This window comes from Micromonospora sp. NRRL B-16802, from assembly GCF_001279555.1.
Taxonomy (GTDB): Bacteria; Actinomycetota; Actinomycetes; order Mycobacteriales; family Micromonosporaceae; genus Micromonospora; species Micromonospora profundi.
Map to the genome: position 1 here is coordinate 1 of NZ_LGEB01000060.1, position 56,469 is coordinate 56,469.

The window sequence follows — 56,469 nt, forward strand, 5'->3', positions numbered from 1 at the left end:
GACCGCAGACCAGTCGCGTGCCCACGAGGACCTGCCGTTCGTCTGGTGGGTCACCGACCACGTCATGCAGCACGATCGGCGAGCATGGTGGATGCGGCACTGGCTGCTCGGCACGGTCTGTCTTCAAACCCCTGAGGTCTTCGAACACCGTGAGCCTGTTCTGTTCGTCAGTCACGATGCGGACGACGGAGTGTGGCAGTTGATCGGAGCCACCGAAGCGAGCGGCAGCAACGGCAAAGTCGGGCACCTGCATCATGCCGTCGACGAGGACCCCAGCCTGATCGACGTTCTTGACCTGCCGCCCGGTGGCAGCGCGGTACGCGCTGGCGTCGGGAAACCGTGGACCGGCGACGCCTGACCTCGGCAGGCCACCTGAGGTGACTGGCCCTCATACAGTCCGATCATGAAGCTCCCGGTCCTGCTCGTTGTCTGGCAGCCTTGCTCGCTTTGGCCTACCCGCTGATGTGTCAGAGCGAGCTCTCGAGGAGCGTGAGGCGAGCCTCGCGCTACTTCCTGGCCGGTGTGCTGGTTACCGCCATCGCGGCTATATCTGTGCTCGGCGTTCAGCAGTCGATCGACGAATTCGGCCCGTCGTGGCGGGCGGCCACTGGACACGGCGTAGCGGGGGCATTCACACCCGAACGGGTGGATGCCGCCGGGAGAGGTGGCCGTCGTCAGGAGTGGCGCGGGACATTCGTCAGCACGGATCAGAGGATCATCCGTCGCGATGTGGTCCTTGATACGCCACCTGATCGGATGCGGATCGGCCTGACCGTGCCTGCAAGGGATACAGGAGCGCGAAGGGTTGTCTACGGTGAGGGGACACCGATCGCTCCAGTAAAGAGCCTGGCGGTGCTGGTGCTGATGGCGTTCGGCTGCGGCCTGGCGGCCTGGTGGCTGGTGGGAAGGCTGCGCCGGTCAGGTGGGCGAGGCGCGGCAGCCCGGAGGCAGCAGGGCAGCAGTAACGACCAGCGACAGGCGACTCGGGACAGCAAAGCGCTGCGGGAGAGTACGGTTGCTGGCCTATCTCGACCTGCCAGGGAAGCCGCAGGGAAGCCGACGCAAACCACGGAGCCGCTGCCCGTGAGGCGCCTTCGCGCTTCGACTGACGGCCCATGCCCTACTGTCGTTCACGTGGACGATCATGAAGTTGTTCGGCTGAAGATCGTCGGACTGAACTCGATCGCTCACCTACTGCCCAAGGCACGTGGCCGGTGTGGAGTGTACGAGTTGACATTCGCCGACGGCCAGCGCTACGTGGGACAGGCCGTCGATGTGGTGACACGGTTCTGCGCCCACCGCAGGACATGGTCCGACATGGTGGAGATCGCCTTTGAACGGGTCAGCCGCGCCCAGCTCGACAAGGTGGAGCGTGATCAGATTCGCCGGCGCGAGGCGGCCGGGGTGCAGCTCCGCAATGTTGTACACACCACGGGTCGCCTTGGCGCCAGCGAGCTGGACGTTCTCCTGCCCTCAGCGGAGCAGCGACGTTGGCTGGCTGACCACCAGCCGGGGATCGTTCGCCTCGGTGATCGGCCGGTCGACTCCGTCCTTCAGCACCGCAGTCGGCACCGGTTCAACCGGCTACAGGCCGATCCGCGGTTCACCGACGAGCTGGCTCGCCTGGTCGGTGCCTACCTGCGTGTCGCGATGCCGGTGCCGGAGCTGACGGAGCTGAGCTACTGGACGGTCAGCGCGCTCCCGTCCACCAGCGCCGCCACCTATCCGCGCCTGCTCACTGTCTCGGTGCACGCTTTGGAGACCCTGTTCGTCTACCACGAGAGGCACACTCCGCAGGAACTGCAGATCCGCTTGAACATTGACGGGGCCACCGCACGGTCGCACCTTCGTACTCGCATCGGGCTGGCGTTGATGCGGCCTGTCGAGGCTCACTACCGGATCCGCCCGGGGGTACTGGGACTGCACTTCACGTCGATGCGATCCGCCTACGACGCCCTCACCCGACCAGGAATCATCAAAGCGGCCCGTCAGCTCAACCTGGACCTCATGAGGAAGGGCCCGGCATTGAACTGGAAGACGCACTGTCCCGACCTCGTCGAGCACGTCTTATCCGTCTGAGGCCGCGGGTTCTACTGCCGGGCGGCTATGCGTTCAACCCAATAGGTGGCATGTTTCTGATCGTGGTCATAGGTCCCGTCGGGGACTGCCAGAAGGTAGCCTGTGACGACCGGGGCCCGCCCGGGGCCGCCATGCCCTTAAACCTGTGAGTACATGAAAACTGCGCAGACCAGCGGTGAACAGGTGCGGCACCGGATTCAGACGGTGCTCGTCGGTGTGCTCGAACGCACCCGACTGATGCGGGGCCCGGCCAGCCGCCAACTCCTCCTCGAACAACTCCAGGATCGCCTCGGTCCCTTCTCGCTCCGTGAGCACCCCGAGTTGCGGCTGCAGATGGCCGAGCTGGTGCGTGCCTGCAGCAGGCGCGCCAACGGGCTTCAGATCCTGGTGGAGACGATCGAGCACCTGGAACCGGGCACGGAGGAGGTCGTCCGGTTGCAGCGTCTCCGGGACGAGTGGGAGGCGGTTGAGGTCCTGACCGAGGAGGACTGGACCCAGCTGCGTCCTCTCCTGAGCAACCTCGTGCCCGTCAACCTGACCGTTCTGTATCAGCGCGCCACCGAGCACCGGTCGCCTGGGCCGCCGCCGTGGTGCGTCGACGCCTGGCAGGCGCTCGTCCACCTGGCAGGGCAGAACGCCGGCCCCGACGGCCTGCCCCCGAGCATGGCCTTCCTGGCGTTGCTCGAGGACCAGGTCGACGCGCAGGACGCCCGGTGGATCCGGCTGCGGAACAGTCGTGTGGCCACCGGACAAGGGCTGACGTCACAGCTGGAGGATCGGCGGGCATACCTGCACCGCGGCGGTGAACAGCCGATGGGCACCACGGCGTACCTGGTCGTCCAGGTCGAGCCACACCTGGACCCCGACGGCAGTGACGACACCTACGCGTTGTCGCATTTCCGCCAGTGGTACGGCGCAGACTTCTGGCATTCCCGGCAGGGCGAGCCCCGCCTGGTCCGTCTCCACGACCTGGAACGTGAGGTGGAGCGGGTAATCGAGCAGATGGAGATCGAATGGTCGGACCGGACCGGCACGATCGTGGTCGAGTTCGTCCTGCCGTGGGAACTGCTCAACGTCGGGGTGGACCGCTGGCGTAAGGAGATCGACAGTTCGCGGCCGATCGCTTTGGCCATGGACTATCCCGTGGTGGTTCGCAGTCTGGAACGGCTGCGCACCCGGCGCTGGCACCGTGCCTGGCACCAGCGCTGGCGGCAGCTGCTCGCGGCTCCCGCCCACAGCGCCGTCTTCTGGAGCCAACCCAGCGGTACGGACTACTTCACCAGGCTAGAGGCGGAACTCAAGGCGGACGATCGTGTGGTTTCACTCGTTCTCAGCGAGCCACCGGCGCAGCGTGGTGAAACCGGCCAGCAAGAGATCGAAGCGGCCCTGCGGGCCGGGCTGCCGGTGATCATCTGGCATCGGGGTGACTGCACCAGCGCCGAGTTCCGGGAAGCGGTCGCCAGTCTGGTAAGTGATGGAGGCCTGGGACAGCTGCCTATGCGTGCCAAAGAATTGCGGCACAAGGCGCTACAGCTCGAGCCCGCTTCGCGGGACGGCCACATCGGCCACCACCTGACGATCCTCTGGGACGATCCGGAGCGCAGGCCCGACGCGCTGGGCGCTCCCGCTGGTCGAGGAACAGGGGAGAGTTGGTGACCGGAAATGACGTGGAGGGCACCTGGGAGGCGATCTCTCAGGCGCTGCGTCCGCTGTCCGGTTCTTCGCCCGCCCCGGCGGGCGGGTGGGGCGTGACGGTTCTGGTCGATGCCGTCCGCTCGATGGTCGTGTGGGGTGACACTGTCGACAGCGTGGTGGCGGTGTTGCGCGATCACGAGGGTTTCGCAGCCGTCGAGGTGGTCCCGTTCGACTCCTCGCAGACGGGGCAGGCCGTTCTGGCCGGACAGGTCGCCATCGACGGACGGATCGTGCTGGTGCTGTCCGACGGCGCCGGAGCGGCCTGGCACGCCGGGACGATGCAGGCGTTGCTTCGAGCCTGGAGTCTCCGCGTGCCGGTCGCCATCGTGCACCTGCTGCCGCAACTGCAGTGGTATCGCACCGGTATCCGGCCCCGTCGCTTGCGGATGCGGCGGACCACCTTCGGCGGTGCCGCCAACGCCGATCTTGCGTGGGAGGTGCACAACCCGGCCCCGGACGTCCTCGACGATTCCGGCCCCCAGGGCAGCGACCCCATCCCGGTGCCCGTGCTCGAACTGGACCCCCGCTGGCTCGCCGCCTGGGTCCGGCTGCTCACCGGCGGCGAGGCGCATCTGCCCGCCGTTCTGGCAGCCACCGGGCTCCCGGACACCATCGCGCCGCCCCCGTCCGAGGGGGTGCCGTCCGCTCGGGCGCGCGTGCGCGAGTTCACCGCGTGGGCCACACCGACCGCTGTCACGCTCGCCACGCAGCTCGCCGCCGCCCCGCTCAACCTGGCCGTGATGAGATCGGTGCAGCGGGCCCTGATCCCGGATGCGCAGACGTCACACCTGTCCGAGATCCTCAACAGCGAGCTGCTGCATCCGGTGGCCGCCGCGGCGTCAACGACCGACGGCGCCGAGGTCACCTACGAGTTCCACCGGGGAGTCCGCCAGGAGTTGCTCGCGGCCGGGCGTCGCGCGGACGCGGTCCGGGTGCTGCGGGTGGTCGACGAGCAACTGGGGCCCACGGTTCCGGCGGTCCGTGGGCTCAGTCGGATGCTCGATGACCCCGACGCCACGCCGGTGCCTCCGGTGACCCCGGAGACCGCCCCGTTCGTACGGGTCGAACAGGCAGTGCTCCACGCCCTGTCCGGCCGTTACCTCGCCCGCGCGCGCCATCTGCATGAGGCGCTCGGTATCGAGGCGGAAACGCCCTCGACCATTGCTACGCGAAGCACGCCTCCTGGGACAATGGTGGCGGCAGCGGGCACCGATGATCGGACGTCAGAAGGAGCGCCAGTCGTGTCGAGCAGCGTGGCGGATGTGGTCGTACCGCAGAGAACACCATCCGGCGCGCCCGCCATCTGGGGCAGCGTCCCACCTCGCAACCCCAACTTCACCGGGCGCGAGTCGCTGCTGGTGCACCTGCACGAGCAGATGCTGCAGGGTGTGACGGCGGTGCTGCCGCACGCGCTGCACGGCATGGGCGGCGTCGGCAAGTCGCAGCTTGCGATCGAGTACGTCTATCGTCACCTGGACGAGTACGACGTGATCTGGTGGATCCCGTCGGAGCGTCCGGCCCAGATCGCCAATGCGCTGGCCGAGCTCGCCCAGCGCCTGCACCTGCCGGTGGGGCTGGAAGCCAACGCCGCCGTGCCGGCCGTGCGGGAGGCGCTGCGGCTGGGGCAGCCGTACGCCAACTGGCTCTTGATCTTCGACAACGCGGAGAGCCCGGAGGCGGTGCGGCGCTACTTCCCCAACGGCGGATCCGGTCGCATCATGGTCACCTCCCGCAATCCGCAGTGGTCGAACATCGGCCGCCAGCTCGCGGTGGACGTGTTCGCCCGGCAGGAGAGCGTCGACCTGCTCCGTCGCCGTGGCCCGGACCTCAGCGAGGAGGACGCCGATCGGTTGGCCGAGGCGCTCGGCGATCTTCCGCTGGCCCTGGACCAGGCGGCGGCCTGGCTCGCCGAGACCGGCATGCCCACCGACGAATACCTGCGGCTGTTCGAGGAGAAGCGCATCGAGCTGCTCGAAGTGTCGGTGCCGCTGGACTACCAGCTGCCGGTCGCCGCCGCTTGGAACGTTTCCCTCGACCGTCTGGCCGAGTCCAGTCCCGGAGCGCTGCGGCTCCTGCAGGTGTGCTCGTTCCTCGCTCCTCAGCCCATTCCCCGGACCCTGTTCAACCGGGGCCGAGCCGGCAACGTCCATCCGGTACTCGATGAGGTGCGGCGCGACCCGATGCGGCTCAACCGGGCCATCCGGGAGATCAACCGGTACGCCTTGGCCAAGATCTACCATCGGACCAACTCGATTGAGATGCACCGCCTGGTCCAGGCAGTGCTGATAGACCGGCTCGACGATGCCGAGCAGGCAACGATGCGGCACAGCGCGCACTTGATTCTCGCCGACAGCGACCCGAACGACCCGAGTTCACCGGCGAACTGGCGCACCTACGCCGACCTGTTCCCGCACGCTCTCGCGGCTCAGGCGTTCCGCTCCACCGACCCGTGGGTGCAGCAGCTGATCGACAACCTTTCCCGCTATCTCTACTGGTGGGGCGATCACCAGACCGCATTCGACCTGGCCGGGCTGGCCTACGACGCCCGGCGTGACCAGTTGGGCCCCGCCGACCCGTCCACCCTGCGGATGGGCCACTGGATGGGCTGGCTGCTGTTCGTCCTCGGCCGGTTCGAGGAGGCGGCCCGTCTCAACGAAGAGGTGCTCGCCATCTACCAGGAGACCGTCGAGGAGAGCAACGAGGATCTCCTGCGCGCGCTCGGCGCCGTTGCCGCCGACCGTCGAGTGGCCGGGGATTTCCAGGGCGCACTGGAGCTCGCCGAGGAGATCTATCAGCGGCATGTGCGAGCCCTTGGCCCGGACGATGTGGAGAGCATCACGGCGGGCCACAACCTCGCCGTGAGCCTGCGGCTGTCCGGTGACCTGAAACGCGCCTACGACATCGATCTGGAGAACCAACGGCTGCGCGTCCAGCTCTTCGGCGCGGATCATCCGATCACCCTGGAGAGCACCCGCAACCTCATCACTGACCGGCGTGAGCTCGGCGACTACGTGGGCGCCCGCGCCGAAGCACAGGCGGTCGCCGACCAGCTGCGTCATCAGCTCAGCCCTGGCCATCCGCAGACCCTGCGGGCGCTGCGGTCATTGGCGGTGGCGCTACGCACAGCCGGCGACCACCAGGCGGCCCGCCAAATCTCCGGTGAGGTCCGCGACAGCTTCCTCCGCCGCTACGGTGAGAACCATCCGGACACCGTCGCCGCCTCCCTGAACCTGTCGACCGACCTGCGGGAGACCGGCGACCTCGACGGTGCCGCCGAGTTGGGTGAGCAGGTGTACGCCAGCTATCGGCGGCTGCTGCGGAACGACAGGCACCCGCACACCATCGCCGCCCGGCTCAACTGGGCGGTTACCGAGCGGCTGCGCGGCCGGGTGGCGCAGGCGCGGCAGATGGACGAGGAGGGTTTCGCCCAGTTGCGGGAGCAACTCGGCGACGATCACCCGCTCACCTTGGCCGCGGCGCTCAATCTCGCGAGCGACCTCTACGCCGAGGGGCACTACGCGCAGGCGTACGAGCGGGACGTGGACGCGACCGAACGGCTGCGGCGGGTCCTGGGCGCGGAGCATCCGACCACTCTGGCCGGCTACGGCAACCTGGCCATGGACCTGCTCAAACTGGGGCGCGAGCAGGAGTCCGCAGAGCTGCACACGGCAACTGTGGCACAGTTCCGTCGAGCTCTCGGCGATGATCACCCGGCCACGGCGGCCGCAGTGGACCTGAACCGGCGGGCCAACTGCGACATGGACCCGCCGCCGCTGTAGGTGGGCGGGGGGTTCATCGCGGCCCGATCCAGGCGGCGAGTTCCACCGGGCCGGCGTCACCGCCGCGACTGCGTACGGCCCGGTGTACGGCTCTCACCAGCTCGGGCCGGTCTCGCAGGGCCTCCGCGGCCGGGCCAGGCCGGGTCTGCGCCAGGATCAGCCCGAGTCCGGACCAGGCGCCCGGCCGGTCGGGATCGGTCGACAATTCGTGCAGATATCCGCGCCGGGCGGCTTCCCGATCACCGGCCACGAGGGCCAGGTCGGCGGGGCGCGCGCCCGTCACCCGCGCGCCGATCGACGTCGGGTCGGCCAGAAGGCGCTCGAATCCGGCGGCGTCGGTCAGGCGCCAGAGCTCCAGGACCGCCCGCGCGTCGAGCCCTTGGGCGTTCGGGTCGGCTTCCAGGGCCGGTGCGACGGCGGGCAGGTCGGGCCGGTCGGCGCAGGCCATCCAGCACTCCGTGAACGTGGTGACCACCTCTGCGGGCGGCCGCAGATGATGAAGCCGCCACCGGGCACCATGGTCGGCGACGGCGTCGTGGGCGGCGGCGAGTGGTTGGTCGGGGACGCTGTCGGTCTGCCACCGGTCCGCAGTCGCGGTGAGGCCTGCCACGAGTCGGCGACCGAGCTCGGTGAGCTGCGGCAACTGCGCTATCAGAGTGAGTACGGCGCGCACCTGCCGGCGCCACCGGGCGAACTCGAAGTGCGCCAGGGTGGCGGCGTCGTCCGAGGCCCAGTGGCGTACCGCCCGCCAGAACTCGGTGATGCCCGCGAACGCGTACACCCCCTGCAGCAGGCCACCCAGCGGCCGGGGATCGTCTCGCCACGGAGCGTACAGTCGCCGGGCCGGCTCGCCGGTGTGCAGGGGAGCGAGGTGCAGGAGTGCGCCCAACTTGATGTGCTGGAATTCGTGCACCATGGTAACCGCGAGCTCGGTGGCGTCACGCGGCTCTGACATGGTCATGCATCCGAAGGCGTCGCCGGCCGAGGCGCTCATCGTGCGGAACCGCTCCGCCGGTGGCTGCGGCACCACCGAGAAGAGACCCCGGGCCATGGGCGTTGCCAGCGCCGGGCTGGTCTCGACGAGCATCTGCCACGCCTGCGTGAGCAGACCGCGCCAACGACTGAGCTCCGGGTCGCTCAGCGCCCGGGGCGGCGTCGGAGCCCGCAGATTTCGGTACGGGTCGAGACAGTCCAGCCGTACCGCGAGGGTGTGCTCGTCGGCTTGGACCCTCACGATGGACATGGCCTGCCAGCCGTCACCGCCGACTCGCACTTCGCCCGCTGGCGTGCTGACGACACCGCTGCCGGCGGACCCGCGCACCTCGGTGCTGTCCCATTGGGATGCTCCCTGTACGGGGGCGGCACCGAGGGTCGGCAGCACCGCGTGACCGTCGCGGACCGGCACGGTCATCCGGAAGTCGATACCGGCACGCAGGGCCGCCGCGGCGGCGAGAGAATGTAGATAGCCCAGGTCTACCCAGAGCGGTGCCGCGGAGCGGGCGGTGCCGCGCAGCCGCCGCAACGTGTAACCGGCCCAGACGCCCGCCTGGGGGTGCAGCAACAGGTCGTCGACAGCGGCTGGGTCGTGTCGTTCCGCCTCGGTGAGCAGGTCCCAGGCGGCCCGGACGGACGGGAGCGGACCGGTGTCGTGGTCAGGGCCGACGATGTCGAGCAGGGCGCGCAACTGCAGAAGACGCCAGCTCCGCTCGACGGCGAGGAGTTGAGCGACAGTGTGCACATCACCGCCACCGGAGGCGAGCGCGCTGACGTGTTGCTCGTCGAGTCGGTGTTGGCGGAGCGGCTTGCTCACGGCGTCGTCACCGCCCATCCAGGAACTCCAGGCCAAAGGTGTCAGTCGACGCGTTGAGGATTGTAGCCACTTGTGATGCTTTCGGGATCGTCAATGCGACGCAATAGCCGGCGCATGGGCGGAGCGAGGATCCGCTCGTCGTACGTCGGCAAATCGGCAAGTGTCACCTCCGTGAGGTCTGCCAGGTCCGACTCGATGTCGTCGATCGATCGGCTCACTAGTGGCGTCTCCTCACGTCGATGCGGCCTCTGCACTCATCATGTCGCACGCGGAGACGATTCCGGAAGCAGCAGGTGACGTTGAACGCCCCACTTCGGACGCTCCCGGAAACTGACCGTCCACGGTAGGTTGTCGCTATGTCCGAGCGCCTCGGAGTCGTGTTCGTGCACGGGTTTCTGTCATCGGCGGCCACCTGGACGCCGTTTCTGCGGCTGATCGAGACCGACGTCGACCTCGACTTCGTCGACCCCTATACCTTCGAATACCCGAGCCCGCCTGTCTCACTGCACCCATTGCGCCGTATTCCCGACATCAATGACATCGCCGACAGTCTTCGCACCTATTTGACACACGACCTCGGCGATCGGTCCCGACTCGTTCTGGTCGCGCACAGCCAGGGCGGGCTTGTGGCGCAGCGGATGATCGCACGCACCCTCGCGGGCGGATGCGGGCCGGAGTTGGCCCGCATCCGGCGGGTCGTCCTGTTCGCCTGTCCCAATTCCGGATCCGACCTGGCTCTGCTCCTGCGCCGGGGCGGCCTGTGGCGGCACCCCCAGGAACGCGAGCTGCGGCCGCTCAACCAGGCCATCTCCGACGCGCACCGGATCGTCGTCAACCAGGTCATCCACGCCACCGCGGTCACGGCCGCCACCTGCCCGATCCCGATCGTCGCGTACGCCGGTGAAAGCGACGGAGTGGTGACACCCGTTTCGGCGAGGAGTGTCTTCCCCGAGGTCGGCGTGCTGCCCGGCGACCACTTCTCGATCATCAAGCCGGATTCGCACGGGCACCGGTCCTACGTGGCCTTGAAACGACACCTGAAGGAAGCCTCTTCGATGCCCGACGTACCGGCGCCGCGACAGTCCAGCGAACAACTGTCCCCGGCGACGCGGTCGGCCCCCGTGGCGGCCGACGGGTACCGCGCGCTGGTCGATCGTCTGCTTGCCGTACCGCGGATGACCGAGCCGACGTTCCGCGAGCAGGTCTACGATCTCCTGCCGCCGGTGATCGTGCACCAGTTGCGGCGCGACACCGCGGCCCGGGTGGAGCTGTTCTCCCTGGTGCGGAGTTTCGAGCACTACCGGCACCTGGCACCGGGGGACTCCCTCGCCTCCGCCTTGGAGACACTCGTCCCCAACCATCCCGCGGTCGCCGATGTGATCGACGCGCTGTATGGCGTGGGTCTGTACAGCCCGTCGGAGCGCCGATGATCAGGGCTGGGGAGCTACGTTCCCTGGCGGGGCATGTCGTCGTACCTGGCCCGGCTGCGGGCTGTAGGCGGCCACGAGTTGATCCAACTGTCGTCAGCGGAGCGGAGATCGACTTGTATCGCGTCGCAGTCGACCGGTGATCGGCGTGACCTCCACCCTGTCACCTCGTCTGCCAGGAACGTTGGACTGTGGCGCGGGTGATCGGCGTTGCGCGGACAATGAAGGTATGAAGCGAGAGGTTCGCCTGATGCGGTTGACTGGGACGCGCGCCAACGGCGCGGTGGCGACGGGCGCGGCGGCTACAGGCGCGCGGGCTGCGGGGGCGGCGTCGCTCGGCGCCCTGGCCGTCGGGGCGCTGGCTGTCGGGGCCGTGGCTGTGGGGGTGCTCGTCATCGGGCGGCTCGCCATCCGCCGGGCGGTCGTGCGGGAACTGCGCGTCGGCCGGTTGGAGATCGACGAGCTGGTGGTGCACAGCCGACCCGGTGCCGAGGGATAACCCCGCTCGACGGTCGGCGTCAGCAGCATGGCGTTCTAGGGCCGGGGCCCACGGCCGGGTCAGTAGTGGTCAGGCTCGATGCTCGGCAAGAACCTTGCCGAGCATCGCACGGTAGCTGTGATGGGCCAGCGACAGTTCTCCAAGCGCCTCTTCGGTGAACCACCCGATGGCATCGTGTTCGTCCGGCGCGGCGTTGACCGGAGATCCCGTCCACGCCTCGATCAGCCAGATCTGCATGTCGAACGTGTCGGTATGAACCTCGTGCAGGGGCGGGCCCGAGGGCACCGCGATCTCGATGCCCACCTCCTCTCGAAGCTCTCGTGCAAGTGCCGCGCCGGGCGGTTCCCCAGGCTCCACGTGTCCACCGGGCATGTCCCAGACGTCCGGATACCACCGACGCCGGGGAGATCGGTGGCACAGCAGCACCCGGTCGCCGTCGCGCAGCAACGCCGTGACGATGCGCGCTTTGGAGGAGCCCTCCGCAGAAGTCGACACAGGCGCATCGTGCCACCGGTCGCAGCCGACGGTGTGCCCTGAACAGCCTGCCGCTGCCTGCCGCCCGCTAGAGGCTTCCGGACTCTGGCCAGTGCGACCAGTGCGTGTTGGGTGGCATGTCCGGCGCGTACCGTGTCACATCTCCTGTCGCCAGCACCTCGGCTAGCTGGCGGAAGGTCGTCGACTCACTGGGAGGTGCCTGGAGAGGGTCTGGGTGGTGCCACAGGTCCAGCCGCATGATCTCCGGGAGGTCGGCCGGGATCCGCCGCCGCAGCTCGACCTCGTCGGCAAGAAGCGGTTCCCGGTGATCCGGGACGAGCCGGCGAAGCACGTCGACAAGTTCCTCGCCCGGCTCGGCCGCCACCGTGATCCGCTGACCTCGCACCACAATCGACGAACCGGTGTAGATCTCAGGCTCGTCTACGTCCTCGATCTCGTGCCAGTTGTCGACCCGGCTGAGAAAGTCGTCGTTGCCGTAGCCCGGCTCGCCCTCGGTCAGGCAGTTGCCGAAGACGTGAACGATGTCGATGAGATTGCCAGCCCTGGGCGAAAATCCCAACGTCTCAACGATCAGCGCCCACCGCTGCGCGTCGCGGTAGGCGTGAAGCCTGGCATCGACCGCGTAGTTGTAGCCGTGGCCCAGGTCCGGAAACATGAATTCCTCGGCGGCGGTGTCGAGCTGGTCGAGAATCTCGGCGGAACGCACGGTCGTGCAGTGTAGTCACGCCGAAGCGGTCACTCGACGAACGTGCCGTCCGGATTCATGATCTGGTCTCGCACCAGCGGTACGAATGCCGACAGACCCCCGTCGTCCACGGCCACCGACATGCGGATGCGCCCATCGCCGTCGTGAACGGCGTGGCTGACCACGTTGTACCGCCTGCCGTCCTCGCCGACGACCTGGCGTACGTCTTTGTCGTCGACCACCGCAATCCATCCACCATGGTCGATGCATTGCCAGTCAGCCAAACGCGCGTCGGCAAGCCCTGCCGCTATCTCCTTGTCCACGTTCCTCCTCATCCCGCCGTCCGGTCGCCGATCACCAACAGCGACTTGCCCACCGTTGCCCGCTCGGCGAGTGCACGGTGGGCATCCTCGGCACGCTCCAGCGGGTAGGTGGCGCCGATCGCCGGCCGCAACCGACCCTGCGCGGCACGTTCCAGTGCCAGGCCGAGCAGTTCGCGTACGGTCGCCTGGTCCGGTGGGCCGTCCAGCAACGGTGCGAGCACCCGAATGCCGCGGCGCGCGGCCGACTCGGGGTCCGGTTCGGCGAAACCGTCGGCTGTGCCGTAGGTGACGAACCTGCCGCCGTCGGCCACCGCCTCCAGCGCGGCAGTGCCGAGGGGGCCACCTGCCCCGTCGTAGACCAACGCGGCACCGCCACCGGTCGCCTCCCGTACCCGGTGGATCCAGTCCGGCCGCGTGTAGTCGATGCCGACCTCGGCGCCCAACTCGCGGGCCAGCCGCAATTTGACGTCGCTGGACGCGGCGGCCACCACCTGGGCGCCGGCGTCGACGGCCAGCTGCACCAGCAGCGATCCAGCCCCGCCGGCAGCCGCTGACACAAGCACCCATTCGCCCTTCTCCGGCCGACCCAGCCGGTCCAGGCGCAGCGCGGTCACACCATCGTGCACGAGCGCCGCCGCTGCCTCGATGGCCAGCCCGTCAGGCACCGGCATGATCTCCTCGACGTTCGCCACGACCTGTTCGGCGTACCCGGTACTGGCCCATACGACCACGCGCCTACCGATCCACGACGGGTCCACACCTTCGCCGATCTCCACCACCGCGCCCGCACCTCCGCCACCTGGCACGTACGGCAACACCTTCGGGAAGAAGTCCTGACCCCAGCCGCTGCGCAGCAGGGTGTCGAGGAAGATGACGTCCGCCGCGGCCATGCCGACGGCGACCTGGCCGGGGCCGGGCGCCGGGTCGGGCAGCTCGCTGGGGGACAGCACCTCCGGACCGCCGAACACGGCCACCTGAATTGCGCGCATGCGTAACGCCCTTCGCCGAGACAGCATCCCGGCCAGTGTTCAAGCTGAAGCGCGGTTGAGGTCAAGGCGCGACCGGGCGCCGGTCCGGGCCGCCTGAACCACGAGGCTGACGGTCAGTCGCGGTTCAGGCCCGCAAAGACGACCGCGAGGGTACGGGCTTGCAGGTGCTTGTCCCATCCACCGTGCAGAGCGCCCTGGCACACGCTGGCAAGGAGCGCCATCACCTCGGGTAGCCGTACCGAGTCGGCGACGACTCCGGCGGCCTGCGCCTGTGTCAGAAGCCTGCCCACCGCTTCCTCCAGGTGCCCCACCGCGTCGGGAAGCCGGATGTCCACCCCCGAGCCGGCGAGCAGGTCCACTGCGGTCTTCTTCGCCGCTGCCTGTGCCACCGTGTGCGTGAAGAACGCGAAGAGGTCATGGCCTTCGGCGTCCTCGACGAGCTGCGCGAGCAGTCGTTTCATGATCGCGACGAGCAGGTCGTCCTTGGTCGGGAAGTGACGGAAGACCGTACCGATGGCAACGCCGGCTCGCCGCGCGACCTCCTCGGTGGAGGCGCGGGCACCGAACTCGGCGAAGACCGCCTCGGCGGCGTCCAGGATGCGTGCCCGGTTGCGCTGCGCGTCGACACGCAACGGCGGCCCCTCTATCAAGATGAGCCTCCACTCACTATCCTCGGCGTACAAATTGAGTCATGACTCATTATCGGGGGCCGCCATGACACCAGCCGAGATCTTCGACAGCATGCGTGCCCGGTGGCTCGCGAACCTGCCCACCTACGAAGAGGACTCGCTCGCCGACGACGTGGTGATCGAGACACCGTTCGCCGCACCCGGCAGCCCTACGCGAACCGAGGGGAAGCAACGGGTTCTTGAGTACACGCAAGCCGGCAGGGCGGGGTTCCCGGTCCAGTTCCACGACTGCCGCAACGTGGTCGTGCACGAGACCGCCGACCCCGAGGTGATCGTCGTCGAGTACGAACTGGTCGGCACGCACACGGCGACCGGGGTAACCGCCTCGGCGCCGTTCATCGGGGTGCTGCGGACCCGGGACGGCAAACTGGCCCACTGGCGCGAATATCAGCACACCCTCGCCATCGCCCAGGCACTGGCCTGAACCACGATCGGGCAGCCACATCGGCCGTACGGGATGTGGCACTGTCGCCTTCGTCCCGGCCCGACCGCTCAGTCGGCGGCGGCTCCAGCCGCATCGACGACCGCGACGGGAGTGCCCAGTTCGACGGTACGGGAGACGGTGCACAGTCGTTCGTGCGACTGCCGCATCGACCGGGGCAGCGCCTCGCGTGCCCGGTCACCGTCCGCGCCCTCGGGGAACGTCACTGTGAACTCGACGGTGAGATCGCGCATGCGGCTACCGCCGGCCCCGTCCCGGATCTTGTCGCCGCTGATCTTCACGGAGAATTGCGTCGGCTCGGCGCGACGGCTGGTGATGTGGTCCACGTTCACCGCGGTGCAGCCGCCGATGGCAGCCAGGAGCAGCTCCACCGGCGTGAAGCTGGCGTCCTCGCCGGTGCCCATCGACAGCGATCCGCCGCGGACGTTGCGCGCGACGTATCGCCCCACGCTGGTGCGCTCGACCGTCACCGAGCGGAAGCTGTCATCACTCATTGCAGGAAACTACCCTGACGCCGAGCCACCGCCCCGCCGCGCGGTCGTCCGGTCAGTGGGCGGGGTTCGGCGTGTGGGGTAGCCGACCCAGCTGGTGCCAGTCGGTCTCGGCGACCTCGACGCCATAGTGTGCAGCCGCGGCGAGAATATTCTGGAACGCCAGGTCACGATCGGCGTCGTCCACGCCCTGCACCTGGTCGAAGCGGGCGATGGCGTTTCGGACGTGTGCCGCGTCGGTAAGCGGTTCCTTGCGTTCGTCCGGAAACGCGAAGACTGTCGCCGGCAGCTCGCGCTTGTCCTTCTCGGAGAGACTGCCGTGCTGCTCGTGGGGCTTCCAGGTGGACTTCATCGCCCACCTTTACCCATTCGCCAGCCGCAGGCACCTCCGCACCGCTATTTCGGCGCGACCTCGCAGGACGCGCGGACCGAGGAACGTGAGGTGCCGCGACGGCTCCGCTCCCGCAGCACGTCAGGCGGCACCGGCCCCGCGGTCGGTCATTGCCGAGCTGCCGGTCACGGTCGAGGTGCCGGGCATGGCCGCGCCGCCGGTCGCTAGGCGCATGAGGTCGGTGTCGAAGTCGACCTCCTGCGGCCGGTCCGGTCGGGCGTTGCCGCCCCAGGTGTGCTGGTAGCGGTCCCATCCCTGCCCGGTGATGGCACTGCGGATCGAACTCGCGACGAGGGTCGCCAACTCGACGGCGGTCCGGTCGATCCGCCGGCCGAGGGTGGGGTCGGCCCAGTCCTCGGGGGCGGCGAACACCGAGGTCGGGACCGGCAGGGCACGCATGAACGCGAAGAGCGGACGCAGTTGGTCGTCGATGACCAGGGCATGGCGCGAGGTGCCCGCGGTCGCGGCGAGCGCGATCGGTGTGGCGATGAGCAGGTCGTTGTCGAGGATGTCGACGAAAGACTTGAGCAGACCGCTGATGCCGGCCTTGTAGACGGGCGTGGTGAAGACGGCGCCGTCGGCCGCGGCCAGGGTCTGGATCGCGGTGAGGAGTTCACCCTGTGGGTATCCGCTGACGATCGCGTGGGAGATCTCGCCGGCGAGTGGCCCCAGGTCGATGACGGAGACGGTGGCCGGGACGCGCTGGCCGGTGAGCTGGTCGAGCGCCTTCTGGGCGATGCGGTCAGCGAGCCGACGCGATGACGAGGACGTGCCGATGCCCGCGTTGACGACGACGATGCGGCGGGGTGGGGTGTCGTCGGCTTCGAGGGCCGAGGGGAGGGCGGTCATGAGGGTTCCTGACTGTCGTGCCGGGGCGGGCCCGGGGCGGCGCTGTCGACGATCTGTTGGGCGAGGGCGCGGAGCTGGACGAGCTGGTCCGGGGCGAGGGCCTCGGTCATGGCGGCCGTGACGGCGGCGGCGTGGCGGGCGCCGACGGCGCGTTGGAGTTCGACCCCCTCCTCGGTCAGCGTGAGCACGGAGGCGCGACGGTCGCGTGGATCGCAGCCCCGGCTGACGAGCCCGCGCTGGATGAGGCGGTTGCACAGCCGCGACACTCCGGCCTGGGTCAGGAGAATGCCGCGGTTGATCTCGGTCATGCTCAGGCCCTGGGGTGATTTCTTGAGGGTGTAGAGGACGTCGTACTCGTTGGGTGTGAGTTCGTGCCAGATGTCGTCGTCGGTGAACCGGCGGGCGAGGACGACCTGGGCCCGGAAGAGGGCTTCCCATGCCTCGTTGGCCAGGCGTGCCTCGGCGTTCACTTGATCACTGGGTAGATCGCGGGCGCGCTGGGGTCGCTGTCCTGGTACGGCGAGGTGCCCGTGACGTTGTCGCCACGGTTGGCGTTGGGGCGGGGCTGGCGCGGCGGTGTGTCGCCGTACTTCTGCCGCACCAGGCGCTCGTGGGTGGGGGCCTCGGCAGCGTGCGGGGATCGACGGGAGGCGAACTCCTTGCGCAGCACGGGGACGACCTCCTCGCCGAGCAGATCGAGCTGATCCAGGACGATCTTCAGCGGGAGGCCAGCGTGGTCCACGACCCAGAGTTGGCGTTGGTAGTCACCGAACAGGTCGTGGGATTCGAGGGTCTTGTCGATGACCTGCTGCGGGCTGCCGACGCTGAGCGGGGTGCGCTCGGCATAGGTCTCCAGCGAGAGGCTGTGGTCGTAGACCGGGGCCTCGTCGAAGTACGGGCGGAACGTGCGGAAGGCGTCCTGTGAGTTGCGGGCAAGGAAGACCTGGCCGCCCAGGCCGACGATCGCCTGCTCCTCGGTCCCGTGGCCGTAGTGCGCGAAGCGCTTGCGGTAGAGGTTGACCAGCGGCAGGAAGTGGCCGGTAGGCGCCAGGATGTTGTTGGCGAAGAAGCCGTTGCCGTAGTAGGCGGCCTGCTCGGCGATCTCGGGCGTCCGGATCGAGCCGTGCCAGACGAACGGTGGCACGTCGTCCAACGGCCGAGGCGTCGAGGTGAAGCCCTGCAAGGCCGTGCGGTACGAGCCCTCCCAGTCCACGACATCCTCGCGCCACAGCCGGTGCAGCAGGTTGTAGTTCTCCAGAGCCAGGGGCAGGCCCTGACGGATGTCCTGACCGAACCAGGGGTAGACGGGCACTGTGTTTCCGCGGCCGAGCGTGAGGTCCAGCCGGCCCTTGGCCAGGTGCTGGACCATCGCGTACTCCTCGGCGATCCGCACCGGATCGTTCGTGGTGATCAGCGTGGTCGACGTCGAGAGGATGATCCGCTTGGTCAGCGCCGCGACATGGGCCAGGAACGCCGCCGGGGAGGAGGAGAAGAACGGCGGGTTGTGGTGCTCGCCGATCGCGAAGACGTCCAGACCGACCTCCTCGGCCTTTACCGCGATCTGCGTCATGGCGTCGATGCGCTCCGCCTCGCTGACGGTGACCCCCGTGACCGGGTTTCGGGTGACGTCACTGACGGAGAAAATGCCGAACTGCATGGCGATACCTTTCCGAGGGGTGGTCAGGTGTCCCTGGCCCTGATCATGGACGCTGCCGGGACGGCGGTCAGGAGGCGCGAGGGCCGAGCAGCTCGGTGCGCAGCGCGTCGAGCTGCGCGTCGCTCTCGGTCGCGACGCGGCGCAGGATGTCCTCGGCGTCGTGCCCAACGGGGGCGCGGCTCGGGGCGGGCTGCTCGGTGGCGAGGCGGATGACCCACTCCGCGGCGTCCACGGCGGGCAGGCCGGAGCTCTGCATGCTGTTGAGCGCGTCCGCGAAGGCGGTGAAGCTCTCCCCGTAGAGGTTGGCCTGCTCCGGGGTGAAGGCCGAGGCGACGCGCTCCAGTGCTGCGGCGGTCTTGGCGGGGCCGCCGGTGAGCATGTTCCCGGCCTGGGCGATCACGACGTCAACGCCGAACGGGCGCAGCTCGTTGCGGTAGACGTCGGCGATCGCCTCGAGTGCCGCCTTTGTCGCGCTCGACGGTCCGTTGAACTGAAGCGGGAAGCGGCCGGTCATCGCGCCGATCAGCACGATGCGCCCGTGGGCGGCGCGCAGCAGCGGCAGGAAGGCGTTGGTCGCCGAGATGGTGCCGAGGACGTTGACGTCGAACTCCCGACGTACCTCGTCGATCGGCAGTGCCTCCAGCGGGCCGGGGGTGAGGATGCCGGCGTTGTTGACCAGGATGTCAAGGCCGTGGTCGCCCACGGCCTTACCGACCTCGTCCGCCCAGGTACGGACGGCCGCGTCGTGGGTGATGTCGACGACGCTCAGGACGATGCCCTGCTCGCCCGCGAGGCCAGCGGCCTCTTCTGCCGAGATGGCGGTCCCGTAGACCGTGTAGCCCAGTCCCGTGAACTGCAGGGCGAGTTCGCGTCCCAGGCCGCTTGCTGCGCCGGTGATGGCTACTGTCCGAAGCTCAGACATGATCCGTGTCCTCGAATGTCGTGTGCCCTCCGTCTGGGGCGGCGTACCCGGCTCAACTTACATGACGAATCATGTATTCCAGCGGGTTCCGCAAAACGGGCAAGTGGCACAGGTCACCCTGACGAACTGCACCGACTGGTCGGTACATTTCCCCTGTGACTTTCTCCGCGACCCCGGCCGCCGGGCCGGTGTTGACTGCCCGCCGACGGTGGGCGGCGCTCGCCGTGCTGGCTGCGGCTGTGCTGCTGCTCGCCATCGACGGGACGGTGCTCTCGCTGGCGGTGCCCGCGTTGACAGCGAGCCTGGCGCCGAGCGCGGAGGAGGTCCTCTGGATCGGCGACATCTACTCGCTGACGTTGGCGGGCCTGCTCGTGCTGATGGGCAACCTGGCCGACCGGTTCGGGCGTAAGCGCATCCTGCTGATCGGGTCGGTGGCGTTCGGTGCGGCATCGCTGCTGGCCGCGTTCGCCCCCAGCGCGCAGGCCCTGATCGGGGCGCGTCTGCTGCTCGGTGTGGCGGGCGCGACGCTGATGCCGTCCACGCTGTCGCTGATCCGCAACATCTTCCCCGACAGCGGCGAACGGACCCGGGCGATCGCGATCTGGTCCACAGCCTTCGGCGCGGGGTCGGCGATCGGGCCGCTTGTGGGCGGGTTCCTGCTCGAGCACTTCTGGTGGGGTTCGGTGTTCCTCATCAACGTACCCGTGATGATCCTCGTGGTGGTCTCTGGTCTTTTTCTGCTGCCGGAGTCACGCGATCCGCAACCGGGCCGCTTCGATGTGCCCTCCGCGGTGCTGTCCATGGCGGCGATCGTGCCCCTGGTGTACGCCATCAAGCACGTGGTCGGGGCTGGCGTCGACGGCGTGACGGTGTCGTGTGTGCTCGCCGGGCTGGTGGCCGGCGTGCTGTTCGTACGGCGTCAGCGGACGCTGGAGCAACCAATGCTCGACGTCGAGTTGTTCCGCAACGCGGCGTTCTCCGGGGCGGTCGTCGCCAACGTCATCTCCATCTTCGCGTTGGTGGGGCTGCTGTTCTTCTTCTCGCAGTACCTCCAGTTCGGCCGAGGGCTCCGCCCGCTTCAGGCAGGTCTCGCCGAACTGCCCGCGACTCTGGCTTCGATCGTCGTCATCGCGATCATCGCGCAGGTCGTGGCCCGGCTCGGCCGGGGCAGGGCCATCGCGCTTGGACTGGGCCTGGCCGCCGCGGGACTGGCAGCGGTGGCGGCGGCCGCGCACGGGCCGTACCTGTGGCTCGGTCTGGCGCTCGTGCCCATCGGCCTCGGGATCGGATTGGCGATGGCGCTGACCGGCGACGCCATCCTCTCGGCCGCGCCACCACGCAAGGCCGGCTCCGTTTCGGCGATCACCGAGACCGCGAACGAACTCGGCGTGGTGCTCGGCATCGCGGTGTTGGGCTCCCTGCTGTCGCTCGTGTACCGCAGCAACGTGAGCGTGCCGGCCGGGCTGCCGCCCGAGGACGCGGCCCGGGTCCGCGACTCGCTGGGCTCGGCGCTTCAGGTGCTGCAACCGCAGGCCGCAGCCGGTGCGCGGGACGCGTTCATCACCGGCATGCAGGTCACCTCGCTTGTCGCTGCGGCGCTGACCCTTGCGGCGGCGCTGCTGGCCTGGGCGCTGATCCCGTCGCCGCGCACGCCGCGACCGTCGGTACGGTGACGCTGTGGGACGCACAGCCGGTCGCTCACCGCAGGACACCCGACGGGCGCTGCTGGACGCGGCAGCGGAGGCCGTACGCACCCGGGGGATCCATGCCTCGCTGGACGACATCGCCCGCTTCGCCGGCGTCTCGAAGGGCGGATTGATCTACCACTTCGCCAGCAAGGACGAGCTGATCCTGGAGCTGGCCCGGGATCAGCTCGCCGCCTTCCATGCCAGCATCGACGCCGCGCTGGACCCGTCGGACACCGCACCCGGCCGACTGACCCGCGCCTACATCCGGGCGGCGGTGGTGCCGGCCGATGACGACACCGACGTACGCGAATCGTTGGCTCTGATCACCCAGCTCATGACTCTGCCGGCGGTCGCCGAACTCGCCCGGGCCGACGCGGAACGGTGGGACGCGGCGCTCGCCGCCGATGGGCTGCCCGCCGACGTGCTGGCGCTTGTGGTGGCAGCGGCGGACGGGATGAGCACCGCGCCCCTGTGGGGTGCCTCGACGCAGAAGCTCCCCCGTCGACGGCTGGCGGAGCGGCTGCTCCACCTGACCCGGCACCCGCACCTGTGGGACGCGGTCACCCCGTGACGCCACTGAGCCGGCGCGGGCAGCACCTCGGGGCGCGGACGGCGTCCCCGTCTACGCCGTGACGGCCGGTCGGACGGACTGACCGACGGGGAACCGCACCCCGGTGAGGTCTTCGGAGACGGCCCACAGCCGCTGCTGGACGGCGACGTCGTACGACTGCGGGCTGGAGGTGACAAGTCGGGGATGGCCCTTGACCTCGTTGAGTCCGTCGGGACCGTAGTACTGGCCGCCCAGCGCGGCGGGGTCGGTGGCGGCGCGCAGGGTGGGCAGCGCGCCCATCGCCGGCGGCTGAAGGATCAGCGGCGCGAGCCAGGTCAGCGGAAGTCGGATGGCCGCGGGGATGTTGCGGGCCAGATCGGTGCTGGAAACGCCGGGGTGCGCGGCCATCGCGACCGTGGTGCCGTGTGTGGAAAGGCGGCGCTGCAACTCGTAGGTGAACATCAGGTTGGCCAACTTGGACTGACCATAGGCGCCGACCCGGCTGTACGACCGCTCCCACTGGAGGTCGTCGAAGTGGATGGCGGCCTGGATGCGGTGGCCGGTGCTGCTTACCGTCACCACGCGGGAGCCGGGCACCGGCAGCATCAGGTCCAGCAGCAGCCCGGTGAACGCGAAGTGGCCGAGGTGATTGGTGCCGAACTGCATCTCGAAGCCGTCCTGTGTGGTCTCCCTCGGGGTGTACATCACGCCGGCGTTGTTGATCAGCAGGTCGATCTGGTCGAACCGGGACCGCAGCGCCGCCGCCGCGCTCCGGACGGAGTCGAGCGAGGTCAGGTCCAGCGCCTGCACTGTCACGTCGCCGCTCATGCGGGCCGCGGCCTGCTCGCCCTTCTCGACGTTGCGGACGGCGAGCACCACCGACGCCCCGCGCTCGGCCAGCGCCTTCGCGGTCTCGTACCCCAGCCCGGTGTTGGCCCCGGTCACGACTGCCACCCGCCCGCGTTGGTCTGGAATGTTCGCGGTCGTCCACTTCTCGCCCATGTCAGGCTCCCAACGTGTCTAACGTACCGGAAGTATCTTGTTGCGGCCACGCTAGGGTACCGACGGTACGTTGTCAACGTACCGTCGGTATCTAAGCTAGGCTGTGATCGTGACTTTCCAGCGGGCGCGCACCGAAGAGCAGCGGGAGATCCGCCGACAGGCGATCCTCGACGCGGCATCGGCGATGCTCGACGAGATGCCGGTGGCCGCTGTCACCCTCAACGAACTCAGCCGCCGGGTGGGCCTCGCGAAGCCGAACGTGCTGCGCTACTTCGAATCCCGCGAAGCGGTGCTGCTGGAACTGCTGAACCGCTATCTGCAGGAGTGGCTGACGGACCTGGCGGGGGAGTTGGCTGCCGGCGTCGACGAGAACCTGCCCATGGCCGAGCGGGCGGCAGCGGTGGCCGAGATCCTCAGCCACTCACTCTCCGGCCGAGTGGCGATGTGCGACCTCTTCGGCGCGCAGGTGAGCGTCCTGGAACACAACGTCTCCGTCGAGGTCGTGACACGCTACAAGCGCGCCTCACTGGAGCGCCTGACAACCATGACCGCCCTGATCGAGAAGTACCTGCCGGAGCTGGGCGGCGACGCCACGCTGTTCAGCCTCCAGGCAATGGTCATGGCCGGCGCGCTGTCGGCGTACAGCACGCCCCCACCCAGCCTGCTGGCTGCGTACGAGGCCGAACCCGACCTGGCCCCGCTGCACCTGTCGATGAAGGACCACTTGAGGCAGGCGCTGACCGCGACCCTCCTGGGTGTGCTGCCTCGCGGCTGACCTGCGCGTGACGTCGGACGACGTTGAGTCGCCATGCCGACATCCGGGCATCCGTACCGGTCGTTCGTCGGGATAGTGGCGAGGTGGCGACGCTGGCCGGTGAGGGCGATGACCCGTACCTCTGGTTGGAAGATCTTGGCAGCGGCGCGGACGCTGCCCTGTGGGTCCGGAACCGCAATGAGGAAACCATCGCCGCCCTGACCGGCAGCGAGACGTTCGTCGGCCTGCGGGACGAGATCCGGCAGGTGTTCGACGCCGACGACCGCGTCCCGTGGCCGCGATGGCGCGGTGACGCCCTCTACAACTTCTGGAAGGACGCGGCGCACCCGCGCGGGGTGTGGCGGCGCACGACCCTCGACAAGTACCGCCGGCGCGAGCCGGAGTGGGACACGCTGCTCGACGTCGATGCCCTGGCCGCCGCCGAGGACGAGAACTGGGTTTGGCAGGACGTCACGGTGCTGCGGCCCGGCTACGAGCGGTGCCTGATCAGCCTCTCCCGGGGCGGCGGCGACGCGGCTGTGGTACGCGAGTTCGACCTGCGGCGCCGGGCGTTCGTGGAGGACGGCTTCAGTCTGCCCGAGGCGAAGAGCGACGTCCGTTGGATCGATGCCGACCACGTGTACGTCGCCACCGACTTCGGGCCCGGTTCGCTTACCTCCTCCGGCTATCCACGGATCGTGAAGCGGTGGCGGCGCGGCACACCTCTGTCCGAGGCCGCTGTCGTCCACGAGGGGCGCGCCGACGACGTGTGCGTGTGGGCGTCGCACGACCCGACACCTGGGTACGAGCGCGACTTCGCCGGTCGCCGGCTCGACTTCTACCGCAGCGAGAGCTACCTGCTGACGGAGGCGGGCGAGCGGATCCTGATCGCCGTGCCGCCGGACGCCCAGTGGCAACCGCACCGAGAGTGGCTGCTGGTCCGACCGCGTTCACGGTGGACGGTCGGCGGGGTGACCCATCCCGCGGGCGCCCTGCTCGCGGTCCGGTTCGACGCGTTCCTCGCCGGCGAACGGGACCTGACGGTGCTGTTCCAGCCCGATGCCCACACCGCGCTAGACTCCTACACCCGGACCCGCAACCACCTGATCCTCGCCACCCTCGCCGACGTGAAGAGCCGGCTGGAGGTGTTGACGCCCGACGGGACAGGCTGGCGGCGGGAGCCACTGCCCGGAACGCCGGAGCTCGACCACAGCGAGATCGTGGGCACCGATCCCGACCACAGCGACGCCTACCTGCTCGCCTCCGAAGGGTTCCTTCGACCGGCGGCGCTCCTGCACGGCCACATCGGCGGCGCGGTCGAGACGCTCAAGCGGGAACCGGAGTTCTTCGACGTCGGCGGCCACGCGGTGCGCCAGTTCTTCGCCACCTCCGACGACGGCACCCGCGTGCCGTACTTCGTGGTCGGGGATCCGAGCGCGCCCGCCGGGCCGTCCCTGCTCACCGGCTACGGCGGGTACGAGGTGTCCCAGACGCCGTACTACAGCGGGGTCGTCGGCCGGGGTTGGTTGGCGCGGGGCGGCTCGTACGTGGTGGCGAACATCCGCGGCGGCGGGGAGTACGGCCCGCAGTGGCACCGCGCAGCGATGCGGGAGAACCGACCCCGGGCGTACGAGGACTTCGCGGCGGTCGCTGCCGACCTGGTGGCGCGCGGGATCACCACCCCGGCGCAGCTCGGCATCGAGGGCGGGAGCAACGGCGGACTGCTGATGGGCGTGATGCTGACCCGGTACCCCGAGCTGGTCGGGGCGGTCGTCGCCAGCGTGCCGTTGCTGGACCTGCGGCGATACCACCGGCTGCTGGCCGGGGCCTCCTGGATCGCCGAGTACGGCGACCCGGACCGGCAGGAGGACTGGGCCTACCTGCGCGGGTACTCGCCGTACCACAACGTCCGTGGTGACCGCCCGTACCCGCCGGTCCTGTTCGTGACCTCGACCCGGGACGACCGGGTGCATCCGGGGCACGCGCGCAAGATGGCGGCCCGGCTGCGCGAGTACGGCCATGAGGTGGCGTACTACGAGAACGTCGAGGGAGGACACGGCGCGGCGGCCAACAACGAGCAGCGGGCCTTTGTCCGGGCGCTGATCTACGAGTTCCTGTGGCGGAAGCTGGCCCGGTCGGCGGCAGTCCCGCGTCAGATCTCGCCGGTGCGAGACCAGGTCCGGTGGTGAGGCTTAGGATCGGCGGCATGTCCTCCGCACTCGACACTCTGCCGAAGATCGGTGCGCCGGCGACGCGGGCCCTCAACAACGCCGGATATTCGACGTTGCGGGACCTGGCGGGGGCGCCGCGCGCCGAACTGGCCAAACTGCACGGCATGGGCCCGAAGGCGCTCGGGATCATCCAGAGTGCGTTGGAGCAACACAACCTGAGCCTGGGATAGTGCGGGCACTGGCGGCCGGGCGGGCGTCGTGTTCGCCGCCCGGCCCGGCCGTGCCCTTGGAGCTACTAGTTCTGGTCCGGGGCGATGTTGTGGTTCACCCGGAACATGTTCGTCGGGTCGTAGCTGCGCTTGGCCTCGACCAGCCGCTTGAGCGACTGCGGCGGATAGGTCGCCGCGATCCCCTCCGCTGTGGCGTCGCTGTCGCCCAGGAAGTTCACGAACCGCCCGCCGGTGCTCCACGGCGCGATGGCGTCGACCACACCGGTCAGGAACTCCTTGAATGCAGCGGCCTGGTCCGGAGCCCCGATGGCGACGGCGTAGAAGCTGAAGGCGGCGTCTCCGAGGTCGACAGCGTTCGTGGGCTCCGGGCGGCGGTCCAGAGCCCCGCCGAGGCGGCGGATGTCCAGGATGGTCAGCGGGCTGTCACTGCCGGGGCCGGCCTTGGCGATGATCGTGTCGACAAGCTCCGGGGTGAACTCCCGCAGCAACGCCGAGCGGTCCACGATCGGGATCGGGCTCGTCGGGTCGGCGTGGATCGAGGCCACCTCGCTGTAGGGCATGTCAGCCACCGAGTCGATGAGCGTCGGGCCGATCGCGCGCAGTGGGGCGACCAGCCGCTCGCCCTCCTCCGCCGGGCCGACGTAGGCGATCCGCACGTGCACCACCAGCCGACCGCGGAGCGGCTCGGGCACCTCGGGGATCGGCGGCAGCTGCAACAACGCGACCGACGAGTTCATCTCGTCCGGCAGGCCGGCGGTCCACCGCCCCCACGTCTTGAGCACCTCGGACGCCTGCTCGCCCGAGAAGAAGAGCCCACCGCCGTAGATCCGGCTGACCGGGAAGAGGGCGAACTCCAGCGCCGTGACCACGCCGAAGTTGCCCTTGCCGCCGCGCAGCGCCCAGAACAACTCCGGCTCGTCGGTCGCGTTCACGGTGCGCAGTTCACCGTCCGCGGTGACGACTTCGATCAGGTGTACGTGGTCGGAGGCGAAGCCGAAGGTGCGCCCGATCGGGCTCAATCCACCGCCGAGCGTGTAGCCGACCGCGCCGACCGTCGGAGCCGCTCCGTTGACGGGCGCCAGTCCGTGCTTGGCCGCCGCCTCGACGACCTGGTGCCACCGGACGCCGGCCTCGACCCGGGCCGTACGTGCCTCGGCGTCGATGGTGACAGCGTCCATCCGCCGGGTCGTGATCAGGAGCGCTCCGGCCGAGGAGAGCGCGTTGTGGCCGGTGGCCAGCACCGCGACCGGCAGGTTCTGCGTGGCGGCGAAGCGGACGGCGGCCTGGATGTCGGCGGCGTTGGCGGCACCGACCACGAGCTTCGGCTGCTGGGGGACGGCGAGGTTGTACGACTCGCACTCGACGTCGTATCCCTCGTCACCGGGGAGCAGGACCGGTCCGACCGTCTGGGCGGTGAGCCGCGCGACAGCACCCTCCACGATCGGGGTGTCGCCCTGGGCTGGATTGTTGATCGAGGTCATCGAAGTCTTCGCCTTCCGCAGAATTGGGACGTGCCTACCTGGGCAGATGCGGTCACGCGCCGTCAGTTCAGAAATGCGGTTTGTCTGAGAGCTGGTTCACACCGCCGGTGAGGTGCTGGCCTCGTCGATGTCGAATCTCTTGTCCGCTTCGGGTACGCCATGAGGTGGCCTTCCCTGCAGGAGCGGGATCGTGCCGGCAGGCCGCGGGGAAATACGTAAACCTGCCTGTCTCTCCGCTTGCTCCGATCGAGACGGGTCAATAGATTGAGTGCGGGCGCCGCCGGGGTTCGGGTGACCGGGCCGTCGGCGGCTGACAGGTCCGTCCCGAGCCGGGCAATGGGGTCGTACGCGCCGACCGGTCGCTGTGGCGCATCGCCGCGTCACGCCGCGCGCGCATCGCCGCGCCGCATCGTGAGCGCATCGCCGCGTCCACACCCGCGCGTGGTGTCGCGCCGCATCCCCAGCGTGGTGGCGCGCCGCGTCCACGCAGGGCGGGCGCCGCCGCACCGCCTCCGTCCCGTTCGATGACAGAAGGACCTTTCATGACGATTTTCCGCGCCCGGCCCGCACCGACCCTTGCGGTCGTCGTCGCACTGGCCGCCGCCGTGACCGCTACAGGTACGGCAGTGCTCACCGGCCCGGCCACTGCCGCCCAGGGCTGTCGGGTCGACTACACGCCCAACCAGTGGCCCGGCGGATTCACCGCAAGCATCAAGGTTTCCCCGGGCGACACCGCCGTCTCCAGTTGGACCGTCACCTGGACGTACGCGGGGGACGAGCGGGTCACCAACGGCTGGAACGCCACGGTCAGCCAGAGCGGGTCGACAGTGACAGCCCGCAACATGTCGTACAACGGCAGCATTTCCGCTGGTGGCTCCACCGAGTTCGGCGTACAGGGCACGTTCGGCTCCAGCGGCGGCACACCGACCGGGTTCAGCCTCAACGGCGTACCGTGCAACGGCGCCGGGCCGACCCCGACCACCGCACCGCCGACCACGGCCCCGCCGCCGACGACGCCCCCGCCCACCACGCCGCCCCCGACGACGCCGCCCCCGACCACGGCCCCGCCGCCCACGACGCCTCCGCCCACCACGCCTCCGCCGACGACCCCGCCGCCCGTCGGGTGCGCCGGGGCGGTGCTCTGTGACGGCTTCGAGAACCAGACCGGCTCGACGCCGTCCGGCGACTGGACCGTGGTGAGCCCGGACTGTTCCGGCGCCGGCACGGCCACCATCGACACGACCACCGCGCACAGCGGCAGCCGGTCGGTCCGGATCAACGGCGCCGCCGGGTACTGCAACCACGTCTTCGTCAGGTCCACGGCGAACCTCGGCAGCGTGGGCAGCGTCCGGTACGCCCGGATCTGGGTGCGGCACACCACCGCCCAGCCCACCGAGCACACCACGATGCTGGCGATGACCGACGCCGCCGACGGCAACAAGGACCTGCGGTTGGGCGGCCAGAACGGCGCACTCCAGTGGAACCGCGCCTCCGACGACGCGACGCTGCCCGAGCAGAGCCCGGCCGGGGTCGCGCAGAGCGTGCCGCTACCCGTCAACAGGTGGACCTGCGTGGAGTTCATGGTCGACGGCTCGGCCGGTCAGCTCCGCACCTGGCTGGACGGCACCGCCGTCACCGGTCTGACAGCGGACGGCGTACCGACGCACGACATCGACGGTCAGTGGTACAACCGCACCTGGCGACCGCAGCTCACCGACCTGAAGCTGGGCTGGGAGAGCTACGGCGGCGGGGCCGACACCCTCTGGTACGACGACGTCGCGGTCGGGTCCAGCCGGATCGGCTGCTGACCGTTTCAGGCGACGCGGACGCCGATCCGCGTACCGGTGGCTGCGCTCTTTCACCCAGTGAAAGAGCCAGTCCCGGCGGTGGGTAGCGCGCGGGATGATGCGGCTTCATCGACGTCCGTCAAGGAGGAGGTCCGGTCGCATGACGTTCGCGCGCAACCAGTGGTACGTGGCGGCCTACGGCAGCGAGGTCGGGCGGACCCTGCTCGCCCGCACGGTGCTCGGTGAGCCGCTGGTGCTGTATCGCACCGGTGCCGGCGAGGCGGTGGCACTCGCCGACCGGTGCGTGCACAGGCGCTTCCCGCTGTCGGAGAGCCGCCTCGACGGCGACACGATCGTCTGCGGCTACCACGGCTTCACCTACGATCCGACGGGAGCGTGTGTCTTCGTACCCGGTCAACAGCGGATCCCACGGACCGCGCGGGTCGCCTCGTACCCGGTGACGGAGCAGGATTCCCTGATCTGGGTCTGGATCGGTGACCGGGAGCGGGCCGAACCGGCGGCCATTCCCCGCGCCCCGTGGTTGGCCGACTCCCGGTACGCGGTGGTGCGGGGAATGGCGCCGCTGAACGCGCGCTACGGCCTGCTCGTGGACAACCTCCTGGACCTGTCCCACGAGACCTATCTGCACGGCGGCTACATCGGCACGCCGGAGGTGGCGAACACCCCGATCACCACAGAGGTCGACGAGGACCGGGGCGTCGTCTACGTGAGCCGGCACATGGACGACGCCGAGTGCCCCCCGTTCTACGCGCGCTCGACAGGCATCAAGGGTCGGATAACCCGGTGGCAGGACATCGAGTACCACCCGCCCTGCCTCTATCTGCTGCACAGTCGGATCGCGCCGCAGGGTGTCCTCCCACCCGCCGAGGGGGAGGACAGCGAAGCGTTCCACGCCGAGATCGTGTACGCGATAACGCCGTCGACCGAGAACACCACGTACGACTTCTGGGCGGTGGCGCGCGACTTCGCTATCGACGACGAGTCGGTGAGCGAGTACCTGCACCAGAGCAACCACACAGTGGTCATGCAGGACGTGGCGGCGCTCAACATTTTGGAAAAGGTGATCTCGACCGAGCCGGACCGGTACCAGGAGTTGAGCATCAACATCGACACCGGTGGGCTGGCCGCGCGGCGGCTGCTGGCCCGGATGGTCGGGTCGGGGACGGTGGGAGCGGCGCGGTGAGCTTCCCAGCCGGCGCGCGCATCGGGGAACGGGTCTACCGGATCCACTGGGTGCCGGGCACCGACACCCTGCGGGGGATCTGCCACTGTGGCGCCGAGCGCGTCGCCGAGGAGCCGGTCGAGTTGTGGGAGTGGCTGCTCGCCCATCCGCAGGGCCACGTCGCCGCCGTACCGGCGCCCGCCCCGCCGAGCAGGCTGGCGGTGCGCGCGTGACCGACGATCTCGCCGGGGCGGAACTGGTGGTCGCCAGCCGGGACCAGGCAGCGGCGGAGGTTGTCGAGATCGGCCTGTGCCGCCCGGGCGGCGGTGACCTGCCCGAGTGGACGCCGGGCGCGCACGTCGACCTGGAGCTGGACATCGGACTGGTACGCCAGTACTCCCTCTGTGGCGATCCGGCCGACCGGGCCGCCCTGCGGATCGCGGTGCAGCGCGAGCCCACCGGGCGCGGCGGCTCGCGGCTGGCGCACGAGCGGCTCACCGTCGGCGCGCGCGTCCGGGTGCGCGGGCCTCGCAACAACTTCCCGCTCGTCGCGGCGCGGCGCTACCTCTTCGTGGCCGGCGGCGTCGGCATCACGCCGATCAGACCCATGGTCGCCGCGGCCGACGCCGCCGGTGCCGACTGGAAACTTGTGTACGGGGGACGCAGCCGCGCCACGATGGCCTTCGCGGCAGCCCTGCGGGAGAGGTACGGCGATCGGGTGAGCCTGCACCCGCAGGACGAGTGCGGGTTGCTCGACCTGGCCGGATTGCTCGGTCGGCCCGACACCGGCCTCGTTTACTGCTGCGGGCCGGAGTCACTGATCAGAGCGGTGGAGGAACACTGCCGTGGCTGGCCGCCCGGCTGCCTGCACGTCGAGCGCTTCACCCCGCTGGGTGTCACCGGCGGGGAGGAGACGGCGATCGAGGTCGAACTCGCGCTCTCCGGGCGGACGGTGACGGTGCCGCCGGGCACACCGATCCTCCAGGCGGTGGAGGAGGCCGGGGTGCAGGTCCTGTCGTCCTGCCGGGAGGGCACCTGCGGCACCTGCGAGACTCCGGTGCTCGCCGGTACGCCGGAGCATCGCGACAGTCTGCTCACCGAGCAGGAGCGTGCCGCCGGGGACACCATGATGATCTGCGTTTCCCGGGCCCGTACGCCCCGGCTCGTGCTGGAGCTGTGACCGGCCGGCGCGGGCGGGGATGATGACGGGATGCGGGCGCAGCCGGGGCGGTCGGTGACAAGCAAGGTGCTGGCGCTGCTCGGCGCGTTCGGCCCCACGAGTGCGGCGCTGACCCTGAGCGAGCTGGCCCGCCGCACCGGACTGCCGCTGTCCACTGTGCACCGCCGGGCCGCCGAACTGGTCGAGTGGGGGGCGTTGGAGCGCGGCGACGACGGACGCTACCGGATCGGCCTGCGGTTGTGGGAGGTGGGCTCGCTCGCCCCGCGTGGTCTGGCGCTGCGGGAGCTGGCCCTTCCGGTCATGGAGGACCTGTACGAGGTGACCCACGAGAACGTCCAGCTCGCCGTCCGGCAGGATCTCGAACTCGTCTTCATCGAACGCATCGCCGGACGGCACGCGGTGCCGGTGCTCACCCGGGTCGGCGGCCGGTTCGCGCTGCACGCCACAGGCGTCGGGCTGGTCCTGCTCGCGCACGCGCCAGTCGACGTGCAGGAGCAGGTGCTGGCCGCGCCGCTGGAGCGGTACACCGACCTGACAATCACCGACCCGGCGCGGCTGCGTCGCTGCCTCGCCGAGGTGCGGCGGGCCGGGTACGCGGTGAGCGATCGTCAGGTCACCATGGACGCCCTCTCGGTGGCCGCTCCGATCCGCGCGCCGGAGGGTGTGGTGGCGGCGATCTCGCTGGTGGTAGCCCAGGACCGGGCCGACCCGGTGGCCCTTGCCCCGCTGGTCCAGGCCGCGGGCCGGGTGCTCTCGCGGGCGCTGGGCAGCTCGGGCGCGGGTCTGGTGTAGACATACTGCAAATCGTTGACGCCCGATCAGATTCTGCATAACGTTGCCCCATGTCACTTGCCGGCAAAGTCGCGATCGTCACTGGTTCCGGGCGGGGTCTCGGCCTCGCCTACGCGCAGGAGCTGGCCCGGCGGGGCGCGTCCGTCGTGGTGAACGACGTCGACGCCGAGGTCACCACCGACGCGGTGGAGGCGATCCAGGCGTCCGGCGGTCGAGCCGTCGCAGTGGTCGCGCCCGTCGGCCCGACCGAAACCGCGAAGGTGCTCGTCAGCACTGCTGTCGAGCACTTCGGGCGGCTGGACATCCTCGTCACCAACGCCGGCGTCCTCCGCGACACAGTGCTGTGGAAGATGAGCGACGACGACTTCGACACCGTCGTCGACGTGCACCTGCGCGGCACCTTCACGACAGTGCGCGAGGCGGTGCAACACATGCGGCAGGCCGGCGCGGGCGGCCGGATCATCTGCATCGGGTCACCCACGGGACAGCGGGGCACCTTCGGCCAGACCAACTACGCCGCCGCCAAGGCGGGCATCGTCGGCATGGTCCGCACCTGGGCGCTCGAACTCAAGCGGGCGGGCATCACCGCAAACGCTGTCGTTCCGGTCGCCGCGACCGCGATGACCGCCACCGTCCCCTACTTCGCCGCTGCGGTACGGGCCGACGCCAACGGCGAGCCCATGCCCTCCTTCTTCCGGCAGGAGCTCGGGTTCGGCACTGCGGACGACGTGGCCGGGCTCATCGCGTTCCTCGGCTCCGACGCGGCGGCGTCGGTGACCGGCCAGGTGATCGGTGTGGGGGGCGACCGCCTCCAGATCTGGACCCACCCCGAGCCGGCGCTCTCCGCCCAGCGCGAGGGCGGCTGGACCTACGAGGCGCTGGAGGAAGCCTGGCCGACGACGTTCGCCGGGGCCACGCAGAGCGTCGGTGAGCACTTCCCCGAACTCCCCGAGGAGTTCAAGCCCGCGACCGACTGACCCGCCCGACGAGGCCGTGCGACGAGGCCCGCCCGACGAAGGTTGCCGCCCATGTACCAGCCCGCGATCGACCTCGACACCGTCACGGCCATCGACATGCACGTGCACATCGAGGTCGACGACCACGGTCACACCTCACTGCCCGAGCCGCTCGTGGCGGCCGTGTCGGCGTACTTCCGGACGGACGGGCCACGACCTGCCGTCGACGCGGTGGCGCGGTACTACCGCGAGCGCAGCATGGCCGCAGTCGTCTTCACAGTGGACGCGCGTACGCAACTGCGGCACCAGCCTCTGTCCAGCACCGACATCGCCCGCGCGGCGGCCGAGCACGCCGACGTGCTCATCCCCTTCGGGTCGGTGGACCCGCGCACCGGCGAAGCGGCCCTCGAACTCGCCACCCGCCTCATCGAGGAGGAGGGCGTACGCGGCTTCAAGTTCCACCCCACGGTGCAGGGCTTCGACCCCAGCCACGACGAGTACGCGCCGCTGTGGGGCCTCCTTGAGCGGGCGGGCGTTCCGGCGCTCTTCCACACCGGGCAGACCGGCATCGGGGCCGGCACACCGGGCGGCTACGGCCTGCGGCTCGGCCTGTCGAACCCGATGCTGCTCGACCCGATCGCGGCGGACTTCCCCGACCTGCAGATCATCATGGCCCACCCGTCGGTGCCCTGGCAGGACGAGGCCCTGTCGGTGGCCACGCACAAGCACAACACGTGGATCGACCTGTCCGGTTGGAGCCCGAAGTACTTCCCGGCCGAGCTGGTGCGCTACGCCAACTCGGTGCTGAAGCGACGGGTGCTCTTCGGTACCGACTACCCACTGCTCACCCCGGACCGGTGGCTGCGCGACGTGGCAACCACCGACCTCAAGCCGGACGTGCTCCCGGGCATCCTGAAGGACAACGCGGCGCGGCTGCTGGGTCTTGCCCGGGAACGACGAGAGGAAGCGCCATGACGACGACAATCACCTACGACCAGCTCGCCCACCTCGGCGGCACCGACCTCGGCCACAGCGCGTACCGGACTGTCACCCAGGACCAGGTGAACCTGTTCGCCGACGCCACAGACGACCACCAGTGGATCCACGTCGACCCCGAGCGGGCCAGGTCCGGGCCGTTCGGCGCGCCGATCGCCCACGGTTTCCTCACCCTCTCGCTGGCAGTGCCGTTCTGGACCGAGCTGCTCGAGGTCAAGGGCGTGTCCACGAAGGTGAACTACGGCCTGGACAAGGTGCGCTTCCCCGCGCCGGTGGTGGTCGGGTCGCGGGTGCGCATGCAGGCGACGGTCGTCGAGGTCGTCGAGGTCCGCGGCGGCTACCAGCTTGTCGTCGACCAGACGATCGAGATCGAGGGCGGCACCAAGCCCGCCGTCGTCACGCGAGGTCTGTACCGCTTCTACGCCTGAACCCGGGGCGTGCACCGAGCCGCGTGAGCACACCACCTCCACCACCAGGAGACTGCTGATGCACAAGCACGGAATCGGCGCGTGGATGGCCAAGCGCCGCCTCAAGTCCCCGGACAAGGTCGCCCTCATCCACGGCGAGGGCGAGACGATGACGTACGGGCAGTTCGCCGACGGCGTGGACCGCATCTCGGCTGTGCTGCGGGAGCGGGGCGTCGGCAGGGGCGACGCCGTCGCGTACCTCGGCGGGAACAGCCCGGACCTTCTCCAGACGATGTTCGGGGCGGCGCAGATCGGGGCCGTCTTCGTGCCCGTCAACACCCGGCTGGCGCCACCGGAGATCGCGTACATCCTCGGCGACTGCGGCGCGCGGGTGCTGATCCACGACCCCGACTTCACAGCGCCGGTGGCCTCCGCCGCGCCGGCCGCCGGGACCCCGCACGTCGTCGTCACCGGCGAGGGCACCGCTACCGGCCCCGGGCTCGCCGATCTGGCGCGGGCCGCTGACGGGTTCACCGGTCACGCCGTCACCACCCACCGGGATCCGGCGGCAATCGTCTACACCTCGGGCACGACCGGCAGGGCCAAGGGGGCGGTGCTGACCCATGGCAACCTCACCTGGGTCGCGCTCAACTGCGTTGTCGACTACGACGTCGTCTCGACCGACGTCGCGCTCATGATCTCGCCGCTGTTCCATGTCGCCTCGCTCGGCATGGGCGCCCTGCCCGTCATCCTCAAGGGCGCCACGATGGTCTTGGAGAAGACCTTCGAGCCGGGCCGCGCGCTCGCGCAGATCGAGCGGTACGGCGTCACGATGCTCAGCGGCGTGCCGACCACCTACCAGCTGATCGCCGACCATCCCGACTGGGCCCGCACCGACCTGTCGACGCTCGCCAAGCTCACCTGCGGAGGTTCAGCGGTGCCGGCCCGCATCCTCAACGCGTACGAGGCGCGGGGCCTGTCGTTCTCGCAGGGGTACGGCATGACCGAGGCCGCACCGGGTGCGACAGCGCTGCCACCGGCGATGACCCGCGCCAAGCAGGGCAGCGTCGGCCTGCCGCACTTCTTCACCGACGTACGGATCACCGACGGCACCGGTGCCGTGGTGCCCGCTGGCGTCGTCGGCGAGATCGAGATAGCCGGGCCCAACGTCTTCCCCGGCTACCACGGGCTTCCGGAGGCGACCGCCGAGGCGTTCACCGCCGACGGGTGGTTCCGCTCCGGCGACCTGGGTCACCTGGACGACGACGGTTACCTCTACATCTCCGGCCGACTCAAGGACATGATCATTTCGGGGGGCGAGAACATCTACCCGGCCGAACTCGAACACCTGCTCGGCGAGATCGACGGGGTCACCTCGGCGGCGGTCATCGGCGTGCCCGACGACCGCTGGGGGGAGGTGCCGTGGGCGATCCTCACCGTACGGGAGGGGGTGTCTCTGGACACCGACGCCGTGCGGGCTGCTCTCGACGGCAGGATCGCGCGCTACAAGCTGCCGAAGAACGTCGTCATCGTGGACGAGCTGCCGCGGACCGCCTCGGGGAAGGTGCGGAAGGCTGACCTGAGGGCCCGCTTCGGCGCCTAGCAGTCGGACGGGCGGCGACGAGTTCGGCGAACTCCGCGGCGGACGCCTCGGCCAACCGGTCGTGCATCCGGCGGTAGGTCTCCGCCGACCGGGTGGCCGGCCACTGCGCGTCCATGAACTCGGCCGGCAGCCTCGGGTCGGCGCGCAGCAGCGCCAGCCAGTCGGCCACCAGCATCGTGCGCACTGTCAGGGCGTTCGGTGCCATGGTCGCGGCGGCAAGGTCGTCCCACACCTCGATGAACGCGAGGTGCGCGCGCCGGATCGCCTCGATGTCCCAGGCGGCGCGCACGCTCTCGGCGATCGGAAACCCGGCGAGTTCGCGGGCGTGGAAGGCGACAACGGCGTTGGGCGCGAGATCCTGCTGTAGCGGCTCCAGCGACCCGGCGAGGTCGACCTCCCCGGGCGCCAGCCAGAGCCCGTCGCGCAGCGGGGCGAAACCCTCCCAGGTGAGGATCGAGCGCAGCCGGTGCCGCAGCGTCCGTTGGCCCTCCGGGATCGAGAAGGTGACGAGGGTCCACCCGCTGCCCTGGGCGTCGAACGGCCGTGGGCCGCGTACGCGGTCCGTCGCCTCGCGGAGCACAGCGGCCCCGTGCTCGGTCAGCGAGAACAGGGTCTCCCGGCCACTCCTGGTGCGCGCCAGGATGCCGCTGTGCACGAGACGGTCGAGGGTCGCACGGGTCGCCGGTGCGGCGACATCCGCGCCCTCCAGCACGCTGATCAGGGCGCTCGCCCGGATCGGCCCCGTGGCGTTGTCGACGACATGCTCGCCGAAGAAGGCGAGCAGCAGTTGTTTCGGCTGCCGACTACCCACGGCCCTCCCTTCGACGAACCCGTTGTCCCGGCGCGATCACGACGTGGCCCCCGGCGCCACAGCCTGCCCGCGCTTGGCCCGCTGGATCTGGTCGTAGACGTGCGTCCGCAACTGCGTGAAACGGGGTAGGGCGCGGGTGGTGATCTGATCGCGCTCCGGCGGCAGATCGACCGTGAGATCCTCCTGGATCCAGGTCGGCGACTTGGACAATACTAGAACGCGCTGACCGAGATACACCGACTCGTCGATGTCGTGCGTGACGAAGAGGACCGATATCTCGCGGCTGGTGTGCAGCTCACGCACCAGGTCTTCCAGGTCCGCCCGGGTCTGCGCGTCCACAGCCGCGAACGGTTCGTCCATGATCAGGATTTCCGGCTGGTAGGCGAGGGCCCGTGCGATTGCCACGCGCTGCTGCATCCCACCGGAGAGCTGCCACGGGTGGCTGCGGGCGGCGTGCGCCAGACCCACCGCGTCGAGAGCGTCGACGACCAGTTGGTTGCGCTGCGTCCGGGAGAGCTTCTTGTGCCGCAGCGGAAGCTCGACGTTGCCGCGTACCGTCAGCCACGGATAGAGGCTGCGGCCGTACTCCTGGAACACGACGGCCATGGCGGGGCTCGGCCCCGTCACCGGTGAGCCGTCCATCTCGACCACGCCACCTGTCGGGCGCAGCAGGCCGGCGAGGCACTTCAGCAGGGTGGTCTTGCCGCAGCCGGACGGCCCGACGATGCAGACGAGTTGACCGGCGTCCATCGTGAAGCTGATGTCCCCGATCGCCTCGACGTCACCCGTCGTCGACTCGTAGACCTTCCGCAGGTGCTCCACCCGCAGCAGGGTGCTCCGGTCAGACACGGTTGACCTCCCTGATTCCGTGGTACCAGCGCAGGACGCGCCGTTCGACGAGCCCGAAAAGTACGGCGAGCAGGATGCCGACGAGGCCGAGCAGGAGGATGCCGCTCCACATCTCGGCGATGAGGTAGTTGCGCTGGAAGTAGGCGATCCGGTAGCCGAGCCCGGAGGACGACGCGAACATCTCGGAGATCACCATCAGGATGAGCGCGACCGAGAGGGCCTGGCGGACCCCGGCCATGATGCGCGGGCTGGCTGCCGGGAGCACGAGGAACCAGAGCCGCTCCCACCAGGTGACCTGGAACGAGTCGGCGGTCTCCTTCATGACGCTGTCCGTGGCCCGGACGCCCTCGATCGTGTTCAACAGGATCGGCCAGACCGCGCCGGAGACGATGACGACAACCTTCATGGTGTCCGTGATGCCCAGCAGGAGCATTGCCACGGGGATCAGCACCGGCGGCGGGATCGCCCGGACGAACTCCAGCAGCGGTTCGAGGAGTTCGCGCAACCAGTGGGCCAGGCCGATGACGGTGCCGGCGGCGATGCCGAGCACTATCGACGCGGCGACACCGAGGCCGAGGCGGGCGAGGCTCGGCAGCACGTCCTCGACGAACGCGGGACCCACCCACGTGTCCAAGAACGCCCGGGCGATAGTCAACGGGTCGGGAAAGAACCCGCTCGTCGCCCTCGTCGACGCCAGCCCCCAGATCACCAGGAGCAGCATCGGCAGCCCGAACGCGTTGAGCAGGCTCACCACGAGGCGCGATCCGACGGTGCGGCCGCGCGGCGTGGCGGCGATCCGACCGGTGTACGCGGTCACAGCACCTCCTCCCCTCGTACGGACTGGTGCCACGACAGCACACGACGCTCGACGAACCGGAAGACGAGGTTCACCAGGAGCCCGAGCAGGCCGGTGACGACGACGAGGGCGTAGAGGCCGGTGGCGTCTCCGGCGGACCGGGACAGCTCGATCATGCGCCCGAGACCGGGGTTGCCGATCACCATCTCCGCCGTGATGGCGAGGATGAGCGCGACCGCCGCCGCGAGCCGCAGGCCCGTCATGAGGTACGGCAGGGTGGTCGGCAGCACGAGGTGCGTCAACTGTTCGCGCCGGGTCAGGCCGAAACTGCGGGCGGTGTCCCGGGCGACCGCGTCGACGTCGGCGACGCCGTAGATCACCTGGACGAACACCTGCCAGAACGAGGCGTAGATGATGATGACGAGGGCGGCCCGCATCTGGATGCCGAACATCAGGACGGCGAGCGGAATGAGGGCGACCGACGGGATCGGTCGCAGGAACTCGACAACAGTGTGGGTCGCGCGCCGCAGGAACGGCACCAGGCCGACGACCGTGCCGAGGATGACCGCGGCGACCGTCGCCACCGTCAGGCCGATCGCCCAGGACGTCATGGTGCTGCCCAGCCTCCGCCAGAAGGCGAGGTCGACGACCTGCTCGACAAGTCGCGCCAGCACGTCGGTCACGTAGGGCAGGTACTGCGGGTTGACCAGACCCAGCGTCGGGACCATCTGCCAGACGACGAGGAACCCGGCCAGGCCGGCCACGCCCAGTGACGCCTTGCGTAACGTGCGCAGGCGTCGGGCGGAATGGACGCGCATGTCACCTCCGGTGTCGCGCGACCGGCGACGCCCTCCCCGGCCCGAGGAGTCGGGGAGGGCGGGAGCGCGCCGGCTACTGCTGTTGGATGAGGCGGTCGAAGTTGGGTTGCTTGTCGAGCACCTTGTACTTCTGCGCGAGTTCCGTGAGCGTCTGCAGGCTTGAGCGGTCGATCTCCCAACCGAACTCCGGGAGTTTCACCGAGTCGGCCACCGGCGGCGGCAGTTGAAGATTGTCCTTGATGGCCTGCCGGACGGCCGCCTCGTTGGCGGGGTCCTTGGCCCACTCCAGTGTCTTCTTCATCGCCGCCGAGAAGTCCTCGACCAGTTTGGCGTCCTTCTCGGTCCGCTCCTTTGTGGTGATCGTGGTGAGGGTGGTGAGGCCGGGCACGACCGCCTGGTAGGGCGCGACGACGAATGTGTCACCGCGGCTCTTGAGCTGCGTGACGAAGGGCTCGGGCACCCAGGCGGCGTCGATGTTGCCGGCTTCGAGCTGGGCCGGGGCGTCCGGGAAGGCGACCTCGACGAATTTGATCTTGGATGGGTCGCCGCCGTCCTTCTCGACCGCCGCCATGATCGTCACATCGCCGGCCGCGCCGAGGCTGTTGACAGCGACACGCTTGCCCGCGAGGTCGGCCGGCCGCTTGATGCCGGACTTCGCGGAGGCCATCACTGCGTTGATGTCGTCGCCGCTGGCGTAGGACGAGGCGTAGTTGCCGATGATGACGACGCCGAGGTTGCGCAGGTCGGCCCGGAACGGGCCGAAGGGCTGGCCGATCGCGAAGTCGATGTCGCCGTTCAGCAGGGCGGGAATGGACTGCGCGCCACCCTGGGCGGGCAGCACCTCGACCTGGAGCCCGCGTTCGGCGAAGATGCCCGCCTTGATGCCGCCCCACAGCGCGGCGGTCTCGGTGATGGGCAGCGCGGCGACCCGTACCTTGCGCAGCTCGCCAGAGGACTGGTCGGACGGGTTGGACGCGTCGGAGTCGGTACATCCGGTGAGGGCGATCGCGGTAGCGGCGATCAGCCCGAGAGCCAGAACCTTCTTCATTGACGAGGCCCTTCCTGGGCAGGGGTGGTGGGGTGCGTCAAGAACCGGCGGATGCCTCGGATCTGCGGGTGGACTACCGCTGCGTGGGGGCACGCCGCTGTGCTGGCCATGGTCAGTCACCTCGGCATTGAATGTCAATAATCTCTGACGCCCGTCAGAAATAAGTTGAATAATGCTGTGCGCCGAGGGCGTCGCTCCCAGCCGAACTGGCGCCATCCGGCATCCACATCGGTGGGTAGTGCTGCCGCCGAGCGGTCAGACCTCCGGCAGGCCCACGTAGTTCTCCGCGAGGCTCGTGGCGTAGGCGCGTGAGGTCGCGACGTACCTCAGGGTGGCGGTCTGGAGGTTCGCCTCGTACGGGTCGTCGCGCTCCAGCCGGTGCAGCATCGAGGTCATCCACCAGGAGAAGTGCTGGGCCCGCCAGACCCGGCGCAGAGCCGTGGCCGAGTAAGCATCCAGCAGGTCGGTGCGCCCCTTGTCGTACCACGCGGCGAAGGCGTCCCCGAGCAGCGCGACGTCCGCGAGGGCCAGGTTCATGCCCTTCGCGCCGGTCGGCGGGACGATGTGCACGGCGTCCCCGGCCAGAAACAACCGCTGCCACTGCATCGGCTCGACCACGAAGCTGCGCATCGGGGTGACGGACTTCTCCAGGATCGGCCCCTCGTTGAGCGACCAGCCCGGCACCGTCTCCAGCCGCGCCCGCAGCTCCGCCCAGATCCGCTCGTCCGGCCACGCCGCGATGTCCTCGTCGGGCGCGACCTGGAGATACAGCCGCGAGATCTCCGGCGAGCGCATGCTGTAGAGGGCGAACCCCCGTTCGTGGTTGGCGTAGATGAGTTCCTCCACCGCCGGCGCGGCGGCGGCGAGGATGCCCAACCAGGCGAAGGGGTACGTCCGCTCGTAGGTGGTCAGTACGCCGTCGGGCACCGCGCCACGACTCACCCCGTGGAACCCGTCGCAGCCGGCCACGAAGTCGCACCGCAGCTCCTCGTCGCGCCCGTTCCGTCGAAAGTGGACGACGGGCGAGTCCGAGTCGAGGCCGTCCAGGCGTACGACGTCGGCTTCGAAGAGAATCGCGCCGCCGGCCGCGAGTCGGGCCCCGATCAGGTCCTTGACCACCTCCTGCTGCCCGTAGACGGTGATCGCCCGCCCGGTCAGCTCCGTCATCGGCACCCGGTGCGACTCGCCGGCGAACCGCAGCTCGATGCCCTCGTGTCGCAGCCCTTCCCGGTGCAGGCGCTCGCCGAGGCCCGCGCGGGTCAGCAGGTCGACCGAGCCCTGTTCGAGGACGCCTGCTCTGACCCGGTGCTCGACGTAGTCGCGGCTGCGACTCTCCAGCACCACGGAGTCGATTCCGTGCAGGTGCAGCAGGTGCGACAGCAGAAGTCCTGCCGGCCCGGCTCCCACGATGCCGACCTGGGTACGCATCCGCGGCATCCTCCCCTCTTTCGAGACGTCAGAACGGGTGACGCACGCTGGTCGCCGGGCAGTGTGTTCGCTTGCCGAACGACCGTTCTCTTGTAGAACGGTGGCACGCGGTCCCGCTCGCGTCAACGGCGTGCCGTTGACGGATGCCGATACCGGCCGTACGTTCGACATCAGTACGACAGTGCGTATAGCGAACAGTCGGCGGGTCCGGGGAGGGTCATGGCGAAGCTCGTCTCGCTGGCCGACGGTGTCGCGGACCTGGTCCGCGACGGTGACGTGGTGGCCCTGGAGGGGTTCACGCATCTCATCCCGTTCGCCGCCGGTCACGAGATCATCCGGCAGGGTCGGCAGGACCTGACACTGGTGCGGATGACACCCGACGTCATCTACGACCAGCTCATCGGCGCGGGATGCGCCAGTCGCCTGGTCTTCTCCTGGGGCGGCAACCCGGGGGTGGGGTCGCTGCACCGCTTCCGCGACGCCGTGCAGCACGGCTGGCCGCGTCCGCTGGAGTTGGAGGAGCACAGCCACGCGGGCATGGCGAACCGCTACGTGGCGGGGGCGTCCGGGCTGCCGTTCGCCGTCCTACGCGGCTACTCGGGCACCGACCTGCTCCGCCACACGTCGAACATCCGGCCCATCACCTGCCCCTTCACCGGCGAGACCCTCACCGCCGTGCCCGCCCTGCGCCCCGACGTGACAGTGGTGCACGCGCAGCGCGCCGACCGGGCCGGAAACGTGCAGATGTGGGGCATCACCGGTGTGCAGAAGGAGGCGGTGCTCGCCGCCCACCGCTCGCTCGTCACAGTCGAGGAGATCGTGGACGAGTTGCAGCCGGTGCCGGGGCAGGTAGTGCTGCCCGGCTGGGCGGTCACGGCGGTGGCCGAGGTGCCCGGCGGCGCACACCCCTCCTACGCCCACGGCTACTCCGTACGCGACAACGACTTCTACCGGGCGTGGGACGCCGTCAGCCGGCACCGCGACACCTTCCGCGACTGGCTGGACCAGCACGTGCACCGGGCCGGGGCGACGGCGTGAGCGACGGGCCGGCGGCCTGGACCGCTGACGAGATGATGACAGTCGCGGCGGCCCGCCAACTGCGCGACGGCGCCGCCTGCTTCGTCGGGATCGGGTTGCCCAGCACCGCTGCGAACCTGGCCCGGGCCACCCATGCCCCGAACCTGGTGCTCGTCTACGAGTCCGGCTGCCTCGGCGCGAAGCCGGACCGACTGCCACTGTCCATCGGGGACGGCGTGCTGGCCGACACGGCCGACGCCGTGGTGTCGGTGCCCGAGGTGTTCAACTACTGGCTCCAACCCGGCCGGATCGACGTCGGCTTCCTCGGAGCCGCGCAGCTCGACAGGTACGGCAACATCAACACCACTGTCGTCGGAGGCGACTACGACGCACCGGTCGTCCGCCTGCCCGGCGCCGGGGGAGCCCCGGAGATCGCCGCCTCCTGCCGGGAGGTCGTGGTGATCGTCAGGCAGAACCGCCGGACGTTCACCGAACGGGTCGACTTCGTCACCTCTGTCGGGTACGGGTCGGGCCCAGGCGACCGGGAACGGCTCGGTCTACGCGGCGGGGGGCCACGCCTGGTGATCACCGATCTCGGCGTCCTCGAACCCGACCCGGTCACCTGCGAGCTGACGCTTACCCACCTGCACCCCGGCGTGACCCGGGAGCAGGCGCGTGCGGCGACCGGCTGGGACCTCGCCGTCGTGGAGCCGCTCAGCACGGGCGAGCCGCCGACGGCACACGAGTTGGCGGTGCTGCGGGCGCTGGAGGCGACCAAGCAGCCACTGCCGCAGCGGCAGGCCGTGGCACCGGAAGCCTGACGGGAGACGACAATGACCCAGAACTCCGTCCACCCTGCCGACGCCGGCCTGGTGCTGCCGCAGTACCGGCGCGACGACATCGACGCCCACCCGCCGCTGCTCAGCCCCGGCTACAAGTCGACAGTGGGGCGCGCGCCGAAGCAGCCGCTCACCTACCTGCCGCAACGGCTGACCGAGATCACCGGGCCGCTTCTGGGGGAGGGCCGGCTCGGCGACCTCGACCACGACCTGACCCGGCAACACGACGGGGAGCCGCAGGGGCAGCGGATCATCGTGCACGGCCGGGTCCGGGACGGCGACGGTCGGCCGGTGCCCCACACGCTCGTCGAGATCTGGCAGGCAAACGCCGCCGGCCGGTACCGCCACGCGAGCGACACCTGGCCTGCACCGCTCGACCCCCACTTCGAGGGGGTGGGCCGGGCGCTCACCGACGAGCGGGGGCGCTACCGGTTCATCACAGTGCAGCCCGGCGCCTACCCGTGGCGCAACCACGACAACGCCTGGCGGCCGGCGCACATCCACTTCTCCCTCTTCGGCCGCGCGTTCACCCAGCGCCTGGTGACGCAGATGTACTTCCCGGGTGACCCGCTCTTCTTCCAGGATCCGATCTTCAACTCGGTCCGCGACCCGGACGCGCGCAACCGGATGGTCGCCCGGTACGACCACGCCACGACGGTGCCGGAGTGGGCGCTGGCGTACGAGTTCGACATCGTGCTGCGGGGCCGGGCGAGCACTCCCTTCGAGGGCGAGGACGACGATGAGTGAGCGGTTGGGTGTGACGCCCGCGCAGACCGTCGGGCCGTACCTGCACATCGGTCTGCGCTGGCCCGACGGCCCGTACGTCGTCCCCGAGGGCACGCCCGGGGCGTTTTGGATCCGCGGCCGGATCCTCGACGGCGCCGGGGAGCCGGTTGTCGACGCGCTTGTGGAGAGCTGGCAGGCGGACCCGGACGGCCGTTTCGACCACCCGGACGACCCGCGCGGGGCCCGGCAGCCAGCGCTGGCGGGCTTCCGTGGCTTCGGGCGCAGCGAGACCGACGGGCAGGGGTGGTACGAGCTGCTGACAGTGAAGCCGGGGCCGCTGCCCGACCCGGACGGCGGCACCGAGGCACCTCACCTGGCCCTGTCGGTCCTCGGTCGAGGGCTGCTGCACCGTCTCGCGACCCGGCTCTACTTTCCCGACGAGCCGGCGGCGAACGGCGGCGACCCCGTGCTGCGCAGCGTCGACGCCGACCGCCGGGACACACTGATCGCCAGTCCCACGCCGGACGGGCTCCGCTTCGACATCCGCCTCCAGGGTGACCGTGAGACAGTCTTCTTCGCCGTCTGACGGGCTGCTGGGCAGCCTCTCCGGTGCTTCCGACGTCGACCTGGAACTCGGCGACACGGCCCTGCTGCGGGCCCTGCTCGACGCGGAGGCCGCGCTCGTCCGCGCCGCTGCGGACGCCGGTGTCCTGCCCACGACCGCGGCCGACGCGATAGTCGAGCAGTGCCGCGCCGAACGGTACGACACGGCGTCCCTCGGCCGGACGGCCGACGCGGCAGGCAACCCTGTCGTCCCGCTGGTGCGGGAGCTGACCGCCGCAGTGCCGGAGCACGCCAAGGGTTGGGTGCACATCGGCGCGACAAGCCAGGACATCCTCGACACCGCGCTGAGCCTGGTGGCCGTACGGGCGCTCGGGCCGCTGCTGCGCCACCTCGACGCCGCAGTGGATGCCGCCGCCCGGCTCGCCGACACCCACCGGGACACCGTCCTGGTCGCCCGGACCCTCGGGCAGCAGGCGGCACCCACCACGTTCGGGCTCAAGGCCGCCGGCTGGTTGACAGGCCTTGTCGACGCCCGGGACCGGCTCCGGCAGGCGGGCGCCGCCCAACCCGCGCAACTCGGCGGCGCGGTCGGCACCCTTGCCGCGCTCGGCCCGGCCGGCCCGGACATCGCCGAGCGGTTCGCCGCGCACCTGGGTCTCCCAGCCAGCCCGCTGCCCTGGCACACCCGCAGACAGCCCCGGCTCGACCTGGCCGCCGCCCTCGGTGGGCTTCTCGCGGCCACCGGCAAGCTCGCGCTCGACGTCGGGCTGCTGGCCCAGACCGAGATCGGCGAAGTCGCCGAGGGCGGGGCCGGGCGGGGCGGCTCCTCGGCGATGCCGCACAAGCACAACCCGGTGGACTCGGTGCTTATCGGCTCCGCCGCGCGGCGCGGTCCAGGCCTCGTCGCCACACTGTTCGCCGCCGCCGTGCAGGAGCACGAACGGGCCGCCGGCGCGTGGCACGCCGAGTGGGAGCCCCTGCTCGACCTGCTGCACCTTGCCGGCGGCGCGGCCAGCCGGTGTGCGCGGATGCTGGCCGAGCTCCAGGTCCGCCCGGAGCGGATGCGCAGGAACCTCGACGCCACGGGTGGGCTCGTGCTCGCCGAGGCGGTCGCCGCGCGGCTGGCACCCGCCCTCGGCCGCAGCGCAGCACACGACCTGGTCACCCGCGCCGCCGCCGCGCCCTCGTTCCGCGCGGCCCTGCTCGCCGACCCGCAGGTCCGCGCCCACCTGTCCGAGGCGCAGGTCGACGAGGCCCTCGACCCGCACCGCTGGCTCGGCTCGGCCGGCCGGTTCGTCGACAACGCCCTGGCCGCCGTGCGAGGGCCGCAGACATGACAGCTCGGCTGCACACCACAGTCGACGGACCGGCCGACGCGCCGGTGCTGCTGCTCGGCAGCTCCCTCGGCACCACGGGCGCGATGTGGGAACCCCAGGTGGCGGCCCTCGCGAAGCGGTTCCGGGTCATCCGGTACGACCACCTGGGCCACGGCCGCTCGGCGGTGCCGTCCGGCCCGTACACGATGGATCTTCTGGGCTGTGAGCTGCTGCGGACGCTCGACGACCTCGACGTGCCGTGGGTCCACTACGCGGGCCTCTCCCTCGGCGGCATGGTCGGCATGTGGCTCGCCGCGCACGCGCCCGACCGGGTGCGGCGGCTGGCGCTGCTCTGCACGTCGGCGTCGCTCGGCCCACCCGAGCAGTGGCGGGACCGGGCGGCGACGGTACGAGCCGTCGGGCTGGAAGCCGTCGCCGACGCTGTGGTGGCCCGCTGGTTCACTCCCGGCTTCGCCGCCGACCGACCGGACGTGGTCGCCACCCACCGTGCCATGCTCACCGCGACGTCCCCCGCCGGCTACGCCGCGTCCTGCGAGGCGATAGCCACAATGGATCTGCGCCCCGACCTGGCCCGGATCGACGCGCCGACACTTGTCGTCGCGGGCGCCGACGACAGGGCCACCTCCGTGGAACACGCCCGCGAGATCGTCGGGCGCATCCCCGGTGCCCGGCTGGCAGTGGTGGGCGCGGCGGCGCACCTGGCAAACGTCGAGCAACCCGGGCAGGTGAGCCGACTCCTGTTGGACCACTTCGACGAGAGACCGGGAGACCGATGAACGACAGGGAGCGGCACGAGGCAGGCATGACGGTACGCCGGCAGGTGCTGGGTGACGCGCACGTCGACAGCGCGGTGGCCGGCACCGACGAGTTCACCGCCGACTTCCAGGACTTCATCACCCGCTATGCGTGGGGCGAGGTGTGGAGCCGGCCCGGCCTCGACCGGCGTACCCGCAGTTGCATCACCCTCGCCGTGCTCGCCACCCTGCACCACGACGAGGAGTTGGCGATGCACGTCCGCGCCGCGCTGCGCAACGGACTGAGCCGGCAGGAGGTGGCGGAGGTCCTGCTCCAGGTCGGCGTCTACGCTGGCGTACCGGCGGCCAACCGGGCGTTCAAGGTGGCCCGGGAGGCCCTGCGGCAGGAGGCCGGGTGAGCGTGCGCGCGGAGGCGACGAGATCGCCGGAGTTCGTCCAATCGCTGGAGCGCGGGCTCGCGGTGATCCGGGCGTTCGACGCCGACCACCCGCAACTCACGCTCAGCGATGTGTCCCGCAGGACCGGGCTGACCCGGGCCGCCGCGCGCCGGTTCCTGCACACACTGGTCGAGTTGGGCTACGTGCACACCGACGGCAGGCTCTTCTCGCTGCGGGCGCGGATCCTCGACCTCGGCTACGCGTACCTGTCGAGCCTGAGCCTGCCCGAGGTCGCGCAGCGGCATATGGAGGCGCTTGTCGCGCAGGTACGCGAGTCCTGCTCGGTGTCGGTGCTCGACGGCGACGAGGTGGTCTACGTCGCCCGCGTTCCCACCAAGCGGATCATGACGGTGGGGATCAGCGTCGGCACCCGCTTCCCCGCGTACGCCACGTCCATGGGCCGGGTGCTGCTCGCCGCGCAACCGGCGGACTGGCTGGACGCCTACCTCGCCACGGCCCAGCTGCGGCCGTTGACGCGGCGCACCATCACCGACCCGGCGAAGCTGCGGACCGTCCTGGCGAAGATCGCCGCCCAGGGGTACGCGATAGTGGACCAGGAGTTGGAGGAAGGGCTGCGGTCGCTCGCCGCGCCGATCCATGGCGAGAACGGAACGGTGATCGCCGCGGTCAACGTCTCCGCGCACGCCTCCCGGGGCTCCTTCGAGGTGATCCGCCGGGACCTGCTCCCGCCGCTGCTGGCCGCCGCGAAGCGCATCGAGGAGGACGTCCGGGGCGGCCACGCCCGGGCAGGTGCCGACCCGTCCGCCACCCACGTCGGCGGCGCGGGTCACCCGATTCGACAGGCCAGCCGATGAGCGAGGCCCGGCGGCGCGCGGCCTGAACCGCGGCCGGCGGCAGCCGCTGCCCCTCGGTCAGACGGTGGTGTCCTGGACGGGCCGGACGCCGTTGACAGCCAGGTCGGCGGTGACCGGCGAGGGCTTGAAGCCCTTGACGATCAGGTAGACGCCCAGCGAGAACTCCCACACGGCGATGGGGAGGGCGGTGAGGGCCGTCACGGGGGACAACCGGTCCCAGAGACCGAACAGGATGCCGAGATCGGCGGCGACGAGCAGGGGCGCTCCCGCGAGCCCGATCAGTGGGAGTACCCGTGGCACCAGGCGTGCCTGGTACAGCAGGGAACCCAGCAGCAGGGCGTTCACGGCCGGCAGGAAGCTCTGGCTGAGCAGGAAGATCGAGTCGTAGAAGGCGACAAGCATCTGACCGGTGACGAGCGCGTCCGCTCCGACTTCGGCCCGCCGCAGGGCCACGACCGTCAGGAGGCTCGCGACGCCGATGAAGATGCCTGCGGCTTCGAGGACCCGGACGCCGACGAAGCCCAGCGCACGGGCTTCACCCTGCCGCTTGAGCACCGGATACAGCGCGATGGCGGTGCCCATGCAGGCGAGGGCGACGATCACCTCGAGGGCGGCGCCGACGGCGACCGAGGTGTCCGACGTGGTGCCGACGATGTAGTCAGCGTCGCGCACCGGCGCGTACAGGGAGAGCGTCGGAATCGAGACGAAGGTGAGCACATAGAACACGCCCGCGACAAGCGAGGTCTTCCTCAGCGCGTCCATCGGGGCCCTTTCCGTCGCGACCGTTGTCATGCCGTCACCTTCCTGCGGATCGCGCACTCGCGAATCGGCCGCTCGGGCATTCCTCGACCCGTCCACCAGTCCGGACCGCTTCGGCGGCCTGAAGCGCATCGGCACGGGCCACCGGTATCGGTACCGGTGGCCCGTGCCGCTGTGCGTGCCCGTCGACGGGGGAGAAGCTAGCGACTCAGCACGTACGCCATCACGAGCGCCGCCACCAGCGCCAGCGCGGCCAGCACCGCCGCCGCGATCTTCGCCGCGCTGTACGGACGCTCGCCGATGACCTCGCCGGTCCGGGCGTTGACCAGGACCTGGTACGACTTGCCGGCGTGCAGGTACGCGGCGATCCACACCGGCAGCAGCATCAACTTGTACGCCACGTCCGAGTAGGCGGTGTCCACCGCGGAGACCCGCTGCTCGTCCCCGCCGATGTCCGACCGGCAGTCCCCCTCGATGACCGGTGCCATCCGCGACTTCGCCTCGACGAGCCCCGCCTCGGGCTCGGTGTCATAGCGCAGCGCGTGATATCCGGCCAGGTAGTCGCTGTGGTACGCGACCGCCTCGGTCAGCGGCCACGGGGCCAGCTCGTCGAGCTGCTTCGCCGGCAGGTGCGTGGTGGCGGGCACCAGCACGTCGTCGAAGTCCCGGCGGACGGTGCCGCTCGCCGGGTGCCACCGGGTGTGGCGCACCTGTCGGGTGCGCGTCTCCTGCCGACCGTCCACAGTCACCGTGTACGTCTCGGTGACGTAGTAGTGCTCACCGCGCTGACCCTGGTAGTCCGACACGGTTCGCGCGTCGAACGTCCAGTGCGGCAGGTAGGTGCCCTTGAGCGTCTCCGCCTCGCTTACCTTCTTCAGGCTCCCCGGCGCGAACCAGCGGCTGCGGCACCAGGTGCCCAGGGCGGTGCGCACGCCCGCCCGGTCCACAGCGAACGGCAGCACCGCCTCCGGCGCGATCAACTCGCCGGTCACGTTCTCCGCCACCAGTGGCGTGGCGCAGAACTGGCAGCGCTTCGCGATAGCGTCGCTCTCGGTGTGAGCGCCGCAGGCCGGGCAGACGTACGCGTGCGCGGCGACGCTTGCCACCGGCTTGCGCGGCAGGCTCGCCAGTTCGTTGTACGCGTGCTCGCGCACCTCCCGGCCGGCACCGGCGACCTCCTGCCGGTACCCGCAGTACGGGCAGCTCAGCGCTGCCGCGCCCGGCGTGTACTCCACGCGTGCGCCACACCCCCCGCACCCGTACGAGGGCGGGGAAACCGCAATCTCGCTCATGCCGGCACTCGCCCCCTCACTGCGGCGGCAGCGGTGGCGGGACGCTGGCCAGCACCGCCGCCAGCTCCGGCACCTGCCCGGCGGGCTGCCACTGAGCCATGCCGGCCTGCCAGACGAGCGTGTCCGGGCCCAACGTGCCCGCGCCCACCTGCTCGGCCAGCCCACCGAGGTCGTACGGGCCCTGCCGCTGCCCGGCGACGCCGACGTACCACTGCGCCTGGTTCGGCAGCGGCGGCGGCTCGGCGGCGGCCGGCTGAGCGGGGGCCGGCTGTGCGGCGGCTGGTGCCGGCTGCGGCGCGCCCGAGCCGCCCGCCATCGCCCGGGACATCTGCTGGCCCATGGCCATGCCCATGCCCAGCCCGATGCCGGCGCCCGCCTCGCCGCCTGGGTTCTTGGCTGCGGCCTCCATGGCGTTGGCCGCCTGGAACTGGGTGTACCGGCCCAGGTCGCCGACAGCGCCCATGCTGGTCCGCTTGTCGAGCGCCTGCTCCACCTCCGGCGGCACGGAGACGTTCTCGATGACGAACTTGGGGATCGCGATACCGACCTCGGCCAGCTCCGCTGTCAACACGCCCGCGAGGCGCCGGCCGATCTCGTCCTGGTGCGCCGCCAGGTCCAGCAGCGGCACGCCCGCCGTGGCCAGCGCGTTGCCCAGTCGTCCCACGATGAGCTGCCGCAGGTATTCCTGCACCTCCTCGGTGCGGAACTGCGGGTCGGTGCCGACAAGCTCCCGCAGGAGCTGTGAGGCGTCCACCACCCGGGCCGCGTACGCGCCGAACGCCCGCACCCGGACCACGCCGAACTCGGCGTCACGCAGGATGATCGGGTTCTGCGTGCCCCACTTCATGTCGGTGAACTGCCGGGTGTTGACGAAGTACACCTCGGCCTTGAACGGCGAGTTGAAGCCGTACTTCCAGCCCTTGAGGGTGGACAGGATGGGCATGTTCCGGGTTTCCAGCGTGTACGTTCCCGGGGGGAAGGCGTCGGCGATCTTCCCCTCGTTGACGAAGACCGCCGTCTGGGACTCCCGGACGACCAACTGGGCGCCCATCTTGATCTCGTTCTGGTACCGGGGGAACCGCCAGACGATCGTGTCCCGGCTGTCATCCAGCCACTCAACGATGTCGACGAGTTCGCCCCGGAGCATGTCCATCAGCCCCATCGCACACCCTCCCGTCGGCGCCGAGGTCCGGCGTCGCGGCGACCATAGCAACCCCCCGCCACCTGCGAAAAGCGAGTCTTGGACACCGATTCGCCGCCGCCGATCGCCGTCTCGACCGGTGGCTGAGGGCACCTTGCACCGAACGCACGGCCCGGTCGGCACTGGCGTACACCGGCCGGTGCAGACCTGGGCGGCTGGCGGTGGCCGATCGGTCAGGAAGCGTCGCCGGAGGGCTGTGTGCTGCCCGCGTTCGCTCAGGTGGCGTCGCCGGTCGTCGTCCCGGGTCGGACGTACTCGACGTACACGTTGTCCATGTTGGACAGAACTGTCGCGCCGTGTGCCCGGAGCCGGCTGGCTCCGGGCACACGTGTCGCCGTCGGTCAGGGGCTGGTGCAGGTGACGCCGCTGGGCGGCGTGGCGCCGTTGCCGGTGGCGGTGAATCCGAAGGTGGTGGAGGCGTTCGGGCCCAACGAGCCGTTGTATGCGGCGTTCTGGACGCTGACGGTGCCGGTGGTGCCGGTGTTGACGCCGTTCCAGAGGCTGCTGATGGTCTGGCCGGAGGCCAGGCCCAGGCGCACGGTCCAGCCGTTGAGCGGGGCGGTGCTGGTGTTGGCCACTGTGACCTCAGCCTGGAAACCGCCGGGCCAGGTGTTCACGGTGCGGTAGGTGGCGGTGCAGACGCCCGGTTCGCCGGTCGGCGGCGGGGTGGTGGGTGGCGGTGTGGTCGGCGGAGGCGTGGTGGGCGGCGCGGACGTGGGTGGCGGGCTCGTCGGCGGCGCGGTGGTGGGCGGCGGCGTGGTCTCGAACTGGGTGAAGAACCGCCAGATCTCCGCAGAGGTCCACGTCCGCGAGTCGTTCGGGCTTGACGACCCGTCGACAGGGCTGGGGGTGTGGTCGCCGTCGAAGGCTGCCCACTGCACCGGGTATCCGGCCCGGCAGCCGGAGTAGGTGGTGGTGATGTGGGTGAGGCTGCCTCGGCTCGGCTCGCGTGGGCTCTGCGCGGTGCAACCGTTGTTCCGGACGAACGTGTCCCGCAGCGATCGACCCATGGAGATGTTGAGGACGCTGTCGAAGGTGCCGTGGATGCCGAAGTAGGCGACGGGCTGGGTGCCGCCGTTGCATCCGCTGAGGTTGGCGCCGGAAATCACGGTTACCGCCCGGACGACGGTGGGCCGCGCGCAGGCCACCGCGTAGCTCATCGCCCCGCCGTAGCTCCAGCCGAGGGCGAAGCGCTGGGTCGTTTCGACGCAGAGGTCGTTCTCCACCTGCCGGGAGATGTCGTCGAAGAGGGTCAGGTCGCGGCCGTTGGTGTTGGCCCAGCCGTTGTCGATGCCCTGGGGCGCGACGAAGATCGTGCTGTTGTTCGACAGCGGCAGCAGACCGTAGTAGCCGGCCGAGGCGACGTTGTTCGCCGACCCGTTCAGCCAGTGGAAGCCGAAGATCAGCCGGTAGGGGCGGTTCCTGTCGTAGTTGTCCGGGATCCGCAGGATGTAGGTGCGGTTCTGCCCGCTGCTGGAGATGGTGCGCGTCCCGCTGGTCAGGGTGGGCGCCTTACCGCATCCGGCGGTCGCCGCGAGCGTGCCGTTGGTCGCGGCCTCCGCCGTGGCGCCCAGCGCGCCGCTCAACGCCGCGCCGGTGGACGCCGCGAGGAGAACGGCTGCGGCGGCGATTGTCGACAACAGCTGTGTACGTTTGACCATTGCTTGCCTCCTTGCCCTTGATCGTCTGGGCCGGTGGTGCGCACGACGTCGACCGAACGACCCGCCGGCTGTGCCCGGCTCGTCCGCCATCGACGAGCCGGTTCGTGCCCGGGCTCTCCGTCGATGCGGGGGCGCCCGTGCGGGCGGGGGGAGGCTGGGCATGTGGCCGGGTCGGAATCGCCCGTTGGCCGCCTGCGGTCAGCCAGCATCGGCGGAGCGGCCCGGACTTGTCGCCGACCGGCCAGGCGGCGCGGTGGTGGTGCCCACGAGCGCCCTGCCGATTGGCTGGGGTGACGGGGAGCGTGCCCTGCACTCCCGCGCCGAAAGATAGCAGTTTATCGATAACATCTCCAGCCGCCGTCTTGCGGAAAGTAGGGCGACGGCTGCTGTCTCCCGGGGGCGCGGCACCGCCTCGCCGGGTCGGTCCAGGGCATCCTGGCGGCACGTTCCTCCGCCGTAACTATCGCGCCGCCGACCGCAAATTCCAGAGGTGTGGTCGCCCGGGCGCGTGTGAGCGCTCACAGCGCGTCGGGTCGCACGCCGGGGCGATCGGGGGAACCGCTGGAGCCCTTCATTCGGGCGGCTCGCCGTGAACAGGTTTGGTAACGATTCTGTGAACCCGTGTGAACGCTTCCTACCTGCTAATCCCGCACTTCGAGAAGGGTTTCGGGCAAAGGTGCAGAGGCGGCCCGTGAACACCGTTCACCCGCTTGTTCACTCTCGCTTAATCCTGTAGAACTCGGGGTGGGTCCGCTGGGCGGCCCGTCTCCCCCTGGTTCTAGGAGGACTACTCATGGCTCGTTCACACCGCTCGGGCGCCTCCTCGCCCGCGCTCTCCCGCCGCGGGGTTCTGCAGTTGGGCGGCAGCGTCGCGCTCCTTCTGGCCACCGGCGCCTGCGCTGCGGACAGCGGCAACAAGCCGAAGGACGGCGCGTCGGGCGGCCCCGCCGCCAAGACGTTGCGCATCGCTGTCTCGAGCTACCTGTCGAGCTGGGACCAGGACTTCGTCGGCTTCGACCTGACCGCGCTGATGCTCTACAAGAACGTCTTCCCGTACCTGATCGACTACGGGGTCACCACCGCCAGCGGCAGCCAGATCCTCGACACCCAGAACGTCACCCCGACGTTCGCCGAGTCGTTCCAGCCCGACGCCGAGCAGAAGGTGTGGACGCTCAAGCTGCGTCGCGGCGTGAAGTTCGCAAGCGGCAACGAGATGAAGGCCGCCGACGTGAAGTGGTCGAAGGACCGCGCGTTCGCCGCCCAGGCCAACGTGGCAGGCGTCTACCGCACCATCGGCCTCACGAGCGCCGACCAGGTCAAGGTCGTCGACGACTACACCGTCGAGTTCCACCAGGCGTTCCCCAGCGCCCTCACCCGGCAGATCCAGGCGATCTCGCTGTACGTCTTCGACTCCGTCGAGGCCAAGAAGCACGCCACCGCCAGCGACCCCTGGGCCAAGGAGTGGTTCGCGAAGAACCCGCCCACCGGCGGCTACTACAACGTTACGAAGGCCAACCAGGGCCAGGAGATCGAGCTCAGCGCGAACACCGACTACCCGGGCCCCGACCCGGCCAAGACGCCGACCATCCGGATCTCGGTCGTGCCGGCCGCGTCCAACCAGCGGTTGCAGCTGCAGGCCGGTGACGTCGACATCGCCCTCGGCATCAGCCAGCGCGACATCCAGGACCTCAAGAAGACGCCCGGCATCAAGGTCATCTCGGCCCCCAGCAACCGCCAGGTCGCCATCCAGATGTCTGTCACCGCGGCGCCGTTCAACGACGTGAACATCCGTAAGGCGCTCGCCTATGCCGTGCCCTACGAGCAGATCATCAGCAACGTGTACGGCGGTGACGCCCGCGCGGCCAAGAGCACTGTGCCGCTGGACATGCCCGGACACGACGACAACGGCTACCCGTACGCCCACGACATCGACAAGGCCAAGGCCGCGATGGCCGCCGCCGGCCGTTCGTCGCTGGACTCCGAGCTGGTCTTCGAGTCCGACAACGAGGAACAGCAGAAGATCGCCGTCCAGGTGCAGAGCGAGGCCGCGAAGGCGGGCATCAGGCTCAAGCTGACCCCGCTGGACCCCGCGACCCTCGGCGAGCGACGGACCAAGAAGAACATCCCGCTCCAGATCACCTCCGGGCAGCTCTGGGTCGACGACATCGAGTACATGCTCGCCACGAGCTTCGTGAAGGGCGCCAACCTCAACTACTCCAACTACAGCAACCCGGAGATCGAGCAGATCTACGAGAAGTCGCACACCACCGTCGACACGGCTGCCCGTAACGCGCTCTGGAAGCGGGTCCAGGAGATCCTCGCCGCGGACGTGCCGTGGGTGGTCATCTGCCAGCCGAACTTCAACCTGCCCGTGCGGGAGTCTGTGGCCGGTTGGGTGCAGCCCATGGACGGTCTCGCCCGCCTGCGGTACCTGAGCGCGTCGGCCTAGGACGCCATCCGCCCATGCGTATCTTCCGGTTCGTCGTCAGGCGACTGCTCCAGCTGATCCCCGTTCTGCTCGGAGTGGTCGTCCTGGCGTTCCTCCTGGTCCGCGTGCTGCCGGGCGACCCGGTACGCAGCATCCTCGGGCCCAACGCCAGCGCGGAGGACGCCGAAGCCGCCCGGGTCCGCTTCGGCCTGGACAAGTCGCTGTGGCAACAGTTCCTCGACTACCTCGGGGGATTGGTCACCGGGGACTTCGGTACCTCCATCCAGAGCGGCAACTCCGTGGGCTCGGAGATGGCGCTGAGGATCGGGCCCACCCTGGAACTCGTCGTCATCGCCGTGACCATCGCCCTCGTGGTGGCGACAGTGCTCGGCGTCTGGTCGGCCCGACGGGCCAACCGGCTCGGCGACCACAGCGTCCGGATGTTCGCCCTGGCCGGCAACTCCGTACCCGAGTTCTGGCTCGGCCTGGTGCTAGTGCTCGTCGGCTACAGCATCCTCGGCTGGTTCCCGGCACCCAACGGGCGCGTCGACCCCGACACGAACCTCACGCCGATCACCGGCGCCGACCTCGTCGACGCCGTGCTCACCGCCAACGGACCGGCGTTCGCCTCCGCCGCGGCGTACCTGGCACTGCCAGTGCTGACCCTCGTCGTCGGCGTGGTCGCGCCGCTGCTGCGCAGCGTCCGGGCCTCCGCGCTGGAGGTGCTGCACTCCGAGTCGTACGCCGCGGCGCAGGCACACGGCCTGCGTGGCCGCACCCTGCACTACGGCTATCTGATGCGGGCGACGCTGGTCCGGCTGCCGTCGCTTGCCGCGTTGGTCTTCGGCACCGCCATCGGCTCGACAGTGCTCGTTGAGTACGTGTA

General features: G+C 69.9%; 55 protein-coding genes and 1 pseudogene (1 of these 56 only partly in view). 31 read left to right on the top strand and 25 right to left on the bottom strand.

What is annotated here, in order from left to right; translation table 11 throughout:
• From ADK66_RS15575 to fxsT, 4 genes and pseudogenes are all read left to right on the top strand, one after another.
• Positions 1 to 358, top strand: a pseudogene (locus ADK66_RS15575) (hypothetical protein); the annotation flags it as partial.
• A 104-nt stretch (positions 359 to 462) separates the two neighbouring features.
• Positions 463 to 2,079: a GIY-YIG nuclease family protein gene (locus ADK66_RS31450; RefSeq protein WP_167945234.1), complete on the top strand. Its 1,617-nt coding sequence runs from the start codon at positions 463 to 465 to the stop codon at positions 2,077 to 2,079.
• Positions 2,080 to 2,232: 153 nt separating this feature from the next.
• Positions 2,233 to 3,735, top strand: a complete 1,503-nt coding sequence (locus tag ADK66_RS15585) for a hypothetical protein (RefSeq protein WP_167945233.1) — start codon at positions 2,233 to 2,235, stop codon at positions 3,733 to 3,735.
• Complete coding sequence (gene fxsT, locus ADK66_RS15590) at positions 3,732 to 7,553, top strand: FxSxx-COOH system tetratricopeptide repeat protein (protein ID WP_157552531.1); 3,822 nt, start codon at positions 3,732 to 3,734, stop codon at positions 7,551 to 7,553. The genes ADK66_RS15585 and fxsT overlap by 4 nt, the downstream gene beginning before the upstream one ends.
• Positions 7,554 to 7,566: 13 nt before the next feature.
• On the opposite strand, the gene ADK66_RS15595 is transcribed toward fxsT, so the two are convergent.
• Entirely contained in the window at positions 7,567 to 9,363 is a 1,797-nt protein-coding gene (locus ADK66_RS15595) for an HEXXH motif domain-containing protein (RefSeq protein ID WP_167945232.1), read from the bottom strand.
• 41 nt (positions 9,364 to 9,404) lie between these two features.
• Positions 9,405 to 9,581, bottom strand: coding sequence for a hypothetical protein (locus ADK66_RS31455; protein ID WP_157552534.1), 177 nt, complete (start codon positions 9,579 to 9,581; stop codon positions 9,405 to 9,407).
• Positions 9,582 to 9,719: 138 nt separating this feature from the next.
• On the opposite strand from ADK66_RS31455, the gene ADK66_RS15600 reads away from it, so the two are divergent.
• Positions 9,720 to 10,793 carry an alpha/beta fold hydrolase gene (locus ADK66_RS15600; protein ID WP_053655872.1) on the top strand — a complete coding sequence of 358 codons (1,074 nt, stop codon included), beginning with the start codon at positions 9,720 to 9,722 and terminating at the stop codon, positions 10,791 to 10,793.
• A gap of 247 nt (positions 10,794 to 11,040) precedes the next feature.
• Positions 11,041 to 11,289 (top strand): hypothetical protein, encoded by a 249-nt coding sequence (locus ADK66_RS15605; protein ID WP_053655874.1) that lies wholly within the window; start codon positions 11,041 to 11,043, stop codon positions 11,287 to 11,289.
• 69 nt (positions 11,290 to 11,358) lie between these two features.
• Here ADK66_RS15605 and ADK66_RS15610 read toward each other — a convergent pair whose 3' ends face one another.
• From ADK66_RS15610 to ADK66_RS15630, 5 genes are all read right to left on the bottom strand, one after another.
• The gene (locus ADK66_RS15610; protein WP_053655876.1) at positions 11,359 to 11,784 is read right to left on the bottom strand and encodes an NUDIX domain-containing protein; all 426 of its coding nucleotides are present in this window, start codon (positions 11,782 to 11,784) and stop codon (positions 11,359 to 11,361) included.
• A 67-nt stretch (positions 11,785 to 11,851) separates the two neighbouring features.
• On the bottom strand, positions 11,852 to 12,490 hold the full coding sequence (locus tag ADK66_RS15615) for a hypothetical protein (RefSeq protein ID WP_053655878.1): 639 nt from the start codon (positions 12,488 to 12,490) through the stop codon (positions 11,852 to 11,854).
• 29 nt (positions 12,491 to 12,519) lie between these two features.
• Positions 12,520 to 12,804: a hypothetical protein gene (locus ADK66_RS15620; RefSeq protein ID WP_053655880.1), complete on the bottom strand. Its 285-nt coding sequence runs from the start codon at positions 12,802 to 12,804 to the stop codon at positions 12,520 to 12,522.
• Positions 12,801 to 13,781 carry a zinc-binding dehydrogenase gene (locus ADK66_RS15625; RefSeq protein ID WP_053655882.1) on the bottom strand — a complete coding sequence of 327 codons (981 nt, stop codon included), beginning with the start codon at positions 13,779 to 13,781 and terminating at the stop codon, positions 12,801 to 12,803. Before ADK66_RS15625 ends, ADK66_RS15620 begins: the two co-directional genes overlap by 4 nt.
• A gap of 113 nt (positions 13,782 to 13,894) precedes the next feature.
• The gene (locus tag ADK66_RS15630) at positions 13,895 to 14,413 is read right to left on the bottom strand and encodes a TetR/AcrR family transcriptional regulator (protein WP_231640046.1); all 519 of its coding nucleotides are present in this window, start codon (positions 14,411 to 14,413) and stop codon (positions 13,895 to 13,897) included.
• A gap of 82 nt (positions 14,414 to 14,495) precedes the next feature.
• Here ADK66_RS15630 and ADK66_RS15635 point away from each other — a divergent pair, with 82 nt between their 5' ends.
• Entirely contained in the window at positions 14,496 to 14,894 is a 399-nt protein-coding gene (locus tag ADK66_RS15635) for a nuclear transport factor 2 family protein (RefSeq protein WP_053655886.1), read from the top strand.
• 68 nt (positions 14,895 to 14,962) lie between these two features.
• Here ADK66_RS15635 and ADK66_RS15640 read toward each other — a convergent pair whose 3' ends face one another.
• The 6 genes from ADK66_RS15640 to ADK66_RS15665 all read right to left on the bottom strand — a co-directional run bounded on the left by ADK66_RS15640 (position 14,963) and on the right by ADK66_RS15665 (position 19,222).
• On the bottom strand, positions 14,963 to 15,406 hold the full coding sequence (locus tag ADK66_RS15640) for an OsmC family protein (protein ID WP_053655889.1): 444 nt from the start codon (positions 15,404 to 15,406) through the stop codon (positions 14,963 to 14,965).
• Positions 15,407 to 15,458: 52 nt separating this feature from the next.
• On the bottom strand, positions 15,459 to 15,755 hold the full coding sequence (locus ADK66_RS15645) for a DUF6582 domain-containing protein (RefSeq protein WP_053655891.1): 297 nt from the start codon (positions 15,753 to 15,755) through the stop codon (positions 15,459 to 15,461).
• A gap of 120 nt (positions 15,756 to 15,875) precedes the next feature.
• Entirely contained in the window at positions 15,876 to 16,643 is a 768-nt protein-coding gene (locus ADK66_RS15650; RefSeq protein ID WP_053655893.1) for a CE1759 family FMN reductase, read from the bottom strand.
• The gene (locus ADK66_RS15655) at positions 16,640 to 17,113 is read right to left on the bottom strand and encodes a MarR family winged helix-turn-helix transcriptional regulator (protein ID WP_053655895.1); all 474 of its coding nucleotides are present in this window, start codon (positions 17,111 to 17,113) and stop codon (positions 16,640 to 16,642) included. Before ADK66_RS15655 ends, ADK66_RS15650 begins: the two co-directional genes overlap by 4 nt.
• On the bottom strand, positions 17,110 to 18,300 hold the full coding sequence (locus tag ADK66_RS15660; RefSeq protein ID WP_053655897.1) for a CE1758 family FMN-dependent luciferase-like monooxygenase: 1,191 nt from the start codon (positions 18,298 to 18,300) through the stop codon (positions 17,110 to 17,112). Before ADK66_RS15660 ends, ADK66_RS15655 begins: the two co-directional genes overlap by 4 nt.
• A 67-nt stretch (positions 18,301 to 18,367) precedes the next feature.
• Positions 18,368 to 19,222 carry an SDR family NAD(P)-dependent oxidoreductase gene (locus ADK66_RS15665; RefSeq protein ID WP_053655899.1) on the bottom strand — a complete coding sequence of 285 codons (855 nt, stop codon included), beginning with the start codon at positions 19,220 to 19,222 and terminating at the stop codon, positions 18,368 to 18,370.
• 155 nt (positions 19,223 to 19,377) lie between these two features.
• Here ADK66_RS15665 and ADK66_RS15670 point away from each other — a divergent pair, with 155 nt between their 5' ends.
• Together ADK66_RS15670 and ADK66_RS15675 are read left to right on the top strand one after the other, a co-directional pair.
• On the top strand, positions 19,378 to 20,895 hold the full coding sequence (locus ADK66_RS15670; RefSeq protein ID WP_053655900.1) for an MFS transporter: 1,518 nt from the start codon (positions 19,378 to 19,380) through the stop codon (positions 20,893 to 20,895).
• A gap of 4 nt (positions 20,896 to 20,899) precedes the next feature.
• Complete coding sequence (locus ADK66_RS15675; RefSeq protein ID WP_053655902.1) at positions 20,900 to 21,481, top strand: TetR/AcrR family transcriptional regulator; 582 nt, start codon at positions 20,900 to 20,902, stop codon at positions 21,479 to 21,481.
• A gap of 51 nt (positions 21,482 to 21,532) precedes the next feature.
• On the opposite strand, the gene ADK66_RS15680 is transcribed toward ADK66_RS15675, so the two are convergent.
• On the bottom strand, positions 21,533 to 22,462 hold the full coding sequence (locus tag ADK66_RS15680) for an SDR family NAD(P)-dependent oxidoreductase (RefSeq protein ID WP_053655904.1): 930 nt from the start codon (positions 22,460 to 22,462) through the stop codon (positions 21,533 to 21,535).
• Positions 22,463 to 22,571: 109 nt separating this feature from the next.
• On the opposite strand from ADK66_RS15680, the gene ADK66_RS15685 reads away from it, so the two are divergent.
• The 3 genes from ADK66_RS15685 to ADK66_RS15695 are packed head-to-tail and all read left to right on the top strand — an operon-like array spanning position 22,572 to position 25,617.
• Entirely contained in the window at positions 22,572 to 23,237 is a 666-nt protein-coding gene (locus tag ADK66_RS15685) for a TetR/AcrR family transcriptional regulator (RefSeq protein WP_053655996.1), read from the top strand.
• Positions 23,238 to 23,260: 23 nt separating this feature from the next.
• A complete protein-coding gene (locus tag ADK66_RS15690; RefSeq protein WP_209273323.1) occupies positions 23,261 to 25,405 on the top strand; it encodes a prolyl oligopeptidase family protein in 2,145 nt (714 codons plus the stop codon).
• Positions 25,406 to 25,422: 17 nt separating this feature from the next.
• On the top strand, positions 25,423 to 25,617 hold the full coding sequence (locus tag ADK66_RS15695) for a helix-hairpin-helix domain-containing protein (protein WP_053655906.1): 195 nt from the start codon (positions 25,423 to 25,425) through the stop codon (positions 25,615 to 25,617).
• A gap of 65 nt (positions 25,618 to 25,682) precedes the next feature.
• Here ADK66_RS15695 and ADK66_RS15700 read toward each other — a convergent pair whose 3' ends face one another.
• The gene (locus ADK66_RS15700) at positions 25,683 to 27,098 is read right to left on the bottom strand and encodes an FAD-binding oxidoreductase (RefSeq protein ID WP_082377468.1); all 1,416 of its coding nucleotides are present in this window, start codon (positions 27,096 to 27,098) and stop codon (positions 25,683 to 25,685) included.
• Between the two features lie 542 nt (positions 27,099 to 27,640).
• On the opposite strand from ADK66_RS15700, the gene ADK66_RS15705 reads away from it, so the two are divergent.
• The 9 genes from ADK66_RS15705 (at position 27,641) to ADK66_RS15745 (ending at position 36,002) form a co-directional block, all read left to right on the top strand.
• Positions 27,641 to 28,906, top strand: a complete 1,266-nt coding sequence (locus ADK66_RS15705) for a cellulose-binding domain-containing protein (protein ID WP_053655908.1) — start codon at positions 27,641 to 27,643, stop codon at positions 28,904 to 28,906.
• A 139-nt stretch (positions 28,907 to 29,045) separates the two neighbouring features.
• Complete coding sequence (locus tag ADK66_RS15710) at positions 29,046 to 30,089, top strand: aromatic ring-hydroxylating dioxygenase subunit alpha (RefSeq protein ID WP_053655911.1); 1,044 nt, start codon at positions 29,046 to 29,048, stop codon at positions 30,087 to 30,089.
• Positions 30,086 to 30,301, top strand: a complete 216-nt coding sequence (locus tag ADK66_RS15715) for a hypothetical protein (RefSeq protein ID WP_053655913.1) — start codon at positions 30,086 to 30,088, stop codon at positions 30,299 to 30,301. The genes ADK66_RS15710 and ADK66_RS15715 overlap by 4 nt, the downstream gene beginning before the upstream one ends.
• A complete protein-coding gene (locus ADK66_RS15720) occupies positions 30,298 to 31,248 on the top strand; it encodes a PDR/VanB family oxidoreductase (protein ID WP_053655915.1) in 951 nt (316 codons plus the stop codon). The genes ADK66_RS15715 and ADK66_RS15720 overlap by 4 nt, the downstream gene beginning before the upstream one ends.
• A gap of 30 nt (positions 31,249 to 31,278) precedes the next feature.
• The gene (locus ADK66_RS15725; RefSeq protein WP_053655918.1) at positions 31,279 to 32,040 is read left to right on the top strand and encodes an IclR family transcriptional regulator; all 762 of its coding nucleotides are present in this window, start codon (positions 31,279 to 31,281) and stop codon (positions 32,038 to 32,040) included.
• Between the two features lie 50 nt (positions 32,041 to 32,090).
• Positions 32,091 to 33,017, top strand: coding sequence for an SDR family NAD(P)-dependent oxidoreductase (locus tag ADK66_RS15730; RefSeq protein ID WP_053655920.1), 927 nt, complete (start codon positions 32,091 to 32,093; stop codon positions 33,015 to 33,017).
• Positions 33,018 to 33,068: 51 nt separating this feature from the next.
• Positions 33,069 to 33,971, top strand: a complete 903-nt coding sequence (locus ADK66_RS15735; protein WP_053655921.1) for an amidohydrolase family protein — start codon at positions 33,069 to 33,071, stop codon at positions 33,969 to 33,971.
• On the top strand, positions 33,968 to 34,420 hold the full coding sequence (locus tag ADK66_RS15740) for a MaoC family dehydratase (protein ID WP_053655923.1): 453 nt from the start codon (positions 33,968 to 33,970) through the stop codon (positions 34,418 to 34,420). The genes ADK66_RS15735 and ADK66_RS15740 overlap by 4 nt, the downstream gene beginning before the upstream one ends.
• Positions 34,421 to 34,478: 58 nt before the next feature.
• Complete coding sequence (locus ADK66_RS15745) at positions 34,479 to 36,002, top strand: long-chain fatty acid--CoA ligase (RefSeq protein WP_053655925.1); 1,524 nt, start codon at positions 34,479 to 34,481, stop codon at positions 36,000 to 36,002.
• Here the strand turns inward: ADK66_RS15745 and ADK66_RS15750 are convergent.
• The 6 genes from ADK66_RS15750 to pobA form a co-directional block, all read right to left on the bottom strand.
• A complete protein-coding gene (locus ADK66_RS15750) occupies positions 35,926 to 36,813 on the bottom strand; it encodes a PaaX family transcriptional regulator C-terminal domain-containing protein (RefSeq protein ID WP_053655927.1) in 888 nt (295 codons plus the stop codon). The genes ADK66_RS15745 and ADK66_RS15750 overlap by 77 nt on opposite strands.
• 36 nt (positions 36,814 to 36,849) lie before the next feature.
• Positions 36,850 to 37,662 (bottom strand): ABC transporter ATP-binding protein, encoded by an 813-nt coding sequence (locus ADK66_RS15755; RefSeq protein ID WP_053655929.1) that lies wholly within the window; start codon positions 37,660 to 37,662, stop codon positions 36,850 to 36,852.
• The gene (locus tag ADK66_RS15760; RefSeq protein ID WP_231640048.1) at positions 37,655 to 38,479 is read right to left on the bottom strand and encodes an ABC transporter permease; all 825 of its coding nucleotides are present in this window, start codon (positions 38,477 to 38,479) and stop codon (positions 37,655 to 37,657) included. Before ADK66_RS15760 ends, ADK66_RS15755 begins: the two co-directional genes overlap by 8 nt.
• Positions 38,476 to 39,276 (bottom strand): ABC transporter permease, encoded by an 801-nt coding sequence (locus ADK66_RS15765; RefSeq protein WP_053655931.1) that lies wholly within the window; start codon positions 39,274 to 39,276, stop codon positions 38,476 to 38,478. Before ADK66_RS15765 ends, ADK66_RS15760 begins: the two co-directional genes overlap by 4 nt.
• 73 nt (positions 39,277 to 39,349) lie before the next feature.
• On the bottom strand, positions 39,350 to 40,324 hold the full coding sequence (locus ADK66_RS15770) for an ABC transporter substrate-binding protein (RefSeq protein WP_053655933.1): 975 nt from the start codon (positions 40,322 to 40,324) through the stop codon (positions 39,350 to 39,352).
• Positions 40,325 to 40,579: 255 nt separating this feature from the next.
• Positions 40,580 to 41,752 (bottom strand): 4-hydroxybenzoate 3-monooxygenase, encoded by a 1,173-nt coding sequence (gene pobA, locus ADK66_RS15775; RefSeq protein WP_053656004.1) that lies wholly within the window; start codon positions 41,750 to 41,752, stop codon positions 40,580 to 40,582.
• A gap of 219 nt (positions 41,753 to 41,971) precedes the next feature.
• Here pobA and ADK66_RS15780 point away from each other — a divergent pair, with 219 nt between their 5' ends.
• From ADK66_RS15780 to ADK66_RS15815, 8 genes are read left to right on the top strand one after another with little or no spacing between them, the layout of a single operon-like run.
• Positions 41,972 to 42,790, top strand: coding sequence for a CoA transferase subunit A (locus ADK66_RS15780; RefSeq protein ID WP_053655935.1), 819 nt, complete (start codon positions 41,972 to 41,974; stop codon positions 42,788 to 42,790).
• Between the two features lie 32 nt (positions 42,791 to 42,822).
• Positions 42,823 to 43,590: a CoA-transferase subunit beta gene (locus ADK66_RS15785; protein WP_053656006.1), complete on the top strand. Its 768-nt coding sequence runs from the start codon at positions 42,823 to 42,825 to the stop codon at positions 43,588 to 43,590.
• A 12-nt stretch (positions 43,591 to 43,602) separates the two neighbouring features.
• Entirely contained in the window at positions 43,603 to 44,355 is a 753-nt protein-coding gene (gene pcaH / locus ADK66_RS15790) for a protocatechuate 3,4-dioxygenase subunit beta (RefSeq protein ID WP_053655937.1), read from the top strand.
• Entirely contained in the window at positions 44,348 to 44,920 is a 573-nt protein-coding gene (pcaG, locus tag ADK66_RS15795; RefSeq protein ID WP_053655939.1) for a protocatechuate 3,4-dioxygenase subunit alpha, read from the top strand. Before pcaH ends, pcaG begins: the two co-directional genes overlap by 8 nt.
• Positions 44,895 to 46,235 (top strand): 3-carboxy-cis,cis-muconate cycloisomerase, encoded by a 1,341-nt coding sequence (gene pcaB / locus ADK66_RS15800; RefSeq protein ID WP_231640050.1) that lies wholly within the window; start codon positions 44,895 to 44,897, stop codon positions 46,233 to 46,235. Before pcaG ends, pcaB begins: the two co-directional genes overlap by 26 nt.
• On the top strand, positions 46,232 to 47,011 hold the full coding sequence (gene pcaD / locus ADK66_RS15805) for a 3-oxoadipate enol-lactonase (RefSeq protein ID WP_053655943.1): 780 nt from the start codon (positions 46,232 to 46,234) through the stop codon (positions 47,009 to 47,011). Before pcaB ends, pcaD begins: the two co-directional genes overlap by 4 nt.
• Positions 47,008 to 47,388: a 4-carboxymuconolactone decarboxylase gene (gene pcaC, locus ADK66_RS15810; protein ID WP_053655946.1), complete on the top strand. Its 381-nt coding sequence runs from the start codon at positions 47,008 to 47,010 to the stop codon at positions 47,386 to 47,388. The genes pcaD and pcaC overlap by 4 nt, the downstream gene beginning before the upstream one ends.
• Positions 47,385 to 48,242, top strand: coding sequence for an IclR family transcriptional regulator (locus tag ADK66_RS15815; protein WP_053655948.1), 858 nt, complete (start codon positions 47,385 to 47,387; stop codon positions 48,240 to 48,242). Before pcaC ends, ADK66_RS15815 begins: the two co-directional genes overlap by 4 nt.
• 57 nt (positions 48,243 to 48,299) lie before the next feature.
• Here the strand turns inward: ADK66_RS15815 and ADK66_RS15820 are convergent, their stop codons facing one another.
• From ADK66_RS15820 to ADK66_RS15835, 4 genes are all read right to left on the bottom strand, one after another.
• Positions 48,300 to 49,034, bottom strand: coding sequence for a DUF4386 domain-containing protein (locus ADK66_RS15820; RefSeq protein WP_231640051.1), 735 nt, complete (start codon positions 49,032 to 49,034; stop codon positions 48,300 to 48,302).
• A gap of 167 nt (positions 49,035 to 49,201) precedes the next feature.
• On the bottom strand, positions 49,202 to 50,236 hold the full coding sequence (locus tag ADK66_RS15825) for a hypothetical protein (protein WP_231640052.1): 1,035 nt from the start codon (positions 50,234 to 50,236) through the stop codon (positions 49,202 to 49,204).
• A gap of 73 nt (positions 50,237 to 50,309) precedes the next feature.
• A complete protein-coding gene (locus ADK66_RS15830) occupies positions 50,310 to 51,455 on the bottom strand; it encodes an SPFH domain-containing protein (RefSeq protein WP_053655954.1) in 1,146 nt (381 codons plus the stop codon).
• 380 nt (positions 51,456 to 51,835) lie between these two features.
• Positions 51,836 to 53,155, bottom strand: a complete 1,320-nt coding sequence (locus ADK66_RS15835; RefSeq protein WP_053655955.1) for a cellulose binding domain-containing protein — start codon at positions 53,153 to 53,155, stop codon at positions 51,836 to 51,838.
• A gap of 793 nt (positions 53,156 to 53,948) precedes the next feature.
• Between ADK66_RS15835 and ADK66_RS15840 the strand changes: the two genes are divergently transcribed.
• Both ADK66_RS15840 and ADK66_RS15845 read left to right on the top strand, forming a co-directional pair.
• Entirely contained in the window at positions 53,949 to 55,604 is a 1,656-nt protein-coding gene (locus ADK66_RS15840) for an ABC transporter substrate-binding protein (RefSeq protein ID WP_053655957.1), read from the top strand.
• A 14-nt stretch (positions 55,605 to 55,618) separates the two neighbouring features.
• Positions 55,619 to 56,469, top strand: the 5' portion of a protein-coding gene (locus ADK66_RS15845; RefSeq protein ID WP_053655959.1) for an ABC transporter permease. Its footprint extends 160 nt past the window's final position; only the first 851 of its 1,011 coding nucleotides appear in the window; its start codon is at positions 55,619 to 55,621; the stop codon falls past the right edge of the window.

Excerpts from the sequence above, each read along its gene's own strand:
- ADK66_RS15605 (WP_053655874.1), top strand. The coding sequence starts at position 11,041 with ATGCGGTTGACTGGGACGCGCGCCAACGGCGCGGTGGCGACGGGCGCG.
- ADK66_RS15830 (WP_053655954.1), bottom strand. The coding sequence starts at position 51,455 with ATGGGGCTGATGGACATGCTCCGGGGCGAACTCGTCGACATCGTTGAG.
- ADK66_RS15665 (WP_053655899.1), bottom strand. The coding sequence starts at position 19,222 with ATGTCTGAGCTTCGGACAGTAGCCATCACCGGCGCAGCAAGCGGCCTG.
- ADK66_RS15660 (WP_053655897.1), bottom strand. The coding sequence starts at position 18,300 with ATGCAGTTCGGCATTTTCTCCGTCAGTGACGTCACCCGAAACCCGGTC.
- ADK66_RS15770 (WP_053655933.1), bottom strand. The coding sequence starts at position 40,324 with ATGAAGAAGGTTCTGGCTCTCGGGCTGATCGCCGCTACCGCGATCGCC.
- ADK66_RS15700 (WP_082377468.1), bottom strand. The coding sequence starts at position 27,098 with ATGACCTCGATCAACAATCCAGCCCAGGGCGACACCCCGATCGTGGAG.
- ADK66_RS15600 (WP_053655872.1), top strand. The coding sequence starts at position 9,720 with ATGTCCGAGCGCCTCGGAGTCGTGTTCGTGCACGGGTTTCTGTCATCG.
- ADK66_RS15620 (WP_053655880.1), bottom strand. The coding sequence starts at position 12,804 with ATGAGGAGGAACGTGGACAAGGAGATAGCGGCAGGGCTTGCCGACGCG.
- ADK66_RS15705 (WP_053655908.1), top strand. The coding sequence starts at position 27,641 with ATGACGATTTTCCGCGCCCGGCCCGCACCGACCCTTGCGGTCGTCGTC.
- pobA (WP_053656004.1), bottom strand. The coding sequence starts at position 41,752 with ATGCGTACCCAGGTCGGCATCGTGGGAGCCGGGCCGGCAGGACTTCTG.
- ADK66_RS15730 (WP_053655920.1), top strand. The coding sequence starts at position 32,091 with ATGTCACTTGCCGGCAAAGTCGCGATCGTCACTGGTTCCGGGCGGGGT.
- pcaC (WP_053655946.1), top strand. The coding sequence starts at position 47,008 with ATGAACGACAGGGAGCGGCACGAGGCAGGCATGACGGTACGCCGGCAG.
- ADK66_RS15645 (WP_053655891.1), bottom strand. The coding sequence starts at position 15,755 with ATGAAGTCCACCTGGAAGCCCCACGAGCAGCACGGCAGTCTCTCCGAG.
- ADK66_RS15680 (WP_053655904.1), bottom strand. The coding sequence starts at position 22,462 with ATGGGCGAGAAGTGGACGACCGCGAACATTCCAGACCAACGCGGGCGG.
- ADK66_RS15585 (WP_167945233.1), top strand. The coding sequence starts at position 2,233 with ATGAAAACTGCGCAGACCAGCGGTGAACAGGTGCGGCACCGGATTCAG.
- ADK66_RS15785 (WP_053656006.1), top strand. The coding sequence starts at position 42,823 with ATGATGACAGTCGCGGCGGCCCGCCAACTGCGCGACGGCGCCGCCTGC.
- ADK66_RS15745 (WP_053655925.1), top strand. The coding sequence starts at position 34,479 with ATGCACAAGCACGGAATCGGCGCGTGGATGGCCAAGCGCCGCCTCAAG.
- pcaD (WP_053655943.1), top strand. The coding sequence starts at position 46,232 with ATGACAGCTCGGCTGCACACCACAGTCGACGGACCGGCCGACGCGCCG.
- ADK66_RS15650 (WP_053655893.1), bottom strand. The coding sequence starts at position 16,643 with ATGACCGCCCTCCCCTCGGCCCTCGAAGCCGACGACACCCCACCCCGC.
- ADK66_RS15635 (WP_053655886.1), top strand. The coding sequence starts at position 14,496 with ATGACACCAGCCGAGATCTTCGACAGCATGCGTGCCCGGTGGCTCGCG.
- pcaG (WP_053655939.1), top strand. The coding sequence starts at position 44,348 with ATGAGTGAGCGGTTGGGTGTGACGCCCGCGCAGACCGTCGGGCCGTAC.
- ADK66_RS15710 (WP_053655911.1), top strand. The coding sequence starts at position 29,046 with ATGACGTTCGCGCGCAACCAGTGGTACGTGGCGGCCTACGGCAGCGAG.
- ADK66_RS15765 (WP_053655931.1), bottom strand. The coding sequence starts at position 39,276 with ATGCGCGTCCATTCCGCCCGACGCCTGCGCACGTTACGCAAGGCGTCA.
- ADK66_RS15820 (WP_231640051.1), bottom strand. The coding sequence starts at position 49,034 with ATGACAACGGTCGCGACGGAAAGGGCCCCGATGGACGCGCTGAGGAAG.
- ADK66_RS15695 (WP_053655906.1), top strand. The coding sequence starts at position 25,423 with ATGTCCTCCGCACTCGACACTCTGCCGAAGATCGGTGCGCCGGCGACG.
- ADK66_RS31450 (WP_167945234.1), top strand. The coding sequence starts at position 463 with ATGTGTCAGAGCGAGCTCTCGAGGAGCGTGAGGCGAGCCTCGCGCTAC.
- ADK66_RS15625 (WP_053655882.1), bottom strand. The coding sequence starts at position 13,781 with ATGCGCGCAATTCAGGTGGCCGTGTTCGGCGGTCCGGAGGTGCTGTCC.
- ADK66_RS15740 (WP_053655923.1), top strand. The coding sequence starts at position 33,968 with ATGACGACGACAATCACCTACGACCAGCTCGCCCACCTCGGCGGCACC.
- ADK66_RS15835 (WP_053655955.1), bottom strand. The coding sequence starts at position 53,155 with ATGGTCAAACGTACACAGCTGTTGTCGACAATCGCCGCCGCAGCCGTT.
- ADK66_RS15780 (WP_053655935.1), top strand. The coding sequence starts at position 41,972 with ATGGCGAAGCTCGTCTCGCTGGCCGACGGTGTCGCGGACCTGGTCCGC.
- pcaH (WP_053655937.1), top strand. The coding sequence starts at position 43,603 with ATGACCCAGAACTCCGTCCACCCTGCCGACGCCGGCCTGGTGCTGCCG.
- ADK66_RS15640 (WP_053655889.1), bottom strand. The coding sequence starts at position 15,406 with ATGAGTGATGACAGCTTCCGCTCGGTGACGGTCGAGCGCACCAGCGTG.
- ADK66_RS15725 (WP_053655918.1), top strand. The coding sequence starts at position 31,279 with ATGCGGGCGCAGCCGGGGCGGTCGGTGACAAGCAAGGTGCTGGCGCTG.
- ADK66_RS15840 (WP_053655957.1), top strand. The coding sequence starts at position 53,949 with ATGGCTCGTTCACACCGCTCGGGCGCCTCCTCGCCCGCGCTCTCCCGC.
- ADK66_RS15735 (WP_053655921.1), top strand. The coding sequence starts at position 33,069 with ATGTACCAGCCCGCGATCGACCTCGACACCGTCACGGCCATCGACATG.